At 34.9% G+C, this 57,671-nt stretch carries 51 protein-coding genes (2 of these 51 running past the window's edge); 41 read left to right on the top strand and 10 right to left on the bottom strand.

All coding sequences use genetic code 11. The features are described 5' to 3' along the window. The 7 genes from purQ to purD form a co-directional block, all read left to right on the top strand. Positions 1–47 carry the 3' end of a phosphoribosylformylglycinamidine synthase subunit PurQ gene (purQ, locus tag NCCP28_RS19280; RefSeq protein WP_248562849.1) on the top strand. Its footprint begins 640 nt before the window's first position, so 47 of the gene's 687 nt are visible here — the last part of the coding sequence; the start codon falls outside the window, past its left edge; it ends in the stop codon at positions 45–47. Further along, the gene (purL, locus tag NCCP28_RS19275) at positions 31–2,247 is read left to right on the top strand and encodes a phosphoribosylformylglycinamidine synthase subunit PurL (RefSeq protein ID WP_248562848.1); all 2,217 of its coding nucleotides are present in this window, start codon (positions 31–33) and stop codon (positions 2,245–2,247) included. Before purQ ends, purL begins: the two co-directional genes overlap by 17 nt. Further along, a complete protein-coding gene (gene purF / locus NCCP28_RS19270; RefSeq protein WP_248562847.1) occupies positions 2,232–3,644 on the top strand; it encodes an amidophosphoribosyltransferase in 1,413 nt (470 codons plus the stop codon). Before purL ends, purF begins: the two co-directional genes overlap by 16 nt. A 150-nt stretch (positions 3,645–3,794) precedes the next feature. Continuing rightward, on the top strand, positions 3,795–4,823 hold the full coding sequence (purM, locus tag NCCP28_RS19265) for a phosphoribosylformylglycinamidine cyclo-ligase (protein ID WP_248562846.1): 1,029 nt from the start codon (positions 3,795–3,797) through the stop codon (positions 4,821–4,823). Between the two features lie 20 nt (positions 4,824–4,843). After that, positions 4,844–5,404, top strand: coding sequence for a phosphoribosylglycinamide formyltransferase (gene purN / locus NCCP28_RS19260; protein WP_248562845.1), 561 nt, complete (start codon positions 4,844–4,846; stop codon positions 5,402–5,404). A gap of 79 nt (positions 5,405–5,483) precedes the next feature. Then, positions 5,484–7,019: a bifunctional phosphoribosylaminoimidazolecarboxamide formyltransferase/IMP cyclohydrolase gene (gene purH, locus NCCP28_RS19255; protein ID WP_248562844.1), complete on the top strand. Its 1,536-nt coding sequence runs from the start codon at positions 5,484–5,486 to the stop codon at positions 7,017–7,019. 24 nt (positions 7,020–7,043) lie between these two features. Further along, positions 7,044–8,300, top strand: a complete 1,257-nt coding sequence (purD, locus tag NCCP28_RS19250; RefSeq protein ID WP_248562843.1) for a phosphoribosylamine--glycine ligase — start codon at positions 7,044–7,046, stop codon at positions 8,298–8,300. Between the two features lie 173 nt (positions 8,301–8,473). Here the strand turns inward: purD and NCCP28_RS19245 are convergent, their stop codons facing one another. Then, positions 8,474–8,842, bottom strand: coding sequence for a YgaP family membrane protein (locus NCCP28_RS19245; RefSeq protein ID WP_248562842.1), 369 nt, complete (start codon positions 8,840–8,842; stop codon positions 8,474–8,476). 194 nt (positions 8,843–9,036) lie between these two features. Here NCCP28_RS19245 and NCCP28_RS19240 point away from each other — a divergent pair, with 194 nt between their 5' ends. From NCCP28_RS19240 to NCCP28_RS19200, 9 genes are all read left to right on the top strand, one after another. Next, positions 9,037–10,782 (top strand): adenine deaminase C-terminal domain-containing protein, encoded by a 1,746-nt coding sequence (locus NCCP28_RS19240; RefSeq protein WP_248562841.1) that lies wholly within the window; start codon positions 9,037–9,039, stop codon positions 10,780–10,782. Between the two features lie 139 nt (positions 10,783–10,921). Further along, positions 10,922–11,968 (top strand): DUF3048 domain-containing protein, encoded by a 1,047-nt coding sequence (locus NCCP28_RS19235; protein WP_248562840.1) that lies wholly within the window; start codon positions 10,922–10,924, stop codon positions 11,966–11,968. A 32-nt stretch (positions 11,969–12,000) separates the two neighbouring features. Next, positions 12,001–12,309, top strand: coding sequence for a YerC/YecD family TrpR-related protein (locus tag NCCP28_RS19230; protein ID WP_248562839.1), 309 nt, complete (start codon positions 12,001–12,003; stop codon positions 12,307–12,309). 361 nt (positions 12,310–12,670) lie between these two features. Beyond that, complete coding sequence (gene pcrB, locus NCCP28_RS19225; protein WP_248562838.1) at positions 12,671–13,354, top strand: heptaprenylglyceryl phosphate synthase; 684 nt, start codon at positions 12,671–12,673, stop codon at positions 13,352–13,354. A gap of 64 nt (positions 13,355–13,418) precedes the next feature. After that, positions 13,419–15,650 carry a DNA helicase PcrA gene (gene pcrA / locus NCCP28_RS19220; RefSeq protein WP_248562837.1) on the top strand — a complete coding sequence of 744 codons (2,232 nt, stop codon included), beginning with the start codon at positions 13,419–13,421 and terminating at the stop codon, positions 15,648–15,650. Between the two features lie 239 nt (positions 15,651–15,889). Continuing rightward, complete coding sequence (gene ligA / locus NCCP28_RS19215; RefSeq protein WP_248562870.1) at positions 15,890–17,914, top strand: NAD-dependent DNA ligase LigA; 2,025 nt, start codon at positions 15,890–15,892, stop codon at positions 17,912–17,914. After that, positions 17,911–19,080 (top strand): CamS family sex pheromone protein, encoded by a 1,170-nt coding sequence (locus NCCP28_RS19210; RefSeq protein WP_248562836.1) that lies wholly within the window; start codon positions 17,911–17,913, stop codon positions 19,078–19,080. Before ligA ends, NCCP28_RS19210 begins: the two co-directional genes overlap by 4 nt. Positions 19,081–19,301: 221 nt before the next feature. Then, positions 19,302–19,751, top strand: coding sequence for a YueI family protein (locus tag NCCP28_RS19205; RefSeq protein ID WP_248562835.1), 450 nt, complete (start codon positions 19,302–19,304; stop codon positions 19,749–19,751). Between the two features lie 424 nt (positions 19,752–20,175). After that, positions 20,176–20,604 carry an organic hydroperoxide resistance protein gene (locus NCCP28_RS19200; protein ID WP_248562834.1) on the top strand — a complete coding sequence of 143 codons (429 nt, stop codon included), beginning with the start codon at positions 20,176–20,178 and terminating at the stop codon, positions 20,602–20,604. Between the two features lie 36 nt (positions 20,605–20,640). Here NCCP28_RS19200 and NCCP28_RS19195 read toward each other — a convergent pair whose 3' ends face one another. Continuing rightward, positions 20,641–21,081 carry a MarR family winged helix-turn-helix transcriptional regulator gene (locus tag NCCP28_RS19195; RefSeq protein WP_248562869.1) on the bottom strand — a complete coding sequence of 147 codons (441 nt, stop codon included), beginning with the start codon at positions 21,079–21,081 and terminating at the stop codon, positions 20,641–20,643. Between the two features lie 362 nt (positions 21,082–21,443). Between NCCP28_RS19195 and gatC the strand changes: the two genes are divergently transcribed. The 3 genes from gatC to gatB are packed head-to-tail and all read left to right on the top strand — an operon-like array spanning position 21,444 to position 24,644. Next, positions 21,444–21,734, top strand: a complete 291-nt coding sequence (gatC, locus tag NCCP28_RS19190) for an Asp-tRNA(Asn)/Glu-tRNA(Gln) amidotransferase subunit GatC (RefSeq protein WP_248562833.1) — start codon at positions 21,444–21,446, stop codon at positions 21,732–21,734. 12 nt (positions 21,735–21,746) lie between these two features. Then, on the top strand, positions 21,747–23,204 hold the full coding sequence (gene gatA / locus NCCP28_RS19185; RefSeq protein WP_248562832.1) for an Asp-tRNA(Asn)/Glu-tRNA(Gln) amidotransferase subunit GatA: 1,458 nt from the start codon (positions 21,747–21,749) through the stop codon (positions 23,202–23,204). 12 nt (positions 23,205–23,216) lie between these two features. Then, positions 23,217–24,644, top strand: coding sequence for an Asp-tRNA(Asn)/Glu-tRNA(Gln) amidotransferase subunit GatB (gene gatB, locus NCCP28_RS19180; protein WP_248562831.1), 1,428 nt, complete (start codon positions 23,217–23,219; stop codon positions 24,642–24,644). A gap of 175 nt (positions 24,645–24,819) precedes the next feature. On the opposite strand, the gene plsY is transcribed toward gatB, so the two are convergent. After that, positions 24,820–25,440, bottom strand: coding sequence for a glycerol-3-phosphate 1-O-acyltransferase PlsY (gene plsY / locus NCCP28_RS19175; protein ID WP_248562830.1), 621 nt, complete (start codon positions 25,438–25,440; stop codon positions 24,820–24,822). A 151-nt stretch (positions 25,441–25,591) separates the two neighbouring features. Further along, positions 25,592–27,262 carry a hypothetical protein gene (locus NCCP28_RS19170; RefSeq protein WP_248562829.1) on the bottom strand — a complete coding sequence of 557 codons (1,671 nt, stop codon included), beginning with the start codon at positions 27,260–27,262 and terminating at the stop codon, positions 25,592–25,594. Positions 27,263–27,564: 302 nt separating this feature from the next. Between NCCP28_RS19170 and NCCP28_RS19165 the strand changes: the two genes are divergently transcribed. From NCCP28_RS19165 to NCCP28_RS19115, 11 genes are all read left to right on the top strand, one after another. Continuing rightward, a complete protein-coding gene (locus NCCP28_RS19165) occupies positions 27,565–28,101 on the top strand; it encodes a sigma-70 family RNA polymerase sigma factor (protein WP_248562828.1) in 537 nt (178 codons plus the stop codon). Further along, positions 28,098–28,574: an anti-sigma factor family protein gene (locus NCCP28_RS19160; protein WP_248562827.1), complete on the top strand. Its 477-nt coding sequence runs from the start codon at positions 28,098–28,100 to the stop codon at positions 28,572–28,574. The genes NCCP28_RS19165 and NCCP28_RS19160 overlap by 4 nt, the downstream gene beginning before the upstream one ends. Continuing rightward, positions 28,571–29,659 carry a hypothetical protein gene (locus NCCP28_RS19155; RefSeq protein ID WP_248562826.1) on the top strand — a complete coding sequence of 363 codons (1,089 nt, stop codon included), beginning with the start codon at positions 28,571–28,573 and terminating at the stop codon, positions 29,657–29,659. The genes NCCP28_RS19160 and NCCP28_RS19155 overlap by 4 nt, the downstream gene beginning before the upstream one ends. Before the next feature lie 54 nt (positions 29,660–29,713). After that, a complete protein-coding gene (locus NCCP28_RS19150; protein ID WP_248562825.1) occupies positions 29,714–30,652 on the top strand; it encodes a LiaI-LiaF-like domain-containing protein in 939 nt (312 codons plus the stop codon). Between the two features lie 272 nt (positions 30,653–30,924). Beyond that, a complete protein-coding gene (locus NCCP28_RS19145; protein WP_248562824.1) occupies positions 30,925–31,860 on the top strand; it encodes a diacylglycerol kinase in 936 nt (311 codons plus the stop codon). Between the two features lie 167 nt (positions 31,861–32,027). Next, positions 32,028–33,395 (top strand): 23S rRNA (uracil(1939)-C(5))-methyltransferase RlmD, encoded by a 1,368-nt coding sequence (gene rlmD, locus NCCP28_RS19140; RefSeq protein ID WP_248562823.1) that lies wholly within the window; start codon positions 32,028–32,030, stop codon positions 33,393–33,395. A gap of 488 nt (positions 33,396–33,883) precedes the next feature. Continuing rightward, on the top strand, positions 33,884–34,663 hold the full coding sequence (locus tag NCCP28_RS19135) for an ABC transporter ATP-binding protein (protein WP_248562822.1): 780 nt from the start codon (positions 33,884–33,886) through the stop codon (positions 34,661–34,663). A 1-nt stretch (position 34,664) separates the two neighbouring features. After that, positions 34,665–35,525 carry an ABC transporter permease gene (locus NCCP28_RS19130; protein ID WP_248562821.1) on the top strand — a complete coding sequence of 287 codons (861 nt, stop codon included), beginning with the start codon at positions 34,665–34,667 and terminating at the stop codon, positions 35,523–35,525. A 29-nt stretch (positions 35,526–35,554) separates the two neighbouring features. Continuing rightward, on the top strand, positions 35,555–36,562 hold the full coding sequence (locus NCCP28_RS19125) for an ABC transporter substrate-binding protein (RefSeq protein WP_248562820.1): 1,008 nt from the start codon (positions 35,555–35,557) through the stop codon (positions 36,560–36,562). A gap of 249 nt (positions 36,563–36,811) precedes the next feature. Next, complete coding sequence (locus NCCP28_RS19120) at positions 36,812–37,327, top strand: methyl-accepting chemotaxis protein (protein WP_248562819.1); 516 nt, start codon at positions 36,812–36,814, stop codon at positions 37,325–37,327. Positions 37,328–37,357: 30 nt separating this feature from the next. Beyond that, positions 37,358–37,564, top strand: coding sequence for a hypothetical protein (locus NCCP28_RS19115; protein WP_248562818.1), 207 nt, complete (start codon positions 37,358–37,360; stop codon positions 37,562–37,564). Between the two features lie 280 nt (positions 37,565–37,844). On the opposite strand, the gene NCCP28_RS19110 is transcribed toward NCCP28_RS19115, so the two are convergent. The 3 genes from NCCP28_RS19110 to NCCP28_RS19100 all read right to left on the bottom strand — a co-directional run bounded on the left by NCCP28_RS19110 (position 37,845) and on the right by NCCP28_RS19100 (position 40,905). Further along, positions 37,845–39,140: an ABC transporter substrate-binding protein gene (locus NCCP28_RS19110; RefSeq protein ID WP_248562817.1), complete on the bottom strand. Its 1,296-nt coding sequence runs from the start codon at positions 39,138–39,140 to the stop codon at positions 37,845–37,847. A 95-nt stretch (positions 39,141–39,235) separates the two neighbouring features. After that, the gene (locus tag NCCP28_RS19105) at positions 39,236–40,063 is read right to left on the bottom strand and encodes a carbohydrate ABC transporter permease (protein WP_248562816.1); all 828 of its coding nucleotides are present in this window, start codon (positions 40,061–40,063) and stop codon (positions 39,236–39,238) included. Then, positions 40,063–40,905 (bottom strand): carbohydrate ABC transporter permease, encoded by an 843-nt coding sequence (locus tag NCCP28_RS19100; RefSeq protein ID WP_375709429.1) that lies wholly within the window; start codon positions 40,903–40,905, stop codon positions 40,063–40,065. The genes NCCP28_RS19105 and NCCP28_RS19100 overlap by 1 nt, the downstream gene beginning before the upstream one ends. 210 nt (positions 40,906–41,115) lie before the next feature. Here NCCP28_RS19100 and NCCP28_RS23680 point away from each other — a divergent pair, with 210 nt between their 5' ends. The 3 genes from NCCP28_RS23680 to NCCP28_RS19090 are packed head-to-tail and all read left to right on the top strand — an operon-like array spanning position 41,116 to position 44,620. Continuing rightward, positions 41,116–41,241 (top strand): hypothetical protein, encoded by a 126-nt coding sequence (locus NCCP28_RS23680; protein WP_282579587.1) that lies wholly within the window; start codon positions 41,116–41,118, stop codon positions 41,239–41,241. Beyond that, the gene (locus NCCP28_RS19095; RefSeq protein WP_248562814.1) at positions 41,238–43,052 is read left to right on the top strand and encodes a sensor histidine kinase; all 1,815 of its coding nucleotides are present in this window, start codon (positions 41,238–41,240) and stop codon (positions 43,050–43,052) included. Before NCCP28_RS23680 ends, NCCP28_RS19095 begins: the two co-directional genes overlap by 4 nt. Next, positions 43,049–44,620 (top strand): response regulator, encoded by a 1,572-nt coding sequence (locus tag NCCP28_RS19090; protein ID WP_248562813.1) that lies wholly within the window; start codon positions 43,049–43,051, stop codon positions 44,618–44,620. The genes NCCP28_RS19095 and NCCP28_RS19090 overlap by 4 nt, the downstream gene beginning before the upstream one ends. A 203-nt stretch (positions 44,621–44,823) precedes the next feature. Here NCCP28_RS19090 and NCCP28_RS19085 read toward each other — a convergent pair whose 3' ends face one another. Then, the gene (locus tag NCCP28_RS19085) at positions 44,824–45,165 is read right to left on the bottom strand and encodes a zinc ribbon domain-containing protein YjdM (RefSeq protein ID WP_248562812.1); all 342 of its coding nucleotides are present in this window, start codon (positions 45,163–45,165) and stop codon (positions 44,824–44,826) included. 225 nt (positions 45,166–45,390) lie between these two features. On the opposite strand from NCCP28_RS19085, the gene NCCP28_RS19080 reads away from it, so the two are divergent. From NCCP28_RS19080 to NCCP28_RS19060, 5 genes are all read left to right on the top strand, one after another. After that, a complete protein-coding gene (locus NCCP28_RS19080; protein WP_248562811.1) occupies positions 45,391–47,061 on the top strand; it encodes a glycoside hydrolase family 13 protein in 1,671 nt (556 codons plus the stop codon). A gap of 103 nt (positions 47,062–47,164) precedes the next feature. Continuing rightward, positions 47,165–48,796 (top strand): glycoside hydrolase family 13 protein, encoded by a 1,632-nt coding sequence (locus NCCP28_RS19075; RefSeq protein ID WP_248562810.1) that lies wholly within the window; start codon positions 47,165–47,167, stop codon positions 48,794–48,796. Between the two features lie 456 nt (positions 48,797–49,252). Continuing rightward, positions 49,253–49,858 carry a class I SAM-dependent methyltransferase gene (locus NCCP28_RS19070; RefSeq protein WP_248562809.1) on the top strand — a complete coding sequence of 202 codons (606 nt, stop codon included), beginning with the start codon at positions 49,253–49,255 and terminating at the stop codon, positions 49,856–49,858. A gap of 145 nt (positions 49,859–50,003) precedes the next feature. Next, the gene (locus tag NCCP28_RS19065; protein WP_248562808.1) at positions 50,004–52,037 is read left to right on the top strand and encodes a bifunctional diguanylate cyclase/phosphodiesterase; all 2,034 of its coding nucleotides are present in this window, start codon (positions 50,004–50,006) and stop codon (positions 52,035–52,037) included. Positions 52,038–52,685: 648 nt separating this feature from the next. Beyond that, positions 52,686–52,916: an excisionase family DNA-binding protein gene (locus NCCP28_RS19060; protein WP_248562807.1), complete on the top strand. Its 231-nt coding sequence runs from the start codon at positions 52,686–52,688 to the stop codon at positions 52,914–52,916. A gap of 304 nt (positions 52,917–53,220) precedes the next feature. On the opposite strand, the gene NCCP28_RS19055 is transcribed toward NCCP28_RS19060, so the two are convergent. After that, positions 53,221–53,541 (bottom strand): winged helix-turn-helix transcriptional regulator, encoded by a 321-nt coding sequence (locus NCCP28_RS19055; RefSeq protein ID WP_248562806.1) that lies wholly within the window; start codon positions 53,539–53,541, stop codon positions 53,221–53,223. Between the two features lie 172 nt (positions 53,542–53,713). Between NCCP28_RS19055 and NCCP28_RS19050 the strand changes: the two genes are divergently transcribed. Both NCCP28_RS19050 and NCCP28_RS19045 read left to right on the top strand, forming a co-directional pair. Further along, the gene (locus NCCP28_RS19050; protein WP_248562805.1) at positions 53,714–54,568 is read left to right on the top strand and encodes a VOC family protein; all 855 of its coding nucleotides are present in this window, start codon (positions 53,714–53,716) and stop codon (positions 54,566–54,568) included. Between the two features lie 161 nt (positions 54,569–54,729). After that, positions 54,730–55,572, top strand: a complete 843-nt coding sequence (locus NCCP28_RS19045; protein ID WP_248562804.1) for an STAS domain-containing protein — start codon at positions 54,730–54,732, stop codon at positions 55,570–55,572. An 80-nt stretch (positions 55,573–55,652) separates the two neighbouring features. On the opposite strand, the gene NCCP28_RS19040 is transcribed toward NCCP28_RS19045, so the two are convergent. Next, positions 55,653–56,357 carry an aspartate/glutamate racemase family protein gene (locus NCCP28_RS19040; RefSeq protein ID WP_248562803.1) on the bottom strand — a complete coding sequence of 235 codons (705 nt, stop codon included), beginning with the start codon at positions 56,355–56,357 and terminating at the stop codon, positions 55,653–55,655. Between the two features lie 117 nt (positions 56,358–56,474). Between NCCP28_RS19040 and pdxR the strand changes: the two genes are divergently transcribed. After that, positions 56,475–57,671, top strand: partial view of a MocR-like pyridoxine biosynthesis transcription factor PdxR gene (gene pdxR / locus NCCP28_RS19035; RefSeq protein ID WP_248562868.1) — the 5' portion only. The gene runs 207 nt beyond the window's last position; only the first 1,197 of its 1,404 coding nucleotides appear in the window; the start codon lies at positions 56,475–56,477; its stop codon lies off the right edge, out of view.

The following is a 57,671-nucleotide window of genomic DNA, read 5'->3' as shown; positions in this document are numbered from 1 at the left end:
AATCAATCGTTAAACAGTGGAGGGAAGCAAATGTCGTTAATGCTTGAGCCAAGTCCAGAACAAATTAAAACAGAAGAAATTTACAAACAGATGGGTGTAACGGACGAAGAATTTGCGATGGTAGAGAAAATTCTAGGCCGACTTCCTAATTATACAGAGACTGGTTTGTTTTCTGTTATGTGGTCAGAACATTGCAGCTATAAAAATTCAAAGCCTGTTCTAAAAAAATTCCCAACGACAGGTCCACAAGTATTACAAGGTCCTGGAGAAGGTGCGGGAATTGTTGATATTGGCGATGGCCAAGCGGTAGCCTTTAAAATTGAAAGCCACAACCATCCATCAGCAATTGAACCATATCAAGGGGCTGCAACTGGGGTAGGCGGAATTATCCGTGATGTATTCTCTATGGGCGCAAGACCAATTGCTATTCTCAACTCTTTGCGTTTTGGCGAATTAGACAATGAACGCACAAAATATTTATTTAAAGAAGTGGTTGCAGGGATTGCAGGATATGGAAATTGTATTGGAATTCCAACGGTTGGCGGAGAAATAGCATTTGACAGTTCTTATGCTGGCAATCCACTTGTTAATGCTATGTGTGTAGGATTAATTAATCATGAAGACATTAAAAAAGGGCAAGCACACGGTGTCGGCAATACAGTAATGTATGTTGGTGCCAAAACTGGCCGAGATGGCATCCATGGTGCAACATTTGCTTCGGAAGAGCTAACAGAGAATTCCGATGAAAAACGTCCAGCAGTTCAAGTTGGAGATCCATTTATGGAAAAGCTGCTGTTAGAAGCATGTTTAGAATTAATTCAGTCAGATGCATTAGTAGGAATTCAGGATATGGGAGCTGCAGGTCTTGCAAGTTCAAGTGCAGAAATGGCAAGTAAAGCTGGTTCAGGAATTGAAATGAATTTAGATTTAGTGCCACAGCGTGAAACAGGAATGACGGCATATGAAATGATGCTTTCTGAATCACAAGAACGCATGCTGATTGTTGTGAAAAAAGGAAGAGAACAAGAAATAAAAGACCTTTTCTATAAATATGATTTAGAAGCAGTATCAATTGGAGTAGTAACAGACGATAAAATGCTTCGTCTTCTTCATAAAGGAGAAGTAGTGGCAAATGTTCCTGCTGATGCATTAGCAGAAGATGCTCCAGTTTATCATAAGCCATCAAAAGAACCACAGTATTTCCGTGAGTTCCAAGCAATGGAAAGTAGTGTTCCTGCTATTGAAAATTATGGGGAAACATTAGCTGATTTATTAAAGCAGCCAACTATTTCAAGCAAAGAATGGGTTTATGATCAGTATGATTATATGGTTCGTACAAATACGGTAGTAGCCCCGGGCTCTGATGCAGCGGTTGTTCGTATTCGTGGCACTAAAAAGGCATTAGCGATGACAACAGATTGTAATGCTCGTTACCTATATCTTGATCCTGAAACAGGCGGTAAAATTGCGGTTGCAGAAGCAGCAAGAAATATCGTATGTTCCGGTGGGGAGCCATTGGCGATTACAGATAACTTAAACTTTGGAAATCCAGAAAAACCAGAAATCTTCTGGCAGATTGAAAAGGCGGCTGATGGAATCAGTGAAGCGTGCCTTGCCTTAAATGCCCCAGTCATCGGCGGGAATGTGTCTTTATATAATGAAACAAATGGAACGGCTATTTATCCAACACCAGTAATTGGCATGGTTGGCTTAATAAAAGATATAGACCATATTACTACACAAGCATTCAAAAATGCAGGAGACCTTATTTATCTTCTTGGCGAAACGAAGGAAGAGTTTGGTGGAAGCGAGCTGCAGAAGATGGTAGAAGGTTCTATTTCCGGAAAAGCTCCTGTATTGGATTTAGAAAAAGAAAAAGCATGTCAATCTATGGTATTAGAAGCAATTCGTGCAGGTGTAGTAGAATCAGCACATGATTTGGCAGAAGGCGGATTTGCGGTTGCAGCTGCTGAAAGTTTATTTGGCTCCAAAGGATTGGGTGCCGATATTCAAGTGGATGGCACACCAGCAGCAGCATTATTCAGTGAGACACAATCAAGATTTTTACTTTCTGTTAAACCAGAAAATAAAGCTAAGTTTGAACAATTAGTTTCTGCACAATTAATTGGAGAAGTGACGAATACAGCCACACTTACCATTAGCCAAGGGGAAGATATTCTGATTAATGAACAGGTAGACTTATTAGAAGCTGCCTGGAGAGGGGCAATTCCATGCTTGCTGAAATAAGAGGCTTAAATGAAGAATGTGGGGTATTTGGCGTTTGGGGGCATGAAGATGCTGCCCAAGTAACTTATTATGGTCTTCATAGCCTGCAGCATCGAGGCCAGGAAGGCACAGGCATTGTGGCAACAGATGGAAAACAGCTGAAAGGAATGAAAGGCGAAGGCCTGGTTTCAGAGATATTTACTCAAGAAGCAATAAAAGAATTAACTGGAAAAGCTGCTATTGGCCATGTTCGATATGCGACAGCAGGCGGCGGCGGTTATGAGAATGTTCAGCCTTTGCTCTTTCACTTCCAAAGCGGCAGTATGGCACTTGCCCATAATGGAAATTTAGTGAATGCAACAGCATTAAAAAGCCAATTGGAAGCACAGGGAAGCATTTTTCAAACAAGTTCCGATACAGAAGTTGTGGCCCATCTAATTAGAAGAGGCGGATTTCAAGCATTTAATGAGCGTGTGAAAAACGCATTGACGATGGTAAAAGGTGCATATGCCTTCTTAATTATGACGGAAACAGAGTTAATGGTTGCTCTAGATCCAAATGGCATGAGACCACTTTCTTTAGGGAAATTAGGGAATGGTTACGTAGTAGCATCGGAAACATGTGCATTTGATGTAGTAGGCGCTGAATTTATCCGTGATGTTTTGCCTGGAGAACTGCTGATTATTGATGATAATGGTTTCCGTTCTGAAATGTTTTCTGTAGCATCTAATAATGCCATGTGCGCCATGGAATATGTCTATTTTTCCAGACCTGACAGCAATATTAATGGCATAAATGTTCATACAGCCCGCAAGAATTTAGGGAAACGTCTTGCATCAGAAGCGCCGATAGAGGCAGATGTTGTAACAGGGGTGCCGGATTCCAGCATTTCTGCAGCGATTGGTTATGCAGAAGCTACAGGCATTCCATATGAATTAGGCCTGATTAAAAACCGTTATGTTGGAAGAACATTTATCCAGCCTTCCCAATCATTAAGAGAACAAGGAGTTAAAATGAAACTTTCTCCTGTCCGCGGTGTAGTAGAAGGAAAACGGGTTATTATGGTAGATGATTCTATCGTTCGTGGTACTACAAGCAAAAGAATTGTTACAATGCTTCGTGAAGCGGGAGCAACAGAAGTGCATGTATTAATTAGTTCACCACCAATTAAAAATCCATGTTTCTATGGAATTGACACATCAACAAAAGAAGAACTGATTGCCTCCAAATATTCTGTGGAAGAGCTCCGCGAATTAATTGGAGCAGATTCTTTAATATTCTTAAGCACTGAAGGAATGATTGATGCAATTGGCAGAACCGATGAAGGGGAAACAAAAGGGCATTGTTTAGCATGCTTTACAGGAAAATACCCTACAGAAATTTACCCATCGACACTGCATCCATATGAAAAAGTGTAATAGGTGGAATGGTTTATAGAAAAAAGAAAAAGCGGCATGTTGGGATGTCGCTTTTCTTTTGAAAAAATACTCTAGCAGGAAGAGTTTTTTTAGCTGCAAAAAATGGAATAATACGAAATTTGGATTTGTTTTAATCATAGGAGGATTAAGATGGCTGAAGCTTATAAACAGGCAGGAGTTAATATTGAAGCAGGATATGAAGCTGTAACAAGAATGAAAAAACATGTAAAGAAAACAATGAGACCAGGTGTTATGGGCGGACTTGGCGGATTTGGCGGTATGTTTGATTTATCTGTTTTAAATTTGAAAAATCCTGTATTGGTTTCGGGAACAGATGGTGTTGGAACAAAATTGATGCTTGCATTTATGATGGACAGACATGATACCATTGGAATTGATGCTGTGGCAATGTGTGTAAATGATATTGTGGTGCAAGGAGCAGAACCAATTTATTTCCTTGATTATATTGCTTGTGGAAAAGCAGAGCCAGCAAAAATTGAAGCAATTGTTAAAGGAATTGCAGAAGGCTGTGAGCAAGCTGGCAGTGCCTTAGTTGGCGGAGAAACAGCTGAAATGCCTGGGATGTATAGTGAAGAAGAGTATGATTTAGCAGGGTTTGCTGTTGGTGCTTGTGAAAAAGACCAATTGATTACAGGGGAGAATATCAAGCCTGGAGATGTATTGATTGGACTAGCTTCAAGCGGTATTCACAGCAATGGCTATTCATTGGTTAGAAAACTATTTTTAGAGGAAGCAAAAATGTCTCTAACTGATTATGTGGATGAATTGGGATGCACATTAGGTGAAGAATTGTTGAAACCGACGAAAATCTATGTGAAATCTGTATTGTCTGCACTAAAGCAATTCGAAATTAAAGGCCTAGCTCATATTACTGGTGGCGGATTCATTGAAAATATCCCAAGAATGTTAAAAGATGGATTAGGGATGGAACTTTATGAAAGCAACTGGGAAGTGCCAGCGGTTTTTGAATTAATGCAATCCATTGGAAAACTAGAGCGCAAAGAAATGTATAATATCTTTAATATGGGAACAGGAATGGTTGTAGCTGTAGATCAAGCAGTAGAAGAAGAGGCTTTAGCTCATTTTGCTAGTATTGGAGAAAAGGCATATACAATTGGCAAAGTGACAGGAGACGGACAAATTAATATCGTCTTTTAAATAATAGCGGAGGAAATGAAATGAAGAATATTGCTATTTTTGCATCAGGCAGCGGGTCGAACTTTCAAGCAATCGTTGATGCAGTGGAGTCGAAAGAGTTACAGGCACATATTAGATTATTGGTTTGCGACAAAAAGGAAGCATACGTAATTGAAAGAGCAAAAAAACATGATATTCCTTCCTTTGTTTTTACTGCGAGTGACTATGTAAACAAACAAGAATTTGAAGAAGCTATATTAAAAGAATTGCAGGCAAATGAGGTAGAGCTGATTATATTAGCTGGTTATATGCGTTTGATTGGTAAAACGCTTTTGGAGTCATATTCGCAAAAAATAGTCAATATTCATCCTTCTTTACTTCCGCAGTTTCCGGGAAAAGATGCGATTGGACAAGCTCTAGAAGCAGAAGTACAGCAAACAGGCGTAACCGTACATTATGTAGATGAAGGAATGGATACAGGTCCTATTATTGCACAACAGGAAATTAGCATTGCAGCTAATGAAACAAAAGAAAGTCTGCAAGAAAAAATTCATGCATTGGAACATGTGCTTTATCCTAAAACGATTAAAACCATTATTTAGCAAGAACAGGGAACTCTAACGATTCTGTGTTATGAACTAGCAAAATGCGTTACATATTAATTTTTGGGGGAAAAACAACATGAAAAAAAGGGCGTTAATAAGCGTATCGGACAAAACAGGCATTACAGATTTTGCTAAAGAACTTCATGAATTAGGGTATGAGTTAATTTCAACGGGCGGTACAAAAAAGGCTATCCAAGACAGCGGCATTCCTGTATTAGGTGTAAGTGATGTAACAGGATTTCCTGAAATTTTAGAAGGCAGAGTTAAAACATTAAATCCATATATTCATGGCGGCTTGCTTGCAAAATTTGACGAACCAAGTCATCAGGAGCAATTAAATGAACATAAAATTGATCCAATTCAGATTGTTTGTGTAAATCTTTATCCTTTTCAACAGACAATAGCTAAACCAGATGTAACAGTGGAAGATGCAATTGAAAATATTGATATTGGCGGACCGACTATGCTCCGTGCTTCTGCAAAAAATCATCAGTATGTAACAGTAGTAGTTGATCCTAGTGATTACGTAACGGTTATAGAAGAGTTAAAAAACAAGGATGAAGTAACATTTGAAACAAGACGCAGACTTGCGGCAAAGGTATTCCGTCATACAGCTAGCTATGATGCAATGATTGCACAATATATGACAGAATTGACAGAAGAAAGTACGCCAGAGAAATTAACAGTAACATATGAATTAGCACAATCGTTGCGCTATGGCGAAAACCCTCATCAAAAAGCGGCATTTTACCGGAGGCCACTAGGATCAGCGTTCTCCATCGCAAATGCGGAACAATTACACGGGAAAGAGCTATCTTACAATAATATTAATGACGCTGATGCAGCTATTCAAATTGTAAAAGAATTTACAGAACCTGCAGCAGTAGCAATAAAACATAGCAACCCTTGTGGAGTAGGAACAGGATCTGATATTTTTGCAGCATTTTCAAAAGCATTTGCAGCAGACCCAGTTTCTATCTTCGGCGGCATTATTGCATTAAATAGAGAAGTGGATGCGGAGACAGCAAAAAAACTTCATGAAATTTTCTTGGAAATCATCATCGCTCCATCTTTCTCTGAAGAAGCATTAACTATTTTAAAAGGGAAAAAGAACTTGCGTTTACTGACTATTCCTTTTGATGCTGCAAATACAAATGAAATGAAATTTACTTCTATTGAAGGCGGATTGCTTACACAAGACTTTGACCGCTACACATTAGACGATGCAACAATCTCTATTCCAACAGAAAAGAAACCAACAGATGAGGAATGGGAAGCTTTAAAATTTGGCTGGAAAATTGTAAAACATGTTAAATCAAATGCAATCGTTGTTAATGATAAAGATATGACATTAGGCATTGGTGCAGGACAAATGAACCGTGTTGGAGCAGCAAAAATTGCGTTAGAACAAGCTGGAGAAAAAAGTGTTGGAGCAGTTCTTGCTTCAGATGCGTTTTTCCCAATGGATGATACAGTAGAAGCTGCTGCTAAAGCTGGAATTACAGCGATTATTCAAACAGGCGGAAGTATCAGAGATGAAGATTCTATTAAAAAAGCTAACGAATATGGGATTGCGATGGTCTTAACTGGAGTAAGACATTTCAAACATTAAGGATAAGCTGGAGGATGGAAATAGATGAAAGTACTTGTTATTGGACGCGGCGGCAGAGAGCATGCAATTTGTACAAAGATAAAGGAAAGCAATCAAGTAGATACGGTTTTTGCGGCACCTGGAAATGTTGGGATGACAGATGTGGCCGAGCGTATTGCTATTGAAGAAACAGAAGCAGAAAAATTAGTTGATTTTGCTTTAAAGAACCAAATAGATTTAACAATTGTTGGTCCAGAAGTACCCTTGCTTCTAGGGGTAGTAGATAAATTTGAGGAAGCTGGCTTAAAGGTATTCGGTCCAAGACAAAAAGCGGCTGAAATTGAAGGCAGCAAATCCTTTGCAAAAGATATTATGAAAAAATACAATATTCCAACAGGTGAATATGCAACATTTTCTAATTATGAAGATGCAAAAGCTTATATTCAAAAAAAGGGTGCACCAATTGTTATTAAAGCAGACGGTTTAGCCGCAGGAAAAGGTGTAACGGTTGCATTGACTTTGGAAGAAGCTCTAGCAAGCATTGAAGAAATGCTAGTAGAAGAGAAGTTTGGCAGTGCCTCTGCGACAATTGTTGTGGAAGAATTTTTAGCTGGTGAGGAATTTTCATTAATGTCTTTTGTTAATGGTGAGACAGTTATTCCTCTAGAGATTGCACAAGATCATAAACGAGCATTTGATGGAGACAAGGGACCTAATACTGGCGGAATGGGGGCATATTCTCCAGTTCCGCATATCTCTCAGAGCATTGTGCAAACAGCAATTGAAACGGTTGTAAAGCCAACTGCCAAGGCACTTGTACAAGAAGGCAGATCATTTACAGGTGTGTTATATGCGGGATTAATTGCAACAGATCAAGGGCCAAAGGTAATTGAATTTAATGCAAGGCTTGGAGATCCAGAAACTCAAGTTGTCCTTCCTAGAATGAAGTCTGATTTGACAAGTGTATTATTAGCTGTGCTGGATGGAGAAGTGCCTGAAATTGAGTGGCATGAAGAGGATATGCTTGGTGTTGTAATTGCGTCAAAAGGATATCCTGAAGACTATGAAAAAGGAGCAGTAATTAGAGGGTTAGAAAAAATGGAAGACGTTTCTATCTTTCATGCTGGGACAGATACAAATGCTGATGGCGAATTTGTGACAGATGGCGGCCGAGTTTTGCTTGTAGCAGCTAAAAGCAAAACCTTAAAAGAGGCGCAGGCAAAAGTTTATGGGCAATTAGAAAAACTAGACAGCGATGGCGTGTTTTATCGTCAGGATATTGGATTTAAAGCAATAAAGTAACACTTTAAAATTCTGATGTAATAATGAAAATAAAACCAGACTAATTACTCTTGTAATTAGTCTGGTTTTTTATCTGGCATTAATGGGCAGAAAATCCTACTTAAGGGAGGATGAGAAAAAACGAGAAATCTAGGTGGGGGGCAGAAACCCCCACTAATTGAAGTTTCACTTTATTAATCTTTTTTCATATCCTCTGGGGAAAATATTTTCTCCGGATTAAAATCTTCCATTATTTTTGCCACTTCTTTGGAAGAAGCTGCCTCCACATGATCATTTTTTTCCTTGATTTCGTGTTTATGATTTTGTGCAGGCTGCGTCTGTTTATTTGGAAGAAATTCCTCCTTTTTATCATATAATGCAACAAGTGGACAATATCGGGTAATGCCCTCTGCAATTTTCATTCCAGCAAGTAGAGCGATCCATAAATAAGATTGATTATGGGGCTTTTTTGATAATTTTGCTGTGCTCCATGCTAAAAAAGTAAACCCACATGTAATACGAATTAATGCATTAATTAAACTAATATTTGATTTGGGATTCAAAATAAATCTCTCCTTTGTAAATGTTATTAAAAATCTTTATAATAAAAAAATATTATTGGTAAGATTTCTCTTTATAGATTAAAATGGAAGATAAAATAAACATAAAAGTAAAAAATAGAAATAGATTATTTAAAAAAATACACGCAAACAAATGATCAAACAAAATAAAACGGACAAAAAGGGGGAAATCCTAAATGTTAGATCAACGTTATCGCTGGAAAAGCAAAATTTTAAGAAAACATGTTGCTGTACTTAACGGTGAAAAATCTCCAACCATTATTCTCCAAAATGCTACTTATTTAAATCAAACTCTTCGCAAATGGATAGTTGCAAATATATGGATCTTAGAAGACCGTATTGTATATGTCGGTAAGGATATGCCAAAAATAATCGCTCAATGTGAAATTGTTGATTGCGAAAATCAATTTCTTGTACCAGGATACATAGAAGCGCATGCGCACCCTTTTCAAATTTATAATCCCCTAACACTTGCACAATATACATCACAGTTTGGGACAACAACACTAGTAAATGATAACCTTATGTTAGCTATGCATTTGGATAAAAAGAAAGCGTTTACTTTAATGGGTTTTATGCAAGATATTCCATCAACTATTTACTGGTGGTGCCGATATGATTCGCAGACAGAATTACAAAATGAAGAAATGGTATTTTCGCATAGTAATGTGAAGAACTGGATTCAACATGATGCTGTTTTGCAAGGGGGAGAATTAACGGCGTGGCCGAAGCTTTTGGACGGAGATGATATGATGCTCCATTGGATGCAAGAAACGAAAAGAATGCGTAAGAAAATTGAAGGCCACTTTCCAGGTGCATCTGAAAAAACATTGGCAAAGATGATGCTTTTAGGTGTTGACTCTGACCATGAAGCGATGACAGGAAAGGAAGTGCTTGACCGCTTGCTTCAAGGGTATATGGTTTCATTGCGATATTCCTCGATTCGTCCAGATTTGCCAAAATTATTAGATGAAATTCATCATTTAGGGATAGATCAATATGATAAATTTATGTTGACGACAGATGGATCGCCTTCTTATTTTTATGAACAAGGTCATATCGATTACTTGATTCGCATAGCTTTGGAAAAAGGGGTGCCAGTAGTTGATGCCTATAATATGGCAACAAGTAATATTGCTAAATACTATCATTTGGAGCATCTTCACGGAAATATTGCAACAGGTAGAGTTGCTAATATTAATTTTTTAGCAAATGAAAAAAATCCTACTCCTATTTCTGTATTGGCAAAAGGCGTGTGGGTGAAAAGAAATGGAAAGGAAGTAGAAGGTATATATCCAACTATCGATTGGAAAGATTGTGGATTAAACCCAATCCAGATCAATTGGGATTTAAGTTATAATGATATGCAATTTTCTATGCCTTTTGGGATTAAAATGGAGAATTCTGTTATTACAAAACCGTATTCTATCTCCATGAATGTATCGGACAATAAATTATCTGAGGAACATGACGAATGTTTTTTTATGCTGTTAGATAGGCAAGGTAAATGGAGAATCAATACTTTATTAAAAGGGTTCTCTAATGCAATTGGTGGATTGGCCAGTTCCTATACAGGTGATGGAAATATTATTTTGTTAGGAAAAGATCAATGTGATATGATAAAAGCTTTTAATCGATTAAAGGAGATTGGTGGAGGCATTGTACTCATTAAAGATGGAAAGATACTGATAGAGCTTTCTCTTCCTTTAAAAGGGTTGATGGCAGACATTCCATTAATGAGCCTAATAAAAAAAGAAAAAGATTTGATTAAAATTATAAAAGAATTAGGTTTTGCATATGAGGATCCTATTTATACTTTAGCGTTTTTTTCTGCCACACATTTGCCGTATATAAGAATTACACAAAAAGGATTGTATGATGTATTAAATAAAAATGTACTCTTTCCAGCAATAATGCGTTAAAATATAAAAGAGTATATTTGTTAAATTGGAATTTTCAGAAAGTATTGCCATAGTTAAAGAAAACTTGTTTATCAAAGTAGAGAAGTTTGGGAAGCGCTATTCAAAAACCGGTATAGAGGTCTTAGAAATAGGAGGGCGTATGAAGAAAAGCATTATTTTTCTTTTTATGACAGTTCTTTTAACAGCGTGCAGCGATGACCCGAAAAAGGTTAACGGACATAATGAAAATCACCAAAGCGGCAATATCCATAAAGAACAACAAAAAAGTGAAGGACTGGCATATACATATCCGCTGACAGGTTTGAAAAGCAAAGAGGAAAATTCAAATCGAGCAATTGGCGTGATGATTAATAATCATCCTGCTGCAAGACCACAATCTGGTTTATCGCAAGCAGATATTGTGTATGAAGTTTTAGCGGAAGGGGATATTACGAGATTTCTTGCTATATTCCAAAGTGAACATCCAAAATTAATTGGTCCTGTACGAAGTTCGCGAGACTATTATATTGAACTTGCAAAAGGATATGATACATTATATATTGCTCATGGTTACAGTCCAGAGGCAAAAAAGCTTTTAACAAATGGATATATTGATAATTTAAATGGCATGCAATATGACGGAACCCTTTTTAAAAGGGCCTCATATCGAGTAGCTCCCCATAATTCTTATATTAGCTACAGCAACATTTTAAAGGGAGCAAAGCAAAAACAATACAGCCTAGATCAATCACCAGACAACCTTTTATTTATTAAAAAGGCTGATTTAGATAAAATAGCCGGGGAAAAGACAAGTGCTGTTTCTGTAAAATTTAGTTCAGATAATGCATACAATTCTCAGTTTAAATACAACAGTGATTCGCAAAAATATTTGCGGTACTCGAATGGGGAACAGACAGTAGAGTACGAAACAAAATCTCCTGTTGCAGTAGATAATGTTTTTATCCTTGAGGCCAGACATTCTGTTGTAGATAAAAAAGGAAGAAGAGAAGTAGATTTAACTTCAGGGGGAAAAGGCTATCTGTTGCAAAAGGGCAGATGGAGAGAAGTAGAATGGAAAAATATAAATGGCCGCATTCTTCCATTTGAGAACAATAAACAGGCAGGGCTGGTTCCTGGAAAGACATGGATAGATATTATACCTTCTAATCTTGGACTAAATGCAGCCGTTTCTTTTGAAACAAGATAAAATTTAATGTAACTTTTTGGAGGTATGAAAAAATGCAAATTGATAAATTAAGAGGAAAAGAATTGGATCAATTATTTAAGTCCATTCTTTCATTGGAAAATTTAGAAGAATGTTATTTGTTTTTTGACGATCTTTGCACAGTAAATGAGATTCAATCATTGTCCCAGCGTCTGGAAGTTGCCAGAATGCTAAGAGAGGGAAATACGTATCATATGATAGAAAAGGAAACTGGTGCGAGCACTGCAACGATTTCGCGGGTAAAAAGATGTTTGAATTATGGCAATGATGCATATGAGATGGCTTTAGATAGAATTAAAGAAGAAGAAAAAGCAGCTGAATAGTGAAATGAAAAAAGAGCAGGAAGGCTATTGATCCTGCTCTTTTTTATGCCAATTTATATAGTTTGAGCCATGTAAGAAATAAGAGAATAAATAAAGCTTTTTTTTGCTTAAGCAGCAAAATGAAAAAAGTAAAACGAATGAAACTTTTATATTTATAAATCGTCCTATTAGTGTAAATAGTATGGAGATTAACACTCGATATTAGGGCAAAATGATTATAGTTTGCCAAGAGAATCTGGAATAAATTCTACCTTTCTTTTTGGTATATATTTATATAGAAATTAACCATTGTCTATTCTTTTTAGATAGTAACACTAATGCTATAATGGTTTAATGGAATGGCAGAATGGAGGAAGTATGCATGTATGATGTTCAAAAATGGCGTCATGTTTTTAAATTAGATCCAAATAAAGAAATATCAGATAAGAACTTGGAAAGAATATGTGAATCTGGTACAGATGCAATTATCATTGGAGGAACAGATGGTGTAACATTGGAAAATGTCTTAAGCATTATGTCGAGAGTTCGCCGATACACCGTACCTTGCGTTTTGGAAATATCATCAATTGAATCTGTTACACCAGGTTTTGATTTATATTTTGTCCCAACTGTTTTAAATAGTACGAATACATTATGGGTGACAGGGCTTCATCAAAAAGCCGTTAAAGAGTATGGAGAAATCATAAATTGGGATGAATTCTTGATGCAAGGTTATTGTATTTTAAATAAAGAGTGTAAAGCGGCTAATGTAACAGAAGCAAATACGGAACTGTCTGAAGATGATGTTGCGGCATTTGCGATGATGGCAGAAAAAATGTTCCATTTGCCGATTTTTTATGTGGAATATAGTGGAAGCTATGGGAATCCAGAGATGGTGAAGGCGGCGAAAAGGCATTTAATGAATACTACACTTTTTTATGGTGGAGGAATTGCAAACTTGCAAGAAGCAGAGGAAATGGCAAGTATTGCTGATGTGGTAGTGGTAGGGAATATTATTTATACAGATATTGATGCAGCACTAAGCACTGTACAGATAAAAGGATAGTTTTCATTGAATTTCAAAGCAGAAAAAATTAGAATAGAATATATGTTCTTATGGTGGTGGAAATATGCAATTTTTAACAGATAAAATATTAAATGGTTTAAACCCCGAACAAAAACTTGCTGTAAAAATGACAGATGGCCCCCTTTTGATTATGGCGGGAGCAGGCAGTGGGAAAACAAGGGTGCTGACACAAAGAATCGCTTATTTAATGGTAGAAAAAGGGGTAAATCCTTATAATATTTTAGCGATTACTTTTACAAATAAGGCTGCAAAAGAAATGAGGCAGAGAATTGCAGCTGTTTTAGGCGGAGCAAGTGAAGATATATGGATTTCAACTTTTCACTCGATGTGTGTAAGAATTTTAAGAAAAGACATCGATAGAATTGGATATAACCGTAATTTTACGATATTAGATACGACAGATCAGCTTTCTGTTATTAAAGGAATTCTTAAAGACCGCAATCTTGATCCAAAAAAAAATGATCCAAGGGCAATTCTTGGGAGCATCAGCTCAGCGAAAAATGAGCTGATCACGGCAGAAGAGTTTGCTAAGACTGCCGGTGATTACTACTCTCAAACAGTGAGTGATGTATATACAGAATATCAAAAAAGACTACGCAAAAATCAAGCCTTAGACTTCGATGATTTAATTATGCAAACCATCCATCTTTTTCAAAGAGTTCCTGAGGTATTAGAGTATTATCAACGTAAATTTCAATATATTCATGTTGATGAATATCAAGATACTAATAAATCCCAGTATTTCCTAGTGAAACAATTAGCAAGCAGATTCCGCAATCTTTGTGTTGTGGGTGATTCAGACCAGTCTATTTATGCATGGCGCGGTGCAGATATTACAAATATTCTTTCGTTTGAGAAAGATTATCCGAATGCAAAGGTTGTAATGTTAGAGCAAAATTATCGTTCAACAAAAACGATCTTAAATGCTGCGAATAAAGTAATCGGAAATAATTCTGGCAGGAAAGAAAAAAATCTTTGGACGGAAAATGAAGAAGGCAATAAAATCTACTATTACCGTGCAGACAGTGAACAAGGGGAAGCACAATTTGTTATAGGAAAAATTCAAGAATTAAGAAGAGAAACTTCTTTAAATTTATCGGAGATTGCTATCCTGTATCGTACAAATGCCCAGTCTCGTGTCATGGAGGAAATGCTGTTAAAAGCAAATATTGAATATTCCATTGTTGGTGGGATAAAGTTCTATGACAGAAAAGAAATTAAAGACATCTTAGCTTATTTGCGATTAATTGCAAATCCAGATGATGATATTAGTTTGCAGCGCGTCATTAATGTGCCGAAAAGAGGCATTGGTTCTAGTTCCATTGATAAAATTTCAAATTTTGCAGGAATGCATGATATGTCTATGTACCAAGCGCTTGATGCTATTGAATTAATAGGATTAAGCCCCAAAATTACGAAGGCGGCAACAGAGTTCCGCAATTTAATTCGACAATACAGTGAGATGCAAGAATATCTATCTGTTACAGAATTGGTGGAAGCAGTAATTGAGAAATCAGGCTATGAGGAAATGCTAAAAGCGGAGAAATCGATTGAAGCACAAAGCCGCTTGGAAAATATTGAAGAGTTTTTATCGGTTACGAAAAACTTTGAAAGTACGAATGATGATAAATCTTTAATTGCTTTTTTGACGGATCTTGCGCTTGTTGCTGATATTGATAAGTTAGATGAAGATGGAAAAGAAGCAGATTCGGTAGTGCTTATGACTCTTCATTCAGCAAAGGGCTTAGAATTTCCTGTTGTTTTTCTAATTGGATTAGAGGAGAGCGTTTTTCCGCATTCCCGTTCTTTAGTAGAAGAAGCCGAAATGGAAGAAGAGAGAAGGCTGATGTATGTAGGGCTGACTAGAGCGGAAAAACATCTGTATTTAACGAATGCACAAATGAGAACACTTTTTGGCCGAACTAATATGAATCCACCTTCAAGATTTGTGAAGGAAATTCCAGAAGAGTTATTGGAAGGAATAATGCCACAGAATAGAAGAAATAATGGTTCTTCAAATACCTTGCGCGGCGGTTCCTATAATCGTTCTCCGCAAGCTGCCAGAAAAGCAGTGATTCGTCCTGCCACTACAACATCTGGGGGCGAGGGAATTGATTGGAACGTTGGCGATAAGGCCGCACATGGAAAATGGGGCGTTGGAACAGTTGTCAGTGTAAAAGGAGAGGGAGACTCTAAAGAACTCGATATTGCTTTTCCAAGCCCAGTTGGCATTAAAAGACTATTGGCGAAGTTTGCGCCGATTCAAAAAGCATAACGGAGTTTGCAATAAATGCAAGCAATAGGAAGAACATAAAAACATGCAGGCATAAACCGAAAAAGACGCTGCATTTTTTCTAGCTTTTCCCTATGTTAGTTAATAGGTTGGTTTAGTCGAATAAAAGTGATAAAAAGCATTTATACAGTACCCGATCTTTTGGAAAAAAGGCTAAGCTAATATTTTTTATAATAGAAAAATTAAGCTGGCCTTTAAATGGATAGAAAGGAATGGAGCTTTTGGATATACAAGCAGCAGAGAAGCAAGTAAAGGAATTGCATAATCTCCTGAATAAATATAATTATGAATATCATGTGCTGGATAATCCATCTATTCCTGATGCGGAGTACGATAGATTATTAAAAGAACTTATTTCTTTAGAGGAGTTATTTCCAGCGCTAAAAACAAATGATTCTCCGTCTCAGCGCGTAGGTGGAGAAATTTTGTCTATGTTTTCTAAAGTTCAGCATCAAAAGCCGATGCTTAGTTTGGGAAATGCTTTTAATGAAGATGATTTAAGAGACTTTGACCGAAAGATACGCCAGGCAATCGGAGATGAGTTTTGTTATGTCTGTGAATTAAAGATAGATGGATTAGCAGTTTCTCTTCGATATGCAGATGGGCTATTTGAAATTGGTGCGACAAGAGGGGATGGAACAACAGGAGAAGATATTACTGCAAACTTAAAGACAATCCGATCCATTCCCTTGCGCTTAAATAGGCCAGTTAGCATTGAAGTTCGGGGAGAAGCGTTTATGCCCAAAAAATCATTTTTGGCCTTAAATGCTGTTAAAGAGGAAAATGGGGAAGAGCCGTTTGCCAATCCCAGAAATGCTGCTGCAGGTTCATTAAGGCAGTTGGATCCACGTATTGCTGCATCTAGAAATCTGGATATTTTCTTATATGCCATTGGTGATGTTGGCCAAACAGGGGTTGAATCACATAGTGGAGGATTGGACCTATTAGATGAATTAGGATTTAAGACAAACAGACAAAGAAGAAAATGCGATTCTATAGAGGCAGTTTTGCAATATGTAGAGGAATGGCAAGAGAAACGGCCAGATCTTCCATATGAGATAGATGGCATTGTTATTAAAGTGGATGGATTAGCAAATCAAGAAAAGTTAGGAACAACCGCTAAAAGTCCAAGATGGGCTATAGCTTATAAATTTCCTGCAGAAGAAGTAGTAACAAAGCTAGTGGATATTACGCTAAATGTTGGCAGAACCGGCGTCATTACTCCAACAGCTGAACTAGTGCCAGTGAAAGTAGCAGGAACAACGGTTAAAAGGGCATCTCTCCATAATGAAGACTTAATTAGGGAAAAAGATATAAAAATTGGCGATATGGTTGTTGTGAAAAAAGCTGGAGATATTATTCCTGAAGTAGTGAATGTTTTAGTGGAAAGACGGACAGGGGAAGAAAAAGACTTTCATATGCCAACATATTGTCCGGAATGTGAAAGTGAATTAGTCAGAATTGAAGGAGAGGTTGCTCTTCGATGCATTAACCCAAAATGCTCCGCTCAGATTAGAGAAGGGCTTATTCACTTTGTTTCCCGCAATGCCATGAATATAGATGGATTGGGAGAAAGAGTCATAAGTCAGCTTTTTAAAGAAAAATTAATAGAAGATGTTGCAGATTTATATGCATTAACATATGATCAGTTGATTCAGCTAGAAAGAATGGGAGATAAGTCAGTCACGAACTTGCTGAATGCTATTGAAGCATCGAAAAAGAATTCTCTTGAAAAATTATTATTTGGTTTAGGAATCCGGCATGTTGGAGCAAAAGCAGCAAAAACTATTGCAATGGTTTTTGAAACGATGGAAAATCTTTTAGATGCTACAAAAGAGCAGTTAATAGCAATTAATGAAATTGGCGAAAAAATGGCAGATTCTATTGTTACCTATTTCGAACAAGAAGCAGCAGCAGCGCTTATTAATGAACTGCAGTCAGCTGGCGTTAATATGGTGTATACAGGACCAAAACTTGCAGCGGTAGAAGATGCAGATTCCATTTTTGCAGACAAAACGATTGTGCTTACAGGAAAAATGGAGATTCTTTCCCGGAATGAGGCTAAGGAGAAAATTGAAGCACTAGGCGGGAAAGTTACAGGAAGCGTAAGCAAAAAAACCGACTTAGTCATTGCCGGTGAAGACGCTGGGAGCAAGCTGACAAAAGCAGAGGAACTAGAAATTGAAGTTTGGAATGAAGAAAAGTTGTTGGAAGAATTAAAGATTAAAGGTGTGTTTGGAGAATGAAAAAAAGCTTTATATTAGCGTTAAGTCTTGTCCTATTATTGTCTGCTTGTGCGCCGAATTTTCAAAAGGAAGAAGAAGTAAAGGACAATACAGCAAACAATAGTTCAGAAGATACAGCAATCCTGCCTAAATATAAAATATCCGATGATTATTACAGCATGAAACTACCATTTAAGTCATCTGCAGCAAGAGGATTAGTAGTGAATAACTTAAATACAAGATATGATATCAGCGAATTGGAAACAGGTCTAATGCGTGTCGCCCAAAACACATTTGACCCTGACACATATTATTTTCAAGAAGGCCAGTATTTAAGCAAAGAAGTTGTTTCAAGTTGGCTAAATCGTCAATATACTGCAAAAGAACTAAAGGAAAATAAAATGTCTGAAAGTGATAATGTGGGCTTGAATCCTTCCGATGAAAATAAATCAATAAAAGAAAGCAGTGAGATGGAGCCCATTTATTTAGCCCATATATTAGAACATGATTATTTAATCAAAAGCAAAGATTCCGATAAAGTGGTGCTTGGCGGAGTGACGATAGGGCTTGCTTTAAACTCTGTTTATTATTATCAAAAAGAAAAGAACGGAGCAACCTATAGCGCTCCAATATCAGCAGCAAAACTGGAGAATGAAGGAAAAAAAATCGCTGCTGAAGTAATAAAGCGAATGAGAAAAATAAAAGGTTTAAGTTCCGTTCCAATCACGATTGCATTATTTGAACAGAAGGAAAGCTCTTCTGTTGTGCCAGGAAACTTTATTGCTTATTCCTCAGCTGGAAAGGGAAGTTCAAATTTAGGAGAGTGGAAGGGCATTAATGAAAAATATGTGCTATTTCCAAATGGAAAAAGTAAATATAAGTCTGATGAAGATCCATTTTCTTATTTTAAACAAGACATTGAAGAATATTTTCCGAATTTTAATGGGGTAGTCGGCAGAGCTTTTTATGTTAATAATAAGCTGCAGAATTTAAATATAGAAATACCTATCCAGTTTTATGGAAAAGCAGAGGTAATTGGCTTTACGCAATTTACTGCTGGAAATGTAGTAGAACATTTCCCGACAGATATTTCTGTACAGGTTAGTATAACGTCTGTAAATGGCGCTGAGGCATTAATTGTTCGGGATGCCGGCACAGATGAGCCATTTGTTCATATTTATAATTAAAAAACAGCTAGCAGAAAAGCTTATAGGCCGCTTACTTTTAGTAAAGAGAAGCAGCCTAAATAGCTTTTTTTATTTTGCAGATCTAGTATAGAAAGAAAAATCAGCAAGCTTTTTGGATATGTCAATTGATATTCACAAAAACTTACAAGAGCATAGGTTTTTTCTCTAATGTTTAGAGTATAGTAGTAAAGAGAAATCTAAGGGAAGGAGATAGGTGTAAGATGTCAAATCCAAATTTAGATGATTATATAAAACAAGGAGTTTATGGAGCAAAAGAAACAAAACCAGAGGAGCGCCGGCAATTTCTAGGCACGTTGCGAGAGAGGGTAGTAATAGCCCTTAAACAATCACAAGTTCTAGAAGAACGTGTTTATGAAGAAGTGGAAAATGCAATAAAAAGCAGTACAGGAGCCAAACTTTACTTAAATGGACACCTTAATTATGCTTATTTATCTAAATATATTAAAGTAGCCAATACGTATAAAATGGAATACACAATGGTTACTAATAAAGACTATATAAGTGAGATTGGTTTATTAGTGGCTTATGATCATGCAATTGAAAAAGAGGAAATATTTGTATCCGAGCACAAAGAAACTGAAGACCAGCAGCAGACAGAGTCGGAAAAAAAGGGCATTTTTTCTAGTTTGGGAAGTTTCTTTAAAAAATAAACGATTCAAATGAGAAAACACTTTTAGGAATGGATTAACTGCAAACGATGGTTTGCAGTTTTTTTTGACGAAAAATAGCTATTTGAAAAAATTTAAACTCAAACATTAGAAAATGGAAGCAAATATAAAAGAAAAATAAAGCAATAGACCAACTATAATGGGTTAAAGATATCTAAGTTATACAGTTTAGGGGGATACATCCCTTTAAGCCAGTTATTCAAAATAGAAAGATTTTAGCGCTTATGTTTATAAACAAGCTTATTGTGCAATAAAAAGAAAGAAGAATATTAATCAATAAAGGTTTAATGCCAACGTTAATAAGAAAGAAAATTAGAAGTTAAAAATTGTTTTAAGCAATTTAATTGTGTACAATGTAATTGAATGGATGGAATGCGACTACTAATTTATACTGGAGGGTACTATTATGTCAGAAACAATCTTTACAACATCTGTAACAGCTACTGGAGGAAGAGAAGGAAGAGTTGAATCGGAGGATTATGTTATTCAGCTTGAAACGGCTATGCCAGGAACTCCTCGTGCTAAGGAATTAGAAGATGCAACAAATCCTGAACAACTTTTCGCAGCAGGATATGCAGCATGTTTTGATGGTGCATTGCAACTAATCGCAGGAAGAGAAAAAGTTAAATTTGATTCCGAAGTAACAGCAAGCGTCAGTTTAATGAAGGATGCAGCAGATCAAGGGTTTAAACTAGGAGTAACGTTAAAGGTGAAAGGCACTGGTGTGGAAAAGGCGACATTAGAAGATTTAGTGCATAAAGCACATCAGTTCTGTCCATATTCAAAAGCAACTAGAGGAAATATTGATGTGAAATTAGAAGTGACTACAGCTTAATATAAAAATGCCTCTTTATAAATAAGGAGGCATTTTTTACGTGTTTGTAAGCTGATTCAGCAATTGTAATAGAGATTCCTTTAGTGCTTTAAATTCATCTTCTTTTTTCCCAGATAAATGAAAGATTTCAATAGGAATGTCTTTTGCCTTTTCTTTTAAAGAGCATCCTTCAGCCGTTAATGATATTAAAACAGAGCGTTCATCTTCTATGGAGCGCTCTCTTTTGATGATCTGGTTCTGTTCCATTCTTTTCAGCATGGGGGTCAACGTTCCTGAGTCTAGATAAAGCTCATGTCCAAGCTCTTTTACAGTCAGCGTTTTATGTTCCCATAATAGAAGGAGGACTAAATATTGTGGGTAGGTTACTCCTAATTCATCCAATAATGGTTTGTATTTTTTTGTCATTTCTCTAGAGCCAGCATATAACAAAAAACAGAGCTGATTTTCTAGCTTTAATAAATCTGTTTCGTTATTCAATTTTTTCACCACATTTTCTGCTGTATTTCTTCTATATAAGATTGTTGAAAAAGATTGACATTATTAGCAATGTCCGTAAAATGGAACAAGATTAAGATGGACAAGCTATACTATCACTTATTGTATAAGATTTTCTCCGTTTTTACTAATGGAGTATAATATTGTAGAAGTTTTCATGATAAATACATCTTAAAAGCAAATAATCTATTATAATGAAATAGGGTCTTTTGCACACTTATCTGCTTTTGGGAGACAATATAAATGATAAAGTGATTTTACTTTATGGTTCTTGTTGCCTTACTTAAGCGTTGTTTGATATTATCAGATTATTGTGCTGTTCGTATATTTTGGAGGTGACAATTATGTCAAGAATTACAATTGAAGAAGTAAAGCATGTTGCAAACTTAGCGAGACTTGCTATTACCGAGGAAGAAGCAGAAAAATTCCAAAAACAGCTGGATGCTATCATTTCCTTTGCTGAAGAGTTGAATGAATTAGATACAGAAGGAATTGAACCAACATCTCATGTCCTAGATATGAAAAATGTAATGCGTGAAGATGTGCCAACTAAAGGTCTGCCGATTGAAGAAGTAGTAAAAAATGCACCAGATCATCAAGATGGACAGATAAAAGTGCCATCTATTATCGAATAAGGAGGGAACTAAATGAGTTTATTTGATCATAAGGTTAGAGATTTGCATGAATTGCTGCAAAAGAAAGAAGTATCTGTTACTGATTTAGTAAAGGAATCCTATAACCGTATCAAAGATGTGGATGATAAAGTACAAGCTTTCGTAACATTAGACGAAGAAAATGCTTTAATGACAGCAAAATTATTAGATGAGAAGCTAGTTTCAGGGCAAATGAAAGGTTCCCTTTTTGGCATGCCTATTGGAATTAAGGATAATATTGTAACAAAAGATTTACGCACTACATGTTCTAGTAGAATCCTTGAGAATTTTACTCCTATTTATAATGCAACGGTAATGGAAAAATTACATAATGCGGAAACAATTACAATTGGAAAATTAAATATGGATGAGTTTGCAATGGGGTCTTCTACCGAAAATTCTTATTATCAAAAAACAAAAAACCCATGGAATCTTAACACGGTGCCAGGTGGTTCTTCAGGCGGTTCAGCGGCTTCGGTTGCAGCCGGCGAAGTTTTATTTTCTCTTGGTTCTGATACAGGTGGTTCCATTCGCCAGCCGGCAGCATATTGCGGCGTTGTTGGTCTAAAACCGACTTATGGACGCATTTCCCGTTTTGGTCTGGTCGCATTCGCTTCCTCTTTAGATCAAATTGGCCCAATTACAAGAAACGTTGAAGATAATGCCTATCTTCTGCAAGCAATCTCAGGTATGGATCCAATGGATTCTACATCTGCTAATGTAGAGGTTCCTGACTTTGTGAAAGGCTTAACTGGCGATGTAAAAGGTTTAAAAATTGCAGTGCCAAAAGAATATCTTGGTGAAGGTGTACAAGAAGATGTACGAAACTCTGTGCTAGAAGCATTAAAAGTATTGGAAAAATTAGGGGCGACTTGGGAAGAGGTTTCATTGCCGCACAGCAAGTATGCTTTAGCCACTTATTATTTATTGTCTTCTTCGGAAGCATCTGCTAATCTTTCCCGTTTTGACGGCATTCGCTATGGCTATCGTGCGGAAGATGCAGAAAACTTAATTGATCTATATAAAAAATCGCGTGCTGAAGGCTTTGGAGATGAAGTGAAACGCAGAATAATGCTAGGAACTTTCGCGTTAAGTTCTGGCTATTATGATGCTTACTATAAAAAGGCGCAAAAAGTGCGTACATTAATTAAAAAAGACTTTGAAGATGTATTTGAAAAATTTGATGTCATTATCGGGCCTACAACGCCAACACCAGCATTTAAAATCGGAGAAAATGTTGACGATCCATTAACGATGTACGCTAATGATATTTTGACTATTCCTGTTAACTTAGCAGGTGTTCCTGGAATATCTGTACCATGCGGTTTTTCCAATGGTCTGCCATTAGGTCTGCAAATAATTGGAAAGCATTTTGACGAACAAAGCATTTATAAAGTTGCTTATGCATTTGAACAAGCAACAGACTATCATAACCAAAAACCAACACTGTAAGGGGTGAGAATTATGGAATTTGAAACAGTCATTGGACTAGAAGTACATGTAGAGCTAAAAACAAAATCAAAAATCTTCTCAAGCAGCCCGAATCATTTTGGCGCTGATCCAAATACAAATACAACCGTAGTTGATTTGGGGTATCCTGGTGTTTTGCCTGTATTAAATAGAAAAGTAGTCGATTATGCGATGAAAGCATCTATGGCACTAAATTGCGAAATCGCTACAGATACAAAATTTGACCGCAAGAACTACTTTTATCCTGATAATCCGAAAGCATATCAGATTTCTCAGTTTGACAAACCAATTGGCGAAAACGGCTGGATTGAAATTGAAGTAGACGGCTATAAAAAGAAAATTGGCATTACACGTGTTCATATGGAAGAGGATGCTGGAAAATTAAATCATGAGAATGGCTATTCATTAGTGGATTTTAACCGTCAAGGCACACCTCTGATTGAAATTGTATCAGAGCCAGATATTCGTACACCAAATGAAGCATATGCTTATTTAGAGAAACTGAAGTCGATTATTCAATATACAGGTGTATCCGACTGTAAAATGGAAGAAGGATCACTTCGCTGTGATGCGAACATTTCTATTCGTCCAGTTGGCCAAGAAGAACTTGGCACAAAAACAGAATTAAAAAACCTAAACTCTTTTAACTTCGTCCGCAAAGGATTGGAATATGAAGAAAAAAGACAAAGAGAAGTAGTGACTGCAGGCGGTTTGATCGAGCAAGAAACTCGCCGTTTTGATGAGGCGACAAGCAAGACGCTATTAATGCGTGTAAAAGAAGGTTCAGATGATTATCGTTATTTTCCAGAGCCTGACTTGTTGGATCTTTATATTGATGAAGACTGGAAATCGCGCATTCGTGCAGAAATTCCAGAACTTCCAGATGCTCGCAAAAAACGTTATGTAGAAGAACTTGGATTGCCAGAATATGATGCAAATGTTTTAACCGTAACAAAAGAAATGGCAGACTTCTTTGAAGAAACAGTTGCCAACGGTGCTGATGCAAAGTTAGCTTCCAACTGGTTGATGGGCGATGTTTCTGCCTATATCAATGCAGAACAAAAAGAACTAGCTGAAGTGGCTCTTACTCCTGAAAACTTAGCTGGAATGATCAAATTGATTGAAAATGGAACAATTTCCAGCAAAATAGCGAAAGTAGTATTTAAGGAGTTAATTGAAAAGGGTGGAAATGCAGAAGTCATCGTCAAAGAAAAAGGATTAGTGCAAATCTCCGATGAAGGTGCATTGCTTAAAATTATTGGAGAAGCATTAGATAATAATCCCCAATCCATTGAAGACTTTAAAAATGGCAAGCAAAAAGCAATTGGTTTCCTTGTGGGACAAATTATGAAAGCGACAAAAGGACAAGCAAATCCGCAAATTTTAAATAAATTGCTAGTACAAGAAATTTCTAAAAGATAAAAAAGCAAAAGGCAAAGGAAAACAATCCTTTGCCTTTTTGTTTTTTTTCGACAAGATTGTAGTTCATTTCCCAGGAAAAGTGCTGATTTGCCATTTTTATCGACAAAAGGGTTTTAGCATAAGAATTTATCCTGCATTAACGGGCAGTAAAACCCCCACTGAATGAAGTTTCACTTTATGGTTTCTTCTTTGGATTAATTCGATCTTTTTTAAGGTTTTTATCATTAAAAATTGGTTCCTTATGATGAATAAAATTAATAATATTAGAACGATGAAGATAGATTAATAAAATTAGATAGAGAAAAAAGAGCAGTTCATGTTTTAAGCCTGGTTCAATCAGCACATATAGGAGCAGTGTTATTCCAATTGAGATGCTGCCTAAAAAAACGTATTTTGTAATAAATATAACAAGAAAAAAGGTAATATAAGAAATAAAAAGCATCAGCGGATTGGCAATAAGCAAGGCCCCGGCGGTTGTTGCAATAGCTTTTCCCCCTCTAAAGCCAGCTAGTATTGGGAAACAATGGCCGAGAACGGCAGCAAGCCCTGGATACAAGGGGTCTATATCCACTTCAAAAAGAAAAGGAAGTGCAGCAGCCAGAGCTCCTTTGCCGATATCGAATAGCAGAACGGTTATTCCGGCTCCTTTTCCAAGTACTCTTAGAGAATTCGTTGCTCCTGGATTAAAACTGCCATACTTCCTGATATCAATTCCATAAAATACTTTGCCGATTATTAATGCAGTGGGGAAAGAACCAATTAGATAAGCGAAAAAAAAGAGTGTAAACAAAGGCATTCTCCTTTTTGTGAATTTCTTGCTACTAATAATATATGCCAGGAGAAGGTTAGGTTTGTCCATTTATCCCTTATTTTTGTTTTTTTGCATGAAGGTAACGCTGCTGGTTCTTATGAAATAAAAAAAGGGGAAACTTTTCCCCTTTTTAAAGCTACTGAAGCTTTTCAATTGTGAGACTATCTACAGAAACGACTAGTTCTTCTGTATCTATATAATTAATAGATACATTCATCCCTTTTTCAATAAAAATACTATAAGGAAAATCAGTAGATGAAACTTGGAAGATTTTATCCTGTCCAGACAACATAAATTTCACTATCGTACTATTTGCTTCCTCTGCTTTATATACATAGCTAATTTTTCCTGCTGTTTTTTTCTTATTTGCAATATCGGTTGGAATGCTTTTGTCATCCTTTAATTGTGTAGCAAGTGCGTATTTATAATCATTAAACAGTTTAGCTTTTGCATTGCTGTGGCTGTATATTTTTTCATCCTTTGCGTTTACAAGCATCATCTCTCGAAGGACATTATTGCTGTCCATAAGCGGCACTACCCATGTGAATTGTCCATAAATTGTATAAAGCAATGGAGTACCAGCCTCATATTTTTCCGCTCGGAATGTTTTTTCAGCAACATTTATGGCGGCTTTTCCATTTAGTGATCCATTGGCATCGGTATAGAAGGTTAATTTTCCCGTACGAGCATTCATCATGGAATAGCCAACCATTGACCCGCTTCCAGATTTTGAACGAGTGAAATCAGTAAACCAGTTTAACTGCAGATCTTTATTAAACACTCCGTTGACTTCATTGATATCTTCCCACTTTGTTGGAGAAATGATGTCTTCTTTAGAGAAGATAGTGTTCCAAAAGCCATGGACATATTTTCCATACCATTCATTCCAATCTTCTGCCACACTTGTTGGAATAACATGATCAATATATTCTGGGATATTATTCAGCAAATGATTTTTAATATCGCCTGTTTGAGGATTTACTATATAGATTCCTTTTATATCGACCATTTGGCGGAATTTATTATAATCGCCATATGGAACAACATAATATGGGTTATCTTGATCATCAGGTTCAAAACTTGCTTCTAGCAAAATAGTATGTTTATATTTGCTGCGAACGAGCCTTTTTAAGTCTTCTTGAAAATAAGCGGATGGTACATATTTCATAGCTGATTTTACTAATACAGCATCCTTATTTTCATCTTCTGCGCTCATTTTAATGTATCCTGGTACATCCTTTCCTTTTGTCCATTTAAAAAATCCCGTATATTCAATAGGTGTAACCCAAAACAGCTCTTCATCGATTTTCTGAAGGGTAGAATCTCCAAGGTCATAATAGGAGGAGTGAGCGAGTTCACCTAATTTCTTTTCACTTCGGTATCTGGCGTAGCTTTCCGGCACTACTGCAATATGCTTTTCATCCATAGATTCTTTTTCCCGGCTTGCTACTGTTGTTTTTTTTACGACAAATTCATATTTATCATTTGCAATTGTATAAGGGTACACAATTTGCAAATAGGCACTTATCAATAAAAAAAGGATGGCGAGTGATCCAAAAATGAAATATCCTTTTACATGTGGGTAAATTAAATCGCAAAAAAAGAAAAAGGCCATATAAAATAAACCAAATTTTATTAATGCTTGTGTAGAATAATCGATTAATTGGATATAGTCTAAAATGAATAAAAAGAATAGACCGAAAATAACACGAAAAATTTGAGAATAAATAAAGCTTCTTTTTTTGTAATAGGCAATCCACACAAAGGGATTTAAAGTTAATGCAAGTAAAGCAAATAAATAAAGCATTGTTTTCCTCCTTTTTACTAATTCCCATCATTAATACGTAAAGATGGATAAATAGTTTCATTATTGGCTTTTTCTTTACATAAAAATGCCAGAAGGAAAAAGCAGATATAGGATAAGACAATTGTATATTTCCGCATAACTTCTTAAAGCATTGGATAATTAGCTTAAGGATGTTTTTTAAGAAGGTTGTTTAAAATTTAGCCTTAAGAAAAATTTTTAAGAGAGTGTAGGGATGATAGGAATATATAACGTCTATTTATATAGAAGCGGGTTACAGAAAGGGGGGGAGAAGCATTAGTGACTTGGTATTAATTGAAAAAGTAAAGCTTGGAGATGACGAAGCATTCCGGCTGTTAGTGGGAAAATACCATAATGATTTGTTTCGGGTCATCTATAGTGTTTTAAAGGACCAAAAGGAATCAGAAGATGCTGCACAAGAAGTATTTATGAAAATCTATACTTCTCTCCCCAAATACGAAAACCAAGGCTTTAAAACATGGATTACTAGAATTGCTGTTAACTATGCCATTGATATAAAAAGAAAACAGCAAAGAAGAAGAGAAGATATAGCAGAAACCGTGGAATTTGATAGGGAAGACAAAGATGGAAAAGACTTAGAAACAGAAGTTATCCATCGAGAAAGGCGGAGATTGGTAAGAGAAAGGTTAAATGAACTGCCAGATAATTATCGAGATGTTATATATGGTTACTATATTGCCGAAAAAAGCTATCAGGAAATGGCGCTGGAGCAAAATGTTCAAGTGAAAACCATTGAGACAAAGCTGTATCGAGCGAGGATTTGGATGAAAAAGCACTGGAGGGAGGAAGACTTTTTATGACAACCCATTATACTTATGACCAATGGCTAAAATATGTAAACGATGAATTGGATGAGGATACGCGAATTCTGTTAGAAAATCATTTATATAGTTGCGATGAATGTCTTGATTTATATGTAGGTGCGGTGGCGGAACAAGAAACAGTACTTCCTGCCATTTCTAATGAAACCAATTTTACAGACCAAATTATGATGAAAATAGCTAGTGCAGATGAAGAAGAAAAAGAAGGCAAACAGCAAAAGAAAAAACGCTCAATTTATCAATCTTCCTTTTTTCATTATACGCTTGCCGCAGCTGCTACAATATTTTTAATGTCTACAGGGGTCTTCCAAACCATTATTCAACATACACAGACAATTCAAAGAGCAGAAGTTTCAGCAAATAAAGAATCGGAAATGACTAGATTTGTGGATAAAACATTTTCTTGGATAGATACATTGGAAAGCAACAAGAAGGAGGAAAAGAAAAAATGAAAAATCCGATCGTCGCATTTATATTAGCATTTTTTCCAGGAGGAGGGCTGTTTTATATCGGAGAAAAGGTCAGGGGATTTTTATATGGTGCCGCTGTGTTTGGATTAGCATTATTGACAATTTTTATCCAGAGCACTATGTATACTGTAGGAGAGATAATAATCTTTCTGGTGTTGCTTGGCTTTATTATTTATTGCATCAGCATAATTGATACTTTTATTACAACAAGCAGATATTTAAAAAGGAAGCTGCCTGTTGAAAAACAAACAGTTGATGGGGAGCCGTTATTAGTAAATACAGTAGAATCTGAACGATTTTATACAATTGTTTTGTCTTTTGTCCCAGGTTTGGGGCATATTCAATTAGGTTTAATGAACAGAGGGTTGACTTTATTAACTTCATTTTTAGGACTAGGAATGATGGTGCTGTTTGTTACATTTCTGACAAGCAGAGAAGAATTTCTTGTATTTCTCGCCTTTCTTCCTATTATATGGATATATGGATTCTTTGATGCCATGCAGCAATTTGCAAAAAAACAAAATGGAGAGCTTTTAGTTGATCAAACAATTTTTCAGGATTTTGAGAAACATCGAGAAGAAGGAAAAAAAAGCAAAGTGGTTGCTACTTTTCTATCGATTTTTCCAGGGGCAGGCCATCTGTATTTAGGATTGCAGCAAAGAGGAATTCAGCTAATGGCAGCTTTTCTATTTTCCATCTTTATATTAAATGAATTAAGAATGGGTATCTTTTTATTCCTGATTCCTCTAATCTGGTTTTATAGTTTTTTTGATGGATTGCAAAAAGCATCAAAAGCAGGAGAGGATCAGCTTCTAGAGGACACACCTGTTATTTCCTATCTAATTAACCATCAGAAGTGGTTTGGTGTAGGTCTTGTTCTATTAGGTATATATTATTTAATGTTAAATATTTTATTGCCAATCTTTTCTCCTAAATTAAATGAGATATTTAATATCGATCTTCAATATTTGTTTTATCAATATTTTCAGACAGGGATCGTATGCATAATCCTTATTTTCGGCGGAATATATTTATTAAAGGGTAAGAAAAAGGCAACGAATAAATAGAGAAGCATTCGCAGTTTTTTATTTTAAAAATTGGGAACGTAAGGGGGAGCAATTTTGAGAACATGGCGCGTTGGCACTTTTTCCATGGGGATGTCATTACTTTTTTTAGGAATTTTTTTGTTATTATCTCAATTTCTTCATTGGGATTCCACAATGGTGCTAAGAGTTTGGTGGCCTGCTATTTTAGTTATTTTAGGAATCGAAATTTTAATCTATTTAATTACTTCAAAACAAGAGAAACCGTATTTAAACTTTGATTTGTTCAGCATTATTATAGTGGGGATTGTGGGAACGGCAGGTATAGCAATTGTTTTTTTGCAATCTACTGGATTGATGCATTTATTTCAAGAAGAAATGACAAAAGAAGAAATAACAATGGATTTGCCGGAATTAAATGTTCCAATCAAAAATAATATAAAAAGAATTGTTATCCAAACGGAAGGGCAAAATATGCCCTTAAATATTGAGGGAACGTCTGAAGATTTTGTTTCTTTATTCGGAACTTATCGAACGGTCAATTCAGAAAATAAAGTAATTTTAAATAAACCGAAAGATTATATACTTGTGAAAGAAAAAGGAGATACTATTTATTTGCAGATGAAAGAACTGCCTAAACATTCATCAGGTTTTTCATCTTCCTATGCCACTACTAATGCGACTTTTCTTATTCCAACTTCTGTGAAATTAGAGGTTGAAGGAGCAAATGAAACAAAAGTAAATCCTCGTCATTTGCAAAATGATTGGAGCATTATAAATGCATCTTCTTTAGAACTAAATTTAGAAAATACAAATAATGTAATGGTTTCTGTCAAGGATACGGAGATTTTAGACAGTGAAAATCATCAATGGAAAACAGATAATAAAAAGGAAAATGATGCTAGCAGAGATTCAGTGGAAGCAGAATCTTTAACAGCAGCAAAGTATTTAAAAGGAAAACAAAATACAAGAATTTCCATCGTAAATAGTGGAACTTTGCATGTAACAAATAATTAATTAGGAAAAGATCTGTAATATGCAGATCTTTTCCTTTTAGATATACAATAGATACTCTCTAAAGGATTAAGAACAAGAACTAGGTTGAGAATAAAGCAATAAGGGTATAATATGGAAAGAGCTTGCTTGCGATAAGAGTGTGCAATTTATTAAAAGAAAATAAGAAAAGTGGTCCTTATTTATTGTGTTAAATATTGCCTATCGAACTAGTTATCGTTTATTATGTTAGTTGGTAATATAGATCGAAATCTTGAAAAATAGGATGGATGAATATGAAACGGGCAAGAATTATATATAATCCTACTTCGGGGCGTGAAGCATTTAAAAAACATTTGCCAGAGGTGCTTAAAAAGTTAGAAAATGCTGGATATGAAACGTCGTGCCATGCAACAATAGGACCGGAAGACGCTACAAAAGCGGCTAGAATCGCAGTAGAAAGACGGTTTGATCTGGTCGTGGCTGCAGGCGGCGATGGTACGATTAATGAAGTAGTAAATGGGTTGGCTGAACTTGAGTTTCGTCCCAAATTGGGCATTATACCTGTAGGGACAACAAATGATTTTGCAAGAGCATTACATATTCCAAGAGATATAGAAGCTGCTGCAGATATTATCGCAAAAGGTGATACTATTCCTGTCGACATTGGCCGAATGAATGACAAATATTTTATCAATATTGCTGGCGGAGGACGTTTAACAGAACTAACATATGAAGTGCCAAGCAAACTAAAAACAATGATTGGACAACTTGCATACTATTTAAAAGGGATTGAAATGCTCCCATCTATAAAAGCGACAAGTGTAAAAATTGAATATGATGGCAAACTTTTTGAAGGAGAGGCAATGCTGTTTTTAGTAGGATTGACAAATTCAGTAGGTGGTTTTGAAAAGCTGGCTCCTGGATCATCCATCAATGATGGTCTTTTTTCTTTGCTGATACTAAAAAAGGCAAATTTGGCTGACTTTATTCGAATTGCCACACTTGCTATTCGTGGGGAGCATATTAATGATCCGCATGTTATTTATGCGAGTGCTAATCATATCAAAATTACATCAGAAGAAAAGGTGCAATTAAATCTGGATGGTGAATTTGGCGGCTTGCTTCCAGCTGAGTTTGTAAATTTGTACAGGCATTTTGAAGTGTTTGTGCCACTAGACAAAATTCGTGAAGAAGATCGTCCAGAAAATATCAAACTAATAGATCAGTAAAGCATTGGAACGGAGTGGGCCACTAGCATAAGCTCACTTCATTTTCATATTTTCCCCTCTAAAAACTTCCTATAATAGATTCCCTCATTTTATGTTATGATTAAAATTTATGAACTAATTTTCTTTAATTTCCTATTTTCAATAACAATATGTAAAGGAAGAAGTATATGAGTCGAACATTACCCGTTCAAAAGAACGATATAATAGATATAGTATTCGAAGATTTAACACATGATGGTTCTGGAGTGGCAAAGGTTGAGGGTTATCCGCTTTTTATCCCCAATGGACTTCCAGGAGAGAAAGCGAAAGTAAAAGTAGTAAAAACAAATAAAAATTATGGATTTGGAAGATTATTAGAGCTACAAGAAAAAAGCCCTTATCGTGTAGATGCGCCTTGTCCAATCTATAAGGAATGTGGCGGGTGCCAGCTTCAGCATTTAAGCTATGAAGGGCAGATGCAAATCAAGCATAAACATGTGAAAGATGTTTTAACGAGAATCGGAAAAATAAATACAATTGTTCATCCTACTATTGGAATGAGCGAACCTTGGCGCTATCGAAATAAAGCACAAGTTCCAATTGGCGAACAAGAGGGCGGTTTAATCGGCGGATTCTACCAACAGCGTTCCCATCAAATCATTAATATGGAAGAATGTCTTATTCAGCAAAAAGAAAATGATGCAGTGGTTAAACGTGTAAAGGAAATCTGCAATCAATTTGGGGTAAAAGCGTACAATGAAGCAAATCATAAGGGAGATTTGCGCCATGTAATGGTAAGAAGGGGATTAGTTACCGAGGAAATTATGGTTGTATTGATTACCCGCACTGATGAACTTGTTCATAAAAACAAAATTGTGGATGAAATAGTGAATAGTATTCCTTCCCTAAAATCAATTATCCACAATGTGAATAATAAGAAAACGAATGTTATTATGGGTGATACGACAAAAGTTCTTTGGGGAGAAGAAGCGATTACGGACTATATTGGGGATGTTAAGTTTGCCATCTCAGCACGTTCTTTTTATCAAGTAAATCCAGAGCAAACGAAAGTTCTTTATAATAAAGCCCTTGAGTATGCTGATCTAAAAGGTGAAGAAAATGTAATAGATGCATACTGCGGTATTGGCACGATTTCACTTTTCTTAGCGAAAAAAGCAAAACAAGTATTCGGTGTTGAAATTGTTCCGCAAGCAATAGAAGATGCGAAAAGAAATGCACAGCTGAATAATATCCACAATGTGGATTTTGCTGTTGGGAAAGCAGAAGAAGTAATTCCAGATTGGTATAAAAAAGGGAATGAAGCAGATGTATTGGTAGTCGATCCTCCAAGAAAAGGCTGCGACGAAGCATTGCTGCAGACTATTTTAGAAATGAAGCCCAAAAAAGTAGTCTATGTATCCTGCAATCCTGCAACTCTAGCAAGAGATTTGCGTGTGTTGGAAGACGGAGGCTATCAAACAATAGAAGTGCAGCCTGTTGATATGTTTCCGCAGACCATGCATGTGGAGTGTGTAGCACAGCTAATTCTAAATTAAATAGTTACAAAAAAGACCCGAAAATTGTAAAAGTTTTTACGATTTTTCGGTCTTTTTTGTTTTCAGTCTTCTTTATTTCGATTTTTCTTCCTATTATAATCTTTTTCTGATACTAGTAGGGGGTGAATAGAAGAGGGCAAGCAAGAATAGATACTGAATGTGAGAAAATGTCACGTGTGACAAAATAAATTGCTATTGCAATCCTTTTTAACTAGTCATACTATACAAAAAATTCTGATCATTTCGTAAAAAAACCTAATGATTAATTATTGTTAACTGTATAAAATGAATTTATATTACATTTAATGTTATGAATACTAACGTTAATGAGTATTTTAAATACTGTTTGAGTATGTCGGAAATCTAGTTTCATGATCATTCTGCCTAAATATTTGGAAAGAGATAAATGGAAGCATACATAGTAAATAAACAAAATGTCTTTAAAAATAAAATTCAGAACGAGGCAATTACTAAGGGGAGGGATAACATTGTTTGCTAATCAAAATCAAGTCGTATCATTTCAGCATGTCGATAAAATTTACAATACAGGTACAGTAGCTTTAAGTGGGTTAGATTTAAGCATAAAGGAAGGGGAGTTTATGAGTTTCCTCGGTCCATCTGGCTGCGGGAAATCAACGGCACTGCGAATGGTGGCAGGCTTAGGGGAAGCTACAAAAGGAAAGGTAGAAGTTTTTGGACAAACGCCTAAAGAGGTGATTAAAAACAGCAATGATATAGCATTTGTTTTTCAGGAGGCTAATCTGCTTCCATGGAGAACGGTTCTAGACAATGTAATGCTGCCCCTTGAATTAAGGAATGCCGATAAGAAAAGCAAAAAGGAGACAGCTTTAAGAGTGCTTGAGATGGTAGGATTAAAGGATCATTTAAAATCTTATCCTAGACAGCTCTCAGGAGGGATGCGGATGAGGGTTTCCATTGCCCGAGCATTGGCAGCAAAACCTAAAATGCTTTTAATGGATGAACCATTTGCTGCATTAGATGAAATGACAAGACAAACTTTGCAAAATGAGCTGCTTGATATTTGGAAAAAAGAAAATACAACCATTCTTTTTGTGACACATAATGTTTATGAAGCGGTATTTCTTTCTACAAAAATTGCTGTAATGTCGGCAAGACCAGGCAGACTATCATCCATTATTGATGTGAATCTCCCATATCCAAGGGAGCGAATCGATAATCAATTTAATGAATATGTGGATTTGGCATCACATAGTCTGGAAAACAGTGCAATTGAAAGGAGTGTTTAATATGATGACACAATCTGCTGTAACGAAAAGTCAAAATATAGTGTCGGAGCAGCCGAAAAATAAATCATCAAATGTATGGAATACCTTTAAAGGCTCATTTTTAGGACCAATTGCAGCGCTAGTTCTTTTTCTTTCCATATGGCAGTTTATTCCGATGATGTTGGATATAAAACCATTTATTTTGCCAAAGCCGACAGATGTAGTTAATGCAGCAATAGCCGATTGGGCGTTACTGTGGCCTGCTATACAAATTACAATTACGGAGTCTCTAATTGGTTTTTTATTAAGTGCTTTTATTGGAATTGCAGTTTCAGTTGTATTGGCCAGTTCAAGAATTCTTGAAATCAGCATCTATCCATATGCAGTCATTTTGCAAACAATACCTGTTATTGCTGTTGCTCCAATTGTTGTTATTTGGTTTGGTTCTGGGTTTAATTCTATTGTTATTATTTCCTTCTTAATTGGATTCTTTCCAATTATTTCGAATACATTGATGGGGTTGAATTCGGTTGATAAAAATATGCAAGAATTATTTACATTATATAATGCTTCCAAATGGAAAACGATGTGGAAGCTTCGTATTCCTGCTGCTATGCCGTATATTATGACAGGCTTAAAAATTTCCAGCACTTTATCGATTGTCGGCGCTATTACTGGCGAGTATATTGCGGGGATCGGCGGTGGAAAGGGCGGATTAGGCTATGCAATTACTGTGGCTGCTGTACAGTTGAAAACTCCATATTTATTTGCCTGTGGAATTGCTGCAGCGATTTTTGGAATTTGTTTTTATCTTATCGTAAATCTATTTGCCCATTTGATGCTTAGATCATGGCATGAATCTGCGATGAAGAATGAAAAATAAAGAGAAATAACTGTAAAGAGGGGGATATTATGAAAAAGTTGCACAAAATTAATTATTTATTGTTAGGACTAGTATTTTTATTCACACTTACAGCTTGTGGTGGTGAAGCATCAGAAAAAACGTCAGCAGGAACAGATTCAGAAAAATCGAAAGATGTAAAAATTGTCTTAAACTGGTTTGCTAAAGCCCAGCATGGTGGAGTTTATGCAGCTCAGGAAGACGGAATATTCAAAGAAAATGGCTTGAACGTAACAATTGAACCAGGAGGGCCTCAAGTATCTTCTATCCAAATGGTTGCATCAGGAAAAGCGCAGTTTGGACTTGCACATGCGGATCAAATTGTCATGGCAAAAAATGAAGGAATTGATTTAGTGGCAGTAGCAACAGCAATGCAAGGAAGCCCTCAAGCACTCATGTTTCATAAAGGAGAAGGCATTAAAGATTTTGATGAGTTAAATGGTAGAGAAGTATATATTCAGCCAGGCATTACTTATTGGGAGTTTTTAAAGTCAAAATATGACTTAAAGAAAGTGAAAGAAATGGCTTATACTGGTCAACATACTAACTTTATTGCTAATAAAGACTCAGTGAGTCAAGCATTTGTCACATCAGAACCTTTCTTTTTAGCGAAAGAAAATATAGAAACAGAAACAAAGCTAATCTCAGATGCAGGCTATGATCCTTATAATGTTGTGTTATATGTATCAAAAGATTATTTAGAAGAAAATGAAAAAACGGTTAAAGCATTTACTAAATCTTTTGTGGAAGGCTGGAATGCTTATAAGGATTCATCTGAAGCAATAAATAAAGCGATTAAAAAAGATAACAGTGATATCGAATTGGATTCTTTAAAATTTGAGGCAGAAACACAAGCTGAATTTGTCTATGGCAAAGATGCAGAAACAAATGGAGTAGGCTACATGACAGAAGAACGTTGGGCAACGCTTATTAATCAATTACATGACTTGAAATTATTGGATAAAACATTTGATGCAAAGGATATCTTTACAACTAAATATTTACCTGGAAAAGAATAGGTTCCTAAAATTTAAGCTGAGTTTCCTTTGGGGAGCTCAGTTTTTTTCTATATACATATAAATAATTAGTTGGTTTCCTAGAATTAAAAGCTTTATCACGCATTAACGGGCAGTCTTCAAATCTAGGTGGGGGATAACTGCCCGTAACAGCCTGATTGAAGTTTCACTTTATATTGCACCATAATGGAGGGAGTTTATGATTAGATTATGGAATAATCTCACATTAGGCTGGAAATTTGGATTTAACAAATGGTTACAATCTTACTATTTTGTATTTCTGCTTTAATAGTTTTTAATCAGATGAATAAAGTGAAAATGTATATTCAAGAATTGCAAAAAGGGGGAGATCAATCTATTGAAATCACGGAAATAGGATCATTATTTAGAACAAAGGATATTAATATTAGACAAATGAATGCTATTGATCAAATGGTCAGTCAGTCTGTAAAAAAAGTAAAAGGGTTTGAAAAACATACAAAAAAAATCTCAAAAATTGTTGAAGTAATAAGTGGTGTTGCCAAGCAAACGAATTTATTAGCTTTAAATGCAGCAAGAGCAGGAGAACATGGAAAGGGCTTTGCCGTGGTTGCAGAAGAGGTGAGAAAACTGGCTGATCAAGTAAGCTTATCTGTTAAAAATATAATAATAATTGTAGAGGATATACATGAAGAATCCAGTGGGGTAGTTTTATCTCTTAAAAAGGTTTATAAAGAGGTTCGAGAAGGTTCTAAGCAAATAGAAATGATAGGAATAACCTTCGAATAAATAAATCAATCTCCTTTAAAGATGGCAAAAATGATAAAAGATATATTACAAAACTTAATGATGCTAGCAAACAGCAATGAAATGGTTTATCAGTCAATTGAAATAATCTCCTCTATTTCTCAAGAATCAGCAGCAGCAATCCAAGAGTCAAATAGTTCTATTGGAGAAGTAACCAATCAATCTAATCAGCCAGCAAATATTTCAGGTGAAGTAACTAACTTAATTCTGCATTTTTAAGCTATGAGAAAGGGAGAAAAGGAATACTGTTTTCAGCAGATATATAAAAGAAGATAATTGAATAAAAAAATCCAGCATTATGCTGGATCAACAAAAAGCTATCTATTTTCAAGGGGGAACTTGAAAAAGTTAGTGCTTGCTATAGAACTATCATACCTGTTAGTTGTGACTAAATGATGACAAAATGAATACAAATCGTTTAAAAAAAAATGAAGTTTTATAAAAAAATTGCCTCAAAATAGTTTTGAGGCAATTTTTTTATTTAGTACAAGCAAGGAGCTTATTTTTTTAGTTTAGCCCATGTTGCATCAAGTGCTTTTTCTGTTTCTTCTTTTGATTTTTGATTGCCTACATATGCTTGAAGGCTTGCACCGAATTCTTGACCAGCGCCATCAGGATATTTCATAAACTGCCAAGAATATGTTTTGCCTTCTTGAGAGTATTTTTGAAGGTCCGCACCTAAAGGTCCGATATCCTCTGCTGATGCTTCAATTGTTTTAAATGCTGGAAGGTATTTAAATTCTTTTACTAATGCTGTTTTACCTTCTTCAGATGTAACCATCCAGTTTAAGAAATCTTTTGCTGCTTCTTTATCTTTGTCAGGAGCGCCGTTGTAAACAACCCAGTTAGATGGTACGTCAACCATTAATTTATCTGATTTTGCTTTATCATCATTGATTGGCAGTGGAATAAAACCTACTTCCATATCTGGAGTGATTTTGTCGATCATTGGTTGAATCCAGTTACCTTGTTGAATCATTGCAGCTTCACCAGTTGCAAATAATGTTACCTGTGTATTATAATCTGTTGTTAAAGGATTTTTGTTGCCGTATTTTACAGTAAGATCTAAGAAATTAAAGTAATCATTAAAGTATTCGTTGCCTTGGATTTTACCTGTACCTTCATTAAGTGATTTGATAAATGCGTCAGTATCATCTTGATAAGCGAAAGGCAAGTTTAAGCCGTGGTTTGCAAGTACCCACCATTCTCCATAACCGATTGCAAATGGTGTAATTCCTTTTGCTTTAAGCTTTTTTGATGCAGCTTCTAATTCAGAAAATGTTGTTGGAAGTTCTGTAATGCCAGCTTTTTTGAATAAAGTTTTATTATAAGCTAATCCATATCCTTCCATGTTGATTGGTTGGCCATATACTTTTCCATCAACTGTCATGCCGTCCAATGCACCCTCATATACATCTTTTACCCATGGCTGATCAGATAAATCTTCAAATTTATCTTGCCAAGCTACTGCTGCTTGATCACCGTCATTTGTAAAAATATCTGGAGCTTTATCAGAAGCAAATCTTGCTTTTAGCGAAGATGCTCCATCAGCGCCGCCGCCCACTGTTTCAATATTAAAAGTAACATCAGGATGTTCTTTTGTATATTGGTCTGTTAACGCTTTCAACTGATCTGCAATTTCCACTTTTCCTTGGAAAATGTCAACGACTACTTTTCCATCTTTGCTCGAGCTATCTTTTCCTGATGTGTCATCGCTGCCGCATGCTGCTGTGAAAAGTAGAGAAGTAGATAAAACTCCTGCTAATAATGCGTATTTTTTATTTATGAAACCCATTTGTTTCCCCTCCTGGTTGTTTAGGAAATAATATATTAATCTCTAACGTCTAATTTCTATGAAGTTAGGCGTTAGAGGGTTAACCTTAATGAAAATTACTTAATAGAACCGCTAGTAATACCTTTAATAATATGCTTTTGCATTGCAAAGAAGAAAATTAATAATGGAATAATACCGATCATTAATGCTGCTAATGCTAAATCCCATTGTTTTGTATATTGACCAAAGAAGAAGAAGGTCGCAAGTGGGATTGTTCTTAGCTCAGGATTTTGCAATACTAGTGAAGGCAGTAGGAAGTCATTCCAAATCCATAAGCTATTTAAGATAACTGTTGTAACAGTAATCGGTTTCAATAGTGGGAATACAATTCTCCAAAATACGCCGAATCTTGAACAGCCATCAATGATTGCTGCTTCTTCGAGCTCAACTGGGATCCCTTTGATAAAGCCATGATACAAGAAGATTGTCATACCTGATCCAAATCCTAAATACATGATAACAATGCCCCAAATACTGTTTAGCAGATTTAAGCTTCCTGCTGTTTTGATAAGAGGGATCATGATGGACTGGAACGGAATTATCATTGCAGCAACAAATGTCATAAAGATAATATTGCTGATTTTCTTTTTTGTTCGAACAAGCATATATGCTGCCATTGAACAAAAAACAACTAGAACAATATTGCTAGCAACTGTGATAATCAATGAGTTGCTGAATACTTTAAAGAAATTTAATTTTTCAAATGCATTTATATAGTTTTCAAACTGAAGCACTTTTGGCAATGCTGATGTTGATGTCAAAATCTCTGAAAAAGGCTTTAATGAGTTTGAGATAACGTAATAAAATGGCACTAGAAAGAGAAGACCAAGGATAATCGCAAATATCTCGACAGTGAATTTTTTTCCAGTATATTTGTTGTCCATTAGGATTCAACCTCCTTCTTCTTATTATAGGTTACTTGGATGATTGAGATGGCTGCAACGACAATGAAGAAGATTAAAGCTTTAGCTTCTCCTAATCCATAACGATTATTAACAAATGCCTCCGTATAAATATTAAGCGCTAACATTTCGGTTGATTTAAATGGACCTCCATTTGTTAAGGAAAGGTTTACGTCAAATACTTTAAAGGATGATGAAATTGTTAAGAATAAACAAATTGTTACGGCTGGCGCTACTAGCGGCATTGTAATATTGCGTAAGATTTCCCAACGATTTGCTCCATCAATTTTAGCTGCTTCAATTAATTCTTGTGGAACGTTTTGCAATGCTGCAATATAGATAATCATAATATATCCTGCACCTTGCCATACGCTAACAATAACGATTCCCCAAAATGCTGTATGCTGATCGCCCAGCCATGCTAAATTGAAAAGTGGAAGACCTGTTATTTGTCCAATTGATGCAAAACCTTTAACAAAAATGAACTGCCAGATAAAACCTAATAACAATCCGCCAAGCAAGTTAGGCATAAAAAATACAGTGCGAAGAATATTGCTTGTTTTTAACATTTGTGTAACCAATAAAGCTAAACCGAATCCAATTACATTTGTTAAAATAATTGTAACCACGGTATACTTAATAGTTAGTAAAAAGGATGCCTGGAATTGCTTATCTTCGGTAAATAGATATTTAAAGTTATCAAGTCCGACCCATGATACATTACCAGTAACTCCATTCCAATCTGTAAAAGAATAATAGACACCAGTAAAAAAAGGAACTAATACGATAACTGCAAAAGTAAGAAAAACTGGTCCAACAAACAAGGAAAATAAACCTGCATCTTTCCATTTCTTTTTTCGGTTTAAAGAAACAGATTCCTTTGAATTTAATTTTTTGCGAGGAGATAATGCTGGCTCTCCTATTTTTTCTATATTATTTTGGCTATTCAATTTAAGCACCTCCTGTATGTCTTTAATTTAATGGAAAGAGAGTTTTAATGAAACTGCTTACATTGTCGAATAGGGTGGAAAATATTGAACAACTACAATAAGAGTGGTGAATATTGTGCTAAAATGAGGGAGGATATAGAAGAAAATGAACAAAAGGGAGGGAAGGTTAGTAATAAAGGACAGCTGATTATTACTAGCCAATTGAAATGAAGTGGGGCATTCGGAAAAAATTAATTCTATTATTAACATTAGCGACAATTCTCCCCTTTGGAGCAGGAATTATCATTACGTATCATTTAACGATTGAATCAATAAATAAACGTTCTCTTTCTTATAATCATGATTTGATTGAAAAAGGGAAAGAAGAGCTTGTATCTTATTTGGATGATGTATCCCAAATGTCTACTGTTTTGTATCGTTATACCCCATTTATGAATGTTTTGGCAAAAGGAATTTCCGCAAATTTAATAGATAATCAAGAAGAAGTAAGCAGAGTGCTTGCTTATCTTTTTAATACAAGACCTGAGATTGAACAAATGCATCTCTATATTGAAAAGGGCAAAGATTCCTATACCAATTACCACTCAAGCATAAGTGGACGGACGAAGAATGCCAATGTTTATAGTCATTCTTATTATAAAAAGTATTTAATGGGAGAAAAAGGCTATTCGCTGATTGAACCTCCCCATACAATCTACAGCTATAATAATCAATCATTTATACCAAACTCTCAAAAACAAAATGTTTTAAGTTTTCATAATATTATTCGAGATATTCCATCAGATGAATTTTTAGGGTTTTTATCTATTGATATCAATCTTTCTAAAATTGATGGAATTGCCAATAGGCTATATACAAAAAATGAAGAAGAATTTTACATAATGGATGAAAAAGGAGTAATTATCTACTCATCTGATGAGCATGAAGAAGGAAAACAAAATAAAGAAAAATGGTATAAGCAAGTAAAGAAAATGAATAATCAAAAAAGCTTGGAATGGAAAGATGATAATTTCTCTGGTGTGCTTATATTTGATCAATTTCCAGTTCAGCATAAGAATTGGTCCATTGTCAAAAAGGTCCCTTATGATGTTATATATAAAAGCGCAAGAAGTACAGCCTTAAATAATATTGCTATTGGATTCGTTTCCTTGGTGATTGTTCTAATTACGACAATGATTATTTCCTTTAAAATAACAGCGCCTATCAAGGTGTTGATTGACAATATGAAAAAAGTGGAAAAAGGGGAGTTTAAAGCGGATTTTGATTCATTAGGAAATGATGAAATAGGCAAACTCGGAGAACACTTTAAATTGATGATTGCCAAGATTAATGAATTAATCGATCGGGAGTATAAGTTGGAGATTGAAAATAAAGCATCACAGCTCCGAGTTTTGCGTTCGCAAATAAACCCACATTTTCTTTATAATTCTTTGCAGTCCATTGGAACACTTGCGTTAAAATCAAAGGCTACACAAGTTTATTCTTTATTAACAGCCCTTTCTTCCATTATGAGATACAGCATGAACATGAAAGAAGATATTGTTCCTTTGACTGCAGAGATAAAGCATGTGAAATCTTATTTATTATTGCAGAAACAGCGATTTGATGATCAATTCAATTTTGACATATCTATTGATAAAGAAGGGACAGAGCTGTTCATTCCTAAAATGATACTGCAGCCAATTGTTGAAAATACATTTAAACATGGCTTTTTAGAGCATAAAGCAGATTCTTATATTTATATAGAAGTTCTCGTAAAGGATCAACAGATTATTTGTACGGTAAAAGACAATGGAAATGGGATAAATGAACAAGAATTAAAAATCATTAGACAGGAACTGGAAACAGGAAGCTCGGCAAAAAAAGGAAGAGAGTCGATTGGATTAAAGAATATACATGATCGATTAGCGATTTATTATAAAAATCAAGCTGAAATGACAATAGAAAGCATTGAAAATGAAGGGTTTACTGTGAGAATTTGTATGCCAAAGGATGTGCCAGGTGAGGTGGAAGAAGAATGAAGGTATTAATTGTCGACGATGAAAAGCATGTTCGGGAAGGAATTCGCCTCCTTGCTGATTGGGAAGCATTTGATATTGGTGAGATACGAGAGGCAAGCAATGGGGAAGAAGCTGTTCAAATAATAAATGAATACAAACCTGAAATAATTTTTTCCGATATGAAGATGCCTAAAATGGATGGAACAAAACTGCTAGAGTGGATTAAAGAGCATATGCCTACAAGCAAAACGATTGTCGTGACAGGCTACGATGATTATCAATATATGAGGAAGGCAATTCATTATGGCAGTTCTGATTACTTATTAAAGCCAGTAGATCCAGAGATATTAAATGCTACATTAGAGAGAGTAGTACAAGAATGGAAAAAAGAAGAGCTGGAGAGAAAAAGCAAAGCAGACAGTTATCAGCTTATCAATAAAATGAAACCAGTATATCGGGACAGAAGGTTAACTTATTTTGTTAATAATAAACATATAGAAGCTGAATTATTGGAGGAATTAGGGTTTCATCTTGCAGCAAGTTATGCGATTGCTGTCATTCCTATTAGCGAAAAAGTGATGGAGGAATTTTCCTATGACCGGGACTTGGCCTATTTTTCTGTATTAAATATCATTAATGAACTATTAATGGAAAAAAAATGTGGCATTGGGTTTCGCTATTTGGCCAATAAAGGAGAAATAGTCGTTATATTCTGGGATCGATTTGAAGATATTCAAGAATATCTTAATGAAATATATATAGAAATAAAAAAATCATTTGCTGTTTCTTGCCCCATTGGCTTAGGACCTGTAGAAGCGGTTGATAATTTGCTGCATTCTTATCATGAAGGGAAAAAAATTCTCTTAGAAAGCAATGTTTTAGAAGATCGAGAACTTCGAGTCTATACCAAAAATGATAATTCTAATATGGAATTAAAAAGCTTAATGGCCTATTCATCTGCTATTAAATTGGCTGTACAAGCAGGTGAAGCAGGTGCATTTGATGAATTGATTCATCAAATAAAGGCAGATTATATACAAGAAGGCTACTTATCGGTTAGACAGCTAGAGCGCTTTGAACAGGAGTACCTGTTAATTAGCAATAGATGGTATAAAGATTATAATATTCCTATAAATTCAGCTAATGTACTGGAAAAAAGAGCGATGCTTTATTTTGATAAGGATGGGAAATTTATGCTTGAAAATTATGAGCATAGAATCCAGCAGGAAATTTCTATTTTTTTGAAAAAAGTGAAGAGAAAACAACAAAAAAAGAATACAAATATTATTTGCGAAATTGAAAGATATTTGCAAAATAATTTTAATCGAGAGATAAAGCTTCAAGAAATTTCAGAGCAATTTTATATAAGCAGAGAATATGTATCAAGAAAGTTTAAACAAGAGTTTAATGTAAATATTTCAGATTATATTGTTCAGGTGCGGATTAATAAAGCAAAGTCTTTATTAAAAAATAGTCAATTAAAAATATATGAAATTGCCAATATGGTAGGGTATCAGGATGATAAATATTTTCGGAAGGTATTTAAAAAGGTGATGGGAATAACACCAAATGAATACCGAGATCAATAGTTTTAATGCAGGCTGTTTTCTAAAAGTTTACTGCTTTATAAGAAGATGGCCACTAGATTAGAAACACAAAGCAGCAGTTTGAATATATGCATGTAGAAACCTGCGGAAAGTGAAGCCTCTTCAGACGGTGGTTTGCATAACTATATAAAAAAGATGTTCTTTATAAGAGTGGTTACTTCTTGTAGAGAACATCTTTTTATGGTTTAAGCTTTTTTAACAAACTCCGACTTTAATTTCATTGCACCAAATCCATCGATTTTGCAGTCGATATTATGATCGCCGTCGACTAAGCGAATACTTTTTACTTTTGTGCCTATTTTTAAGGTGGAAGAGCTTCCTTTTACTTTTAAATCTTTAATAATGGTTACAGAATCTCCGTCGTGTAGAATATTTCCATTTGAATCTTTTACGACTTTTGCATCTTCTATATTTTCAGATGTTTGTTCAGTTGTCCATTCATAAGCGCATTCTGGACAAACAAAAAAGTTTCCATCTTCATATGTATATTCTGAGTTGCATTTCGGACAATTTGGCATATTGGACATCTTTTTGCCTCCTAAATATTTTATTAATTGATGAATGAAGATAAGGTGCCTTCTTATTAAAATTAGAGTTCAATATTTTCCACCCTACCTGTCAATGTAAACAGTTTCATATATATTCTTAATCTCTAATAATGAAGAAGAAGATATTTTTAAAGGGATAACCAACTAAATCAAGAATAATAATTATAGCAGATTTTTTCTAATAAAAGAATTGGAGTTTTGTATATGAATAAGAAATGGTGGAAAGAAAGTGTAGCATACCAAGTATATCCGCGCAGTTTTATGGACAGCAATGGAGATGGAATTGGAGATCTAAAAGGGGTTACTTCTAAATTAGATTATTTAAAAGATCTGGGAATAGACGTAATATGGCTATCGCCAATGTATAAATCTCCTAATGATGATAATGGTTATGATATATCAGACTATCAGGATATTATGGATGAATTTGGATCAATGGCAGACTTTGACGAGCTTTTATATGAGGTGCATAAACGGGGGATGCGAATGATTTTGGATTTGGTGATCAATCATACGAGTGATGAGCATCCATGGTTTATTGAATCAAAATCTTCAAAGGATAATCCAAAAAGAGATTGGTATATATGGAAAGATGGAAAAGACGGGAAAGAGCCAAATAATTGGGAATCCATTTTCTCAGGCTCTGCTTGGAAATATGATGAAGAAACAGATCAGTATTTTATGCATATTTTTTCTGCACGCCAGCCAGATTTAAATTGGGAAAACAAAGAAGTGAGAGATGCATTGCATGATATGGTTAATTGGTGGCTGGATAAAGGAATTGATGGGTTCCGTGTCGATGCAATTTCTCATATTAAAAAGAGACCAGAATTTCCAGATATGGAAAATCCAGAAGGGTTAGACTATGTTCCATGTTTTCCAAATATGATGAATGTTGAGGGCATAGATGATTTTCTGTCAGAGTTTAAAGAAGAGACACTAAAAAAATATGATGTTATGACAGTCGGAGAAGCAAATGGAGTAGGCTTAGATGATGCTGATAGATGGGTCGGCGAAGAAAACGGCTATTTTAATATGATATTTCAATTTGAATTTTTGAACCTCTGGGAAAAGGATGCAAAAGACAAAGTAAATGTAGTAGCATTAAAAAAAATATTGTCAAAATGGCAAAACGGTTTAGAGGGCAGAGGATGGAATGCTCTTTTTATTGAAAATCATGATCAGCCCCGCCGTGTTTCTACATGGGGAGATGAACAAAAGTATTGGAAAGAAAGTGCAAAAATGCTTGCATCCATGTATTTTCTAATGAAAGGAACACCATTTATTTATCAAGGGCAAGAAATCGGCATGACAAATGTAGAGTTTCCTTCCATTGATGATTATAATGATGTCGGCATGATTAATTACTATAAAGTAGAATCAGAAAAAGGAGTTCCTCATGAAAAGATTATGGAAGTTGTCCGTGCCCAAAGCCGTGATAATGCAAGGACTCCAATGCAATGGAATGCAGAAAATATGGGAGGATTTACAACCTTCAATCACACCTGGCTTGGCGTAAATCCAAACTATACAGAAATTAATGTGGAACAGCAAGAAAAAGATCCAAATTCTATTCTATCTTTCTATAAGGAATTGATTAAATTAAGAAAAGGCAGTCCTTTATTCACATATGGCACATATGAACTGCTGCTGGCCAATCATCCAAGACTTTTTGTTTATACTCGCACGTTAGGAAAAAGAAAGGCGATTATCATCAATAACTTCAGCGATAAGCAAACAATGTTTAAAGTGCCATCAAGTGTTTCTTATAAGTATTCCGAATTGGCACTTCATAACTATGAAGTGAAAGAGAAAAAATTGAAGAAGAATTTTGCGTTGAAACCATACGAAACAAGAGTATATTTTATACACTAATCCTTGCAAAGCAAGGAGAACCTCATTCTTTAAAAAGTCCTTTCTTATAAAGAATGAGGTTCTTTTCATAAGTTGGCAGTCAGTCGAAATGAAGAGGTGGAAGATGAAAAAGCATTGGTGGAATGAAAGCGTTGTATATCAAGTGTATTGGAGGAGCTTCTATGATTCCAATGGAGATGGTTATGGGGACTTGCGCGGAGTTATAGAAAAACTAGATTATATTAAAACTTTGGGTGTAGATGTAATATGGCTGAACCCCTTCTATGTATCTCCGGATAAAGACAATGGGTATGATATATCAGATTACTATGAAATTATGCCTAAAGCAGGAAAAATGGAAGATTTTCTAGAGTTAATGGAAGAAACGAAAAAACGGAATCTTAAAGTGATTATGGATTTAGTAGTCAATCATACTTCCAATGAACATCCATGGTTTTTGGAATCCAAAGCAAGCAAGGATAATCCAAAAAGAGATTGGTACATTTGGCGTGATGGAAAGGATGGAAATCCTCCAAATAATTGGCGATCCTATTTCTGTCCTTCTGCATGGGAATATGATAAAAATACAGAACAATATTATTTTCATTCTTTTGCTGTAGAGCAGCCAGATTTAAATTGGGAAAATCAAGAAGTTCGTGAAGCAATTTATAAAATGATGCATTTTTGGCTACAAAAGGGCATAAGTGGTTTCAGGTTAGATGCAATTGCACTGCTTGCTAAACCAGCAGGATATCCAAATGTCAAAAAACCTGAAGATATTCGCTATTTAACAAATAATCCAGGTGTCCATGAGTTCTTGCAAGAGATGAACAAAAAGGTTTTTGCTCATTATGATGCTTTGACTGTGGGAGAAGTTGCATTTGTTTCGCCGGAAGAAGGTTTGCTTTATGTAGAGGAAAGCAGAAAGGAATTAGATACTTTATTCCATTTTGAAGTATGCGATGAAATGCCGACATGGGATTTAAAACGATTTAAAGCTATTCAAAAACGCTGGTATGAAGGATTATGGGGAAAAGGATGGAATTCTCAATTTTTGAATAATCATGATCATACCCGATTGGTAACAAGGTATGGGAATGACAAGGAATATCGAGTTGCTTCTGCTAAACTATTTGCTACAATGCTGCATACACTGCCAGGAATCCCTTATATTTATCAAGGCGAGGAGCTTGGCATGACAGGCGTCAAGTTTCCTTCAATTAAGGATTATAATGATATCGCTATGATAAATAAGTATCAGGAATTGACAGAAAAAGGAATGAATCCTTCAGAAGCTTTAGCCAGCCTTCAACCATTAAGCAGGGATAACAGTAGAACACCTATGCATTGGGATATGACAAGGAATGGAGGCTTTACAACAGGCGAACCATGGATAAATATGAATCCAAATTATCAAGAAATTAATGTTGCAAATGAACTAGAGAATTTAGATTCTATTTTCTATTATTATCAGCAATTAATTGCATGGAGAAAAAAATTTCCCGTATTTATTTATGGGGATTATAAACAAATAGCAGAAGAAGAGGAATCAATTTATGCTTATATGAGAACATATAAAGGAGAGAAATTAGTTTTTGTCGGCAACTTCTCAGAAAAGAAAGTGACGCTTCAATCGGAAGAATGTATAAATCTTTCCTATAATCATTTATTGATGTCTAATTATTCATCAGAAGATAAGCTGCAAACAGTAAGTATGGAGCCGTATGAATCAAGGCTTTATTTGGTGAGAAATTAAATAGTAGGGAAGTTGAAGTCTGAAATGATGAACAAACATTGTCCATCATTTCAGACTTTTTTAGTTTTGCGAAAAAATTCCAGCTAAAGGTTAGCTGGAATAAAAATATATTTTTCAAGGGGGAACTTGAAAAAAGTAAAATTATTAAGATAGTTATATCTTATCTTATAGATATGAACAAACTATGACGAGACAGTGACAATTTTTTTAAATATTATGAAGCGGTTTGGCTAAAAGCCATCCAAGAATCCCAATAAACAGCAACACGGACCAAAATATAATTTTACATTGTACAGCTGAAAGTAAGTTTTTATAAAAAAATTTGTTATAATCATTTGCAAAAAAGGCTTCTTTATATAAATAATATGGAAGGGAAAAGTAAAGTTTTCCAGATGATTTTATTGCCATGATTAGAGGGGAATTTAAAGCTGTTTATGGAAACCCAGGAGGAAAAAAATGAAAGAGAAAGATTACGAAAAATTACTTCATATTAATACAGAAGGCTATCAGCAAGGATTTCATAAATCGTTGCATTATCATCGTTATGAGCCTACTCCATATAAATATTTAGAGGTATTATTTAGCGAATATACATTAAAAAGCAGTGATCATGTTGTTGATTTCGGCTGTGGAAAAGGAAGATTAAATTTTTTTATTCATTATTTTTTTCAAGCAACAGTAACAGGAGTGGAATTTAATGAATTATATTATCAAGATGCCTTAAAAAATCGTATAAATTATAGCTATAAGGGAAAAAACAGCATGGGGGAAATCCGTTTCGAGCTATGTAAGGCAGAAGAGTATGAAATTGCTCCATTAGATAATCGTTTCTATTTTTTTAATCCTTTTTCCATTCAAATTTTTATCAAAATAATAAATAATATTCTTTATTCATTAGAAAGAAACAAAAGAGATATAGAAATCATTTTATATTATCCTTCAGATGAGTATTGCTTGTACTTAAATAATCATCCCTATTTTTCTGTAAAACAAGAGATACAGCTCTCTAAAACAAGGCAAAGTGATAGAGAGAAGTTTTTAATTTATCAAGGAGAAAACTAAGGGAAATAATGGATGAATATAACAAAAAGGATTTGTTGTGCTTTGTCTATTAACCTAGTATAGTTCATTGTAGTAGGTAAAAATATCTAGTGGTTAAATGAATGAAAATGCCTGTTATTTATAGAAGCATTTAAAGGAGAATGGTATGTTCCTATTACCAAATACAGAAAAATTTATTTATGTGGATGGGCATTATTCGATTTTGTTAGTTGTTTTATCAATTATTATTGCTTTTTTAGCTTCTTATACAGCAATTTCTTTAAATGAGCGGATTATATCTCATAGTTTTTTTCCTCGATATATTTGGTTAATTCTTGCATCTATTTCGATGGGAACCGGCATTTGGTCTATGCACTTTATAGGAATGAGTGCTTTGCAGCTTCCAGTTAAAATGGAATATGATCCTTTATTAACAGCAATTTCTATATTGCCAGCGATGTTAGCTTCTTTTCTAGCTTTTTTTCTTGTGAGTTTTCCAAAGCAGACATTGTTAACCTATAGTTTATCAGGCGTTATAATGGGGATTGGAATCTCTTTTATGCATTATCTTGGGATGATGGCGATGAAAGTAGAGGCAAGATACGTCTATCACTTTGGCTATTTTGTACTTTCTATTATTATTGCCATTTTAGCTTCCTTTATTTCGTTATATGTGTTGACAAAATTATATAAATGGATAAATAGAATTTGGATAAAGCTTGTGGCATCCCTTATTTTAGGGGGAGCGGTTGCAAGCATACATTATACAGGAATGTATGCTGTCCGATATTATGTGCCTAAGACAAAAAGTATTTCTCATGAACATATGCATCATATGGATATGGCGATTTTAATTATTACTTTGACATTAGGCATTACTGTATTTTTGCTGTTAATTTTTTTATCCAGCTTATTAGACAGATATGTAGATTATCGATTTAACTATTTTGATGCGTTAACAAAGCTGCCAAATAGAAAACAATTAGAAAAGATATTGGAAATTCCTAATGTATCAAAGGGACTAGCGGTAATGCATCTTCATGAATTGAAAAAATGGAATAATTCATTTGGCTATGCTTTTGGCGATGAAATTATTAAGCATATTGCTTATTTATGTCAACAAATTAAGCCGATAAAATTCAGTCTGTACCGGCTAGAAGGGAATCGTCTAGCTTTTTTATTTGACCAAGGAGAATCAACTGCATTAATAAATGAATTAAAGAAATTATCGGAGACCCTTTCTAATCCAATTACCGTGTATGAGCAAACGATTTATATAAAGGTTGCAACAGCTTTTTCTTTGCCAAATGAAACAAATAAAGGAAAAAAAATCCTAAAAGAAGTGAATGCGGTCTTAAGCCATCATTCAATAGTATATGAACATGAGATTATTTTGTATAATCCAGCTATTCATCAGCCTTCATTTGATAAACGGTTAATTCAAGATATAGATGAAGCAATGAAAAACAATCAACTTTATTTAGTTTATCAGCCGAAAATAGCTGCCCATAATAACAAAACATTAGGAGTAGAAGCGTTATTGCGTTGGCAGCATCCTGAATATGGATCATTATCACCGGGAATATTTATTCCGATTTTAGAGTCAGGAGAGAAAATGTTTGATGTCACAGATTGGCTGATTAATGAGGTATGCAAACAAATTGTAGAATGGAAAAAAGATGGGCAGGAAATGCAGGTGGCTGTAAATATACCTGGAACATATGTGACTGCTCCGAGGCTTTTGGTCTTCTTAAAAGACTGTCTAAAGAGATATCAACTGGATACAAATGTGTTGGAACTGGAAATGACCGAAACTAGTGCGGTAATAAATATAGAGGCAGCGATAAAATCTGTTTCTCAATTTAGAGAATATGGATTTTCCGTTGCTTTGGATGATTTTGGTACCGGTGTATCGTCTCTTTCTTATTTAAAAAGATTGCCTGTATCTACATTGAAAATAGACAAGTCTTTTGTGGATGGAATACCAAACTCCCAAAAAGACTCGGAAATTATTCAAGCAATTATTTCACTTGGTCAATCCCTTCATTTAAATATTATTATTGAAGGAGTAGAAATAAAAGAACAAGCAGATTTTTTAGCAAGTTTTAATGGAAGTATTGGCCTTCAAGGTTTTTATTTTGGAAAACCAATGAAAGTGGAGGAATTAGAACAATGGAGAAAAAGAAGTTTACCAGCTTAATTTAACACTTGCAAGATAAAGAAGGTTGCGTATATATAGGGTGGCGCAACCTTATAATTAAACAAATGTTAAGTTTGTTTTTCTTTAAAGATGGATTGCCAATTATAATAGCCATAAATCAATAAAAGAAATGCATAGAAAAATTAAATAATATTGTCTAGCATAAATTTTATTAGCTTCTGCCACTCCAATTATAGTTATTATTGGAAGGCTGCCAAAGCATAGTACATAATAAAGCCTCCCTTTAATATCAATACAACTATTATTGCTAATAGTATAAGCTTGATAACGGGTATGCATCCAAAGAGAAGGCTGAAGAAAGGGTGAATAGGGCAGGCTAGTGTTTCTCAGATGTGGAAAGGAATGTTTTGTAAAAAATAAAACCAAATGTTATTGCAACTTCTAATAAAAACAAAGTATTCATTACCATCATCATTTTTGTTTTTCCTCCCTTTATTGTATTCCAATTGTTTCGGCATACTTAAGATAAGGCTAGTATGCTGTATAATAAATATAACAAGTCTATTTATTAAATGTATAAAGACAATAATAAACATTTGTAAAGAAAATATAAGCTATAAAACCGAATGATACATTAGTTCTATATAATCGAATAACTGATACAAGCATAAGAGAGGTGCAGAAAACATGTATTTAACAACAAAAGAAACTGCGGAATTATTATCTGTCGCCGAATCAGCGGTGCAGAAACTAATTTTAGAAAAAAAGATTCGAGCATTGTTTGATGGACAACAGTATTTAGTAAATAAAGAGCAGTTTAACACTCATTTAGAACAAGTGGAAAAATATAAAAGATACGTAGAAGAACTTCTAAATGAGCCAATTCCAGAAGATAGAGATATTAAAGATGAGGATTAGTAGTCTACGAGTAGGAAGCTGATTATTTTTGAAACTGCATTGCCTCTATAGGTCCTTAACTGCACGCTACAGCATACTTTTTATTATATATTTATATGAAAATAGGAGGAGAATCATGAAGAATCTCCTCTTTTTTGTATATTCATTTTTATTAACAGAAAACAAGAAATTTAGATGGGGAGAAACTAAACCATAAAAGCCCAATTGGTTCAACTAACAATCAGTGCCGCTGAGTGAAGTTTCAAATTAAAAAGTATTCTCTATTATATCATCAACATTATTTTGTTTAGTTAAGCGGATGGCATTAAAGGTCTTGCTCTTTTATCCATATTTGCGACCATTTTTCTATTTCCTTCATAAGAGGCTCAAGGGTTTTTCCTTTTTCCGTGAGAGAATATTCTATTCTAACTGGTGTCTCTGGAAAAACTTCTCTGCGTATAATTCCTTGTTGCTCTAAATCCTTTAGACGTTCAGAAAGTAATCTTCCACTTATTCCTATAGATGATTCAAGAGAACAAAAACGCTGGGAACCATTGAGTAGTTGATAAATAATAAGACCAGTCCAACGCTGGCTTAAAATTCCCATCGCTTTTTCGAATTTTGGACAAATAGCGGATGTGTTCATTTTGCATCACTCCTCCCTACTAGTATACAATAACTATTATTTTAAGTAAAAATATTATTAAATACAATTAAATTACTTTACAATAAATAATTACTAAAATATAATTACTTACATAAAGTAAGTAATATAAAGATTGTTAAATAAATGATAAAGAAAGTAGGGCTATTTCATCATGCAATTTCATTCATATCCTAATATATATCCGACTAGCTTAACTTTAAAAATTCAGGACTTAGAAACATCCATAAAGTTTTACGAGAATATAATTGGGTTTAGATTATTGGCTAAAACCGATAAAAACGCAGTATTGACAGTAGATGGAACAACACCTTTATTATATTTAGAACAATTAGAAAAGGCAGAGTCAAAAAATACCCGAACTACAGGATTGTATCACTTCGCCATTTTAGTTCCATCTAGAGAAGATTTAGGAATTATCTTGCAGCATTTGCTGAAAAGTGGATTTCCGCTTCAAGGGGCATCTGACCATAATGTCAGTGAAGCTATTTATTTGGCAGATCCAGAAGGCAATGGCATTGAAATATATCGTGATCTACCAGCAGAAAATTGGCAATGGCAAAATGATTTTGTTCAGATGAGTACATTGGCAATGGATGCAGAGGGTGTCTTAGAAGCTGGAAGCAATAACGAATGGAATGGCCTTCCTGCAGGAAGTATCATTGGACATATTCATCTGCATGTAGCTGACTTAGAAAAAACGGTAGCCTTTTATGTAGAAGGATTAGGATTCGACATTGTGCAAAAATATGGAACACAAGCATATTTCATTTCCACAGGAAAATATCATCATCATATCGGTTTAAATATTTGGAATGGAAGAGGTATACCTGCTCCAAAAGCAGAAAATGTAGGTTTGAAGTATTTTGATTTAAAGATACCAACTGAGGAAAAAAGAAACGAGATAGCAGAGAGAGTGGAGAAATTAGGAGAAGTTATTGAGAAAAAAGATGACATTTTTTATGTATCTGATCCTTCTGGAAATACAATTCGATTAATCATTAAGTAAAAGGCTGCTGATAACTGTTATTTCACTGCTAATAATCAAACAATAATTCTAAATAGATAAAATACTTGTATTTTTTTTTTGAAAGACTTAAGTTTAACATATATAAATTTGTAAAATTATAAATAGAGAAGGCAAGTTTGTCTAAAAGAGGGTGGGATTTTTTGCAAAGGAATAAACAGTTATATCAGTTTTTTATTAAGAATGCTTCACGATTAACGGATGAGTGGTATAAAAACTTGGATAAAAGTGATTCACAAGGCGTTTATTCTTCTACAGATCCAGAGATTATACGTACTTTAAAGCAGCAAAATAATGAGTTTCACCATTATTTGGCTAAAGTGTTTATTGAAGAAAAGTCTAGTTTTTTTCAAGAATTTCAAAAATGGATTTTAAAAATTGCCTCAGATGAGGAACACCTAAGTACGCCTATTCATTATATTATTCGAGAATTTATTCGGACAAGAGAGCAATACTTTGAGTTAGTACAAGAATTTGTAAAAGAGAATTCAAGTAATGAAAACAGAATAAATAAATGGAATCGATTAATTGTGGAGATATTTGATATTATTATTTTGAAATATACAGAGGAATATCATTATTATTCAAGAAGGCAATTGATTGCACAGCAAGAAATGATTAATGAATTAAGTTCTCCTGTTATTTTATTAAGCAAAAACCGTGCTCTTTTGCCTTTGGTGGGTGATATTGATACAGCACGAGCTGCTTCTATTTTAGAAAATACAATAAAGCAATGTGCGGAAAAAAAAGTTTCGCAATTATTTATTGATCTATCTGGTGTAGTCATTATTGATACAATGGTCGCACATCAAATTTTTCAATTAATTCATGGATTAAGCTTAATTGGAGTACATGCCACACTATCTGGGATTAGGCCAGAAATAGCTACGACTGCTATTCAACTTGGCCTGTCTTTTGATAAAGTTGCCATCGCCTCTACTCTCTCGAAAGCAATTGCTCAAGATAAAGAGTTTTTTAACGGATGAAAAAATAGAAGGGGCATAAGCAAGCCCCTTCTAATAAAATCTACCTGCCTCAGCTTCTTAACCTTACCCAAACCTTACAATTATTTAGAAATTGGTGAATATAAAGCACTTGCAGAAGCCTCTTTAGCATGCAAATAAGTAGTATTAAATAAAGGAATATCGATATCTTCTTCTGTAATTAGCAGGGGGATTTCTGTGCATCCTAAGATAATTCCCTCTGCTCCTGCCTCTCTTAATTTATTCATAATTTTTTTATATTTTTCTTTTGATTCGAAAAGGAATTTTCCTTGGCACAACTCGTTAAAAATAATATCATGAATAATTTGTCTATCAGTTTCATTGGGAATAATAGTGGAAATTTCCCATTGGGCTAATTTTTCTTTATAAAAATCCTGTTCCATTGTAAATTTTGTGCCTAATAGTCCTACTTTTTTTAAACCATGGTGAGTAATGTCTTTTGCAGCAGCATCTGCTATATGAATTAATGGAACAGATAAAGCTGCTTGAACTTCGGAGGCCATTTTGTGCATAGTATTAGTGCAGATTACTATTAATTCTGCTCCAGCATTTTCTAGTGTTTTTCCTGCATTTATCATCAGTTCTGTTGCTTTTTCCCAGTTTCCTGACTTTTGCAGGGAAACAATTTCTTCAAAATTGAAGGAATATATTTGGCATTTTGCTGAATGCAAACCACCTAATTCTTCTTTTATAAATGTATTGATGAGACGATAGTAGTCAGCAGTAGACTCCCAGCTTAGTCCCCCAATTAGACCGATTGTTTTCATATAGATTGTTCCCTTCCTAATTTCTTTTTCAAATAGTAACATGTTATTCTGGTATATAATAGTGCCAGAAAATAAATGGAATTATAGTGCCAGATGAAAGGTGATGCTAAAAATAAGATGATTTTTACAACCGTTAATCGGAAAAGTTCCAAGTCTCTTACACAGCAGGTTTATGAACAAATTCGCAATGGAATTTTAGATGGGAAGCTGAAAGAAGGCCAAAAGCTATTATCTTCAAGAGAGTTAGCTAAAATTATTAATGTGTCGCGAAATGTAGTTTTAGAAGCGTATGATCGTCTTTTAGCTGAAGGATATATTGAAGTTAAACCAAGATCAGGAACCTTTATTGCAAAAGGCACTTCTCTAGAACATATTGGTGCTAAAAAGTTGGATATAGAAAAAAAGCAGAAAGAGGAACTAGAAGATTCTATTATTGATTTTCGAGGAGGCAGTCCAGCTATTGACCATTTCCCAAGAAAAAAGTGGGGAGATTTAACAAAGAAGATTTGCATGGAGTCCCCACAATCTATATTTGGCTATAGCAGCGCTTGTGGCATACAAGAATTGCGCAATGTTTTAGTCAATTACCTGCAGAGAGCAAGAGGTGTCCATTGTCAGCCAGAGCAAATTATTATTACTTCAGGAGCAACTCAGGGGCTAAAGCTTATAACGGAATTGCTTATTACAGATAAAAAAACAGATTATATCGCAGTAGAAGATCCAGTTACAGATGAAATGCGCCATATTTTTACATATGCAAAAGCAGAAATCTACCCAGTTTCTGTTGATGAAAATGGCATTATCCCAGAATTATTGCCAAAAGAAAAACCGAACTTTGTATTTGTTATTCCATCCCATCAATATCCACTTGGCGGCATCTTATCCATTCAAAGGCGCTTAAAACTGATTGAGTATGCAAGAAGGATGAATTGTTATATTGTAGAGGATGACTATGATAGTGAATTTACATATGAAGGAGCACCAGTACCTGCCATGCAAGGTATTGATCAAGAGAGAGTGCTGTATGTCGGCACGTTTAGTAAAATATTATCTCCAGGTTTAAGAATAGGATATGTAGTATTGCCGGTACATTTAGTGGGAAATTTTCAAAAGTTAAAATGGTTTACAGACCGCCATACCTCGACTCTTGAGCAGCATACTTTAGCAAAGTTTATAGAAGGTGGTTATCTCGACAAACATATACGCAAAATGAGAAAAATATATCAGGAAAGAAGACTGGTATTGGTAAATAATATTCAAAAGCATTTTCATCAGGCAAAGATTATTGGCAAAGCTGCAGGAATGCACCTAGTT

This window comes from Niallia sp. NCCP-28 (genome assembly GCF_023168165.1).
Taxonomy (GTDB): Bacteria; Bacillota; Bacilli; order Bacillales; family Cytobacillaceae; genus Niallia.
This window is presented reverse-complemented; position numbering and strand designations above follow the sequence as displayed.

What these genes read in the sequence shown, in the direction of transcription:
- purL (WP_248562848.1), top strand. Translation starts at nt 31, where the DNA reads ATGTCGTTAATGCTTGAGCCAAGTCCAGAACAAATTAAAACAGAAGAA.
- purF (WP_248562847.1), top strand. Translation starts at nt 2,232, where the DNA reads ATGCTTGCTGAAATAAGAGGCTTAAATGAAGAATGTGGGGTATTTGGC.
- purM (WP_248562846.1), top strand. Translation starts at nt 3,795, where the DNA reads ATGGCTGAAGCTTATAAACAGGCAGGAGTTAATATTGAAGCAGGATAT.
- purN (WP_248562845.1), top strand. Translation starts at nt 4,844, where the DNA reads ATGAAGAATATTGCTATTTTTGCATCAGGCAGCGGGTCGAACTTTCAA.
- purH (WP_248562844.1), top strand. Translation starts at nt 5,484, where the DNA reads ATGAAAAAAAGGGCGTTAATAAGCGTATCGGACAAAACAGGCATTACA.
- purD (WP_248562843.1), top strand. Translation starts at nt 7,044, where the DNA reads ATGAAAGTACTTGTTATTGGACGCGGCGGCAGAGAGCATGCAATTTGT.
- NCCP28_RS19240 (WP_248562841.1), top strand. Translation starts at nt 9,037, where the DNA reads ATGTTAGATCAACGTTATCGCTGGAAAAGCAAAATTTTAAGAAAACAT.
- NCCP28_RS19235 (WP_248562840.1), top strand. Translation starts at nt 10,922, where the DNA reads ATGAAGAAAAGCATTATTTTTCTTTTTATGACAGTTCTTTTAACAGCG.
- NCCP28_RS19230 (WP_248562839.1), top strand. Translation starts at nt 12,001, where the DNA reads ATGCAAATTGATAAATTAAGAGGAAAAGAATTGGATCAATTATTTAAG.
- pcrB (WP_248562838.1), top strand. Translation starts at nt 12,671, where the DNA reads ATGTATGATGTTCAAAAATGGCGTCATGTTTTTAAATTAGATCCAAAT.
- pcrA (WP_248562837.1), top strand. Translation starts at nt 13,419, where the DNA reads ATGCAATTTTTAACAGATAAAATATTAAATGGTTTAAACCCCGAACAA.
- NCCP28_RS19210 (WP_248562836.1), top strand. Translation starts at nt 17,911, where the DNA reads ATGAAAAAAAGCTTTATATTAGCGTTAAGTCTTGTCCTATTATTGTCT.
- NCCP28_RS19205 (WP_248562835.1), top strand. Translation starts at nt 19,302, where the DNA reads ATGTCAAATCCAAATTTAGATGATTATATAAAACAAGGAGTTTATGGA.
- NCCP28_RS19200 (WP_248562834.1), top strand. Translation starts at nt 20,176, where the DNA reads ATGTCAGAAACAATCTTTACAACATCTGTAACAGCTACTGGAGGAAGA.
- gatC (WP_248562833.1), top strand. Translation starts at nt 21,444, where the DNA reads ATGTCAAGAATTACAATTGAAGAAGTAAAGCATGTTGCAAACTTAGCG.
- gatA (WP_248562832.1), top strand. Translation starts at nt 21,747, where the DNA reads ATGAGTTTATTTGATCATAAGGTTAGAGATTTGCATGAATTGCTGCAA.
- gatB (WP_248562831.1), top strand. Translation starts at nt 23,217, where the DNA reads ATGGAATTTGAAACAGTCATTGGACTAGAAGTACATGTAGAGCTAAAA.
- plsY (WP_248562830.1), bottom strand. Translation starts at nt 25,440, where the DNA reads ATGCCTTTGTTTACACTCTTTTTTTTCGCTTATCTAATTGGTTCTTTC.
- NCCP28_RS19170 (WP_248562829.1), bottom strand. Translation starts at nt 27,262, where the DNA reads ATGCTTTATTTATTTGCTTTACTTGCATTAACTTTAAATCCCTTTGTG.
- NCCP28_RS19160 (WP_248562827.1), top strand. Translation starts at nt 28,098, where the DNA reads ATGACAACCCATTATACTTATGACCAATGGCTAAAATATGTAAACGAT.
- NCCP28_RS19155 (WP_248562826.1), top strand. Translation starts at nt 28,571, where the DNA reads ATGAAAAATCCGATCGTCGCATTTATATTAGCATTTTTTCCAGGAGGA.
- NCCP28_RS19145 (WP_248562824.1), top strand. Translation starts at nt 30,925, where the DNA reads ATGAAACGGGCAAGAATTATATATAATCCTACTTCGGGGCGTGAAGCA.
- rlmD (WP_248562823.1), top strand. Translation starts at nt 32,028, where the DNA reads ATGAGTCGAACATTACCCGTTCAAAAGAACGATATAATAGATATAGTA.
- NCCP28_RS19130 (WP_248562821.1), top strand. Translation starts at nt 34,665, where the DNA reads ATGATGACACAATCTGCTGTAACGAAAAGTCAAAATATAGTGTCGGAG.
- NCCP28_RS19125 (WP_248562820.1), top strand. Translation starts at nt 35,555, where the DNA reads ATGAAAAAGTTGCACAAAATTAATTATTTATTGTTAGGACTAGTATTT.
- NCCP28_RS19120 (WP_248562819.1), top strand. Translation starts at nt 36,812, where the DNA reads ATGGTTACAATCTTACTATTTTGTATTTCTGCTTTAATAGTTTTTAAT.
- NCCP28_RS19115 (WP_248562818.1), top strand. Translation starts at nt 37,358, where the DNA reads ATGATAAAAGATATATTACAAAACTTAATGATGCTAGCAAACAGCAAT.
- NCCP28_RS19110 (WP_248562817.1), bottom strand. Translation starts at nt 39,140, where the DNA reads ATGGGTTTCATAAATAAAAAATACGCATTATTAGCAGGAGTTTTATCT.
- NCCP28_RS19105 (WP_248562816.1), bottom strand. Translation starts at nt 40,063, where the DNA reads ATGGACAACAAATATACTGGAAAAAAATTCACTGTCGAGATATTTGCG.
- NCCP28_RS19095 (WP_248562814.1), top strand. Translation starts at nt 41,238, where the DNA reads ATGAAGTGGGGCATTCGGAAAAAATTAATTCTATTATTAACATTAGCG.
- NCCP28_RS19090 (WP_248562813.1), top strand. Translation starts at nt 43,049, where the DNA reads ATGAAGGTATTAATTGTCGACGATGAAAAGCATGTTCGGGAAGGAATT.
- NCCP28_RS19085 (WP_248562812.1), bottom strand. Translation starts at nt 45,165, where the DNA reads ATGTCCAATATGCCAAATTGTCCGAAATGCAACTCAGAATATACATAT.
- NCCP28_RS19080 (WP_248562811.1), top strand. Translation starts at nt 45,391, where the DNA reads ATGAATAAGAAATGGTGGAAAGAAAGTGTAGCATACCAAGTATATCCG.
- NCCP28_RS19075 (WP_248562810.1), top strand. Translation starts at nt 47,165, where the DNA reads ATGAAAAAGCATTGGTGGAATGAAAGCGTTGTATATCAAGTGTATTGG.
- NCCP28_RS19070 (WP_248562809.1), top strand. Translation starts at nt 49,253, where the DNA reads ATGAAAGAGAAAGATTACGAAAAATTACTTCATATTAATACAGAAGGC.
- NCCP28_RS19065 (WP_248562808.1), top strand. Translation starts at nt 50,004, where the DNA reads ATGTTCCTATTACCAAATACAGAAAAATTTATTTATGTGGATGGGCAT.
- NCCP28_RS19060 (WP_248562807.1), top strand. Translation starts at nt 52,686, where the DNA reads ATGTATTTAACAACAAAAGAAACTGCGGAATTATTATCTGTCGCCGAA.
- NCCP28_RS19055 (WP_248562806.1), bottom strand. Translation starts at nt 53,541, where the DNA reads ATGAACACATCCGCTATTTGTCCAAAATTCGAAAAAGCGATGGGAATT.
- NCCP28_RS19050 (WP_248562805.1), top strand. Translation starts at nt 53,714, where the DNA reads ATGCAATTTCATTCATATCCTAATATATATCCGACTAGCTTAACTTTA.
- NCCP28_RS19040 (WP_248562803.1), bottom strand. Translation starts at nt 56,357, where the DNA reads ATGAAAACAATCGGTCTAATTGGGGGACTAAGCTGGGAGTCTACTGCT.